We start from the raw sequence: 57,671 nt of genomic DNA on the forward strand, positions 1-57,671 counted from the left end.
TTGATAGAATGGAACGACGCTTAAGAAATGAATTTAGACATGCCTTGGCGGTAAATTTAATTACACAAGAACAACATGACAACTACCTGCAAGAACTCAATGAATTAACCTATTATGTTTATGAAAAATATAAAGATAGCTTGGCTTTTTATGATGAGGATTGGATTAAAATTAATGACTATTATGAAAAAATTGTAGGATTAGATTTTATTCGTAGTAGGACAAAAGAGGGGTTAGAAGGTGACTGGCTTATAGAGATGTAAATAATGACAGCAGACAATATTAATCGACTTTTCGATCAAATACAGCAAGTTAATAATCAAGGGACTTCGAACTTTACACAAACCAATGCAACCCCAAAAAAAATTTGTTTATAATTCAGCCGTTAATATCACCAAAACTACCTAAGGAGTGCGGTATGCGAGACCAAAAAGAACGAGTGGAAACAATTGAAAGTACCATGAAAAATGAATTCAGACATGCTTTGGCGGTAAATTTAATTACACAAGAACAACATGACAACTATCTGCAGGAGCTTAATGAATTAACGTCTTATATTTATGAAAGATATAAAGATAGTTTTACTTTTCGTGCTGAAGATTGGCGTAAAATCAATAACTACTATGAAAAAATCGTAGGATTAGATTTTGTCAGGGATTATACAAAAGAAGATTTAGAGTTAATTTGGCTTATCGAGATGTGAATATGACAGCAGACAATATTAATCGGCTTTTCGAGCATAAATAGTCATATTAATAAAGTTGATGTTTTACATATTAGTGAAATTACAAACATGAATGATCATTTCCCCCTCAATTGGTAACATATTGAATTCGATTACCACTCCAAATTTATACGAAATGTTATTAATCGTTTTCTTGCTAATAACTGCACATAGCAAAGCGAAGGTCGCAGTCACGCAGTGAACAAGCGAGCATTTGGCGTGTTGACAACCCACTAAGTCCAATCCTTTAGAGCCACCGGAAAAGTACACATGGCGAGCCTTTCCACTTGGATGACTTTTAAAAATTGGTTATAATTCAGCCGGTAATATCACCAAAACTACTTAAGAAGTGCGGTATGCGAGACCAAAAAGAACGAGTAGAAACAATTGAAAGTACCATGAAAAACGAGTTTGAGTACGCATTAGAAATAAATTTAATTACACAAGAACAACATGACAACTATCTGCAGGAACTCAATGAATTAACATCTTATATTTATGAAAAATATAAAGATAGTTTAGCTTTTTACGATGAAGATTGGATTAAAATCAATGACTATTATGAAAAAATTGTAGCCTTAGATTTTGTTAGAGATTATATAAAAGAAGGGTTAGAAGACAGTTGGCTTATTGAGATGTAAATGATGAAATCCCCCTCAAGGAATACAGTATGCGAGACCAAAAAGAACGCGTTGAAACAATTGAAAGTACCATGAAAAATGAGTTTGAGTACGCATTAGAAGTAAATTTAATTACACAAGAACAACATGACAACTATCTGCAGGAGCTTAATGAATTAACGTCTTATATTTATGAAAGATATAAAGATAGTTTTACTTTTCGTGCTGAAGATTGGCGTAAAATCAATAACTACTATGAAAAAATTGTAGCCTCAGATTTTGTGCGTAATCGAACTAAAGAAAATTTAGAATATTCCTGGCTAATTGAGATGTAATAATGAAACTATCCCAAAAACCCTTATACTCAAGAGGCCTATCAAGCAAACGATTTATATTCAGATTGCCACAAAAAGGGGTTTTCAGAGACCCGATGGTTAACTGAGAGTGAAATACAAACTCATAATTTGCAGATAAAACCGGATGAAAAAATAACTTTTTTGAAAGTGATTTATATAAAGATAATGAGTATTATGAAAATATTAAGTTTTAAAAATAATAATTTAGCTTATATTAAGTTTAATTTAGCTAAATTTGGTGACGTTAAAGATGTTCAGAAGGCAGAGTTAAGCAAGGCATTGACTGAATCAGATAAGGTATTGGCATTAACCAAAAGTAAATATTTAACGGCTAAAAAACAGTATACAACAATATCAAGCAAAATGTTAAACCAGACATTAGATACTCCAGGAAAAAATTTAGCAGAAAAATCTATTATTGATCAGAAAATAACATCGCAAGGTATGGAGTTGGGAGATTAAACGATAAATTATCGTCACAATTACTTTATTGGAATTAGAAATTTTATAGAAATTAATAATTTCTATAAAAAATCAGTTCGCATAATGTTAATGCCGTTATGTTTAATTCGTAGGCTGTATAATGTTGGCCACCGCAGGTGGCTAACAGTCAAGAATTTAGCATAACGGCAGATTATGCGAACTAAAAAAAACTATGACATATATAAAACCCTACACAAAACCCAACGGCAAAGATTAAATATCTTGGTGTGTCATGTGTGTTATTGTTGTTATTTTTTTAGAACGATATAGCTTTGGATTGTACCAAAGATTTTTAGGGTCTCTATTTTTCATTTTTATATTTTCACAGAATTTATTTAGTGTAAGGTTGAACTATATATAATAGTTCAACCTTGAGTCATTTTGACACATTTTAGCCTTTATTTTATTTTTTTGTCAGAATGTATAATATCTTGTACCGCATCTTTTGCATAATTATCTAGTATGTACGTTGCTAGTTCTGTCCATGAAATGGATTTTCCTATTCTGTAACTTAAATCTACTGCTAATCTTTCAATTCTTAGTTTTCTTTCTGCGCTTATTGCTAGGCTAGTTCTCTTTGGTTTTTGCGTTGTCATTTTAACTCCTAAACGTCTTTTGGTTTATGCAGTATTGTATATTATTAAATATCAGAAGGATAATCAAAAAAATGGCATTAATATTATTAGAGAATTATGGCAAATAGCTTTTAAGGATATATTGTCTGTTATAAAAGGTGCAGATATGAATGTTTATGATGATAAACGTATACGAACATTATTAAATGATAGTTATTTTACTGTTACTAGAACAGGGAAAATCTCATATTCGAAGTCAAATAAAATTTATTCGTTTTATCGGTCGTTATTGAATGATGGTTATCAATTCGTTAAAAATTCCATGGATCGTAAAGCGTTTTGGCGTTACGAACAAGATTTTTTATCGATTGGATTAAGCAAGATGCAATTACAGAATCTACAACAACAGAAAAATAATGTAATTCCGATGTGCAGAGTTATAAATATTGATTTTAATTGTCAGCGTCCGAGTTGGTATGTAGAACCAACATCATTTTATGATGATCCAAAAAATTTAGAATTTTTAAAAGCTGTTTAACGCACTTCTCTTATAAATCTACATTGGTGCGCATAATGTAAAATGCGTTATGTTGAAGTCGCAGATTGTAAAATGTTGGCCGACAAAGTCGGCTAACAATCAAGAATTTAGCATAACGCCATTATGCGTACTAATACTAATTATGATATTGTTTCTTCCTTTTTGAATTATATTTCCAGCTTTTTGACATCTTATATACGTAGGATGGGTAATCATCCCAAGGGTTGGCTATATTACTTCCCCTTGACGGCCTAATTTTTAGTTTATACTGTTTATATTCAATCATGTGAATGCAATAGGCACTTTTTTCTTGTTTAGTGCTGAAATGTTTATGTGACTCACTATGAACATAAGTATAATATTCAATTTCACCTACACGCGTTTTACGTATACTACGTCTTGAAAATTGTTTTTTTAGTTTTAACATACTTTCTCCTAATTTATTAAATAGTTAGAAGAAAGCCTCCTTATAATAATTCATATATATACCTTATTAATTTTAGGGTTAGAGTTCGGATGTTCAGTGACACCCGAACTTTACCGTACTTTCCTACGGTAAATAAATTCAATTCAAGAGTAAACAGTAAAATTTATTGCTTATTTACATGATTAATTTATTTACTTTTATTTATTATATCTTTTACGGCATCATCCAGATAATTGTCAATTAAATAACTTACTATTTCTGACGGTTTTAGTATTTCTCCTGTTTTGTTGCCGATTTCTAATATTTTCCTTTTTATCTCCAATTTTCTATCTTCATTTATTCTTACTGTTGTGTCACCACGTTTATTACTCATTTTTACCTCTTTTGCTTTTTTAAAGAAGTTAATTATCTCATTAAAACATCATTTACATGACGCATGCATATTTACATTATGCGAAAAATATGTTTAATATATATGCATGATGTAAATACAAATGGTGTAAATATGTTTTATGACTGGTTATCAATAGAACAAGATTTCGGATATCAACTACCAATTATTGGTGATGTTGCATATCAACGTATCTTTATTGAAACTGGCGAAGCTAGTGCATTATCGCAACCTGCTTATAGACATATTGGTTCATTTTGTGATTCTGTGTTGATAAAAATTAGTGGCTCTGTGTTAAAAATGTCGGGAAATCCGTCACGGTGGGGGCGTATAGAAAATTTATTCGGATTAAGTACTATTGACAGTTGTGTAGATGTCTACAATAGAATACTGACTAATCTTAATCTTCCTCATTTTACGAAATGTTCTAAATTATTTTTTAGACAGCTAACTGATTCAAAAATAGAAAATTTTTCAAACGGCGCAATAATAAAAGAACTTCATATCACATCAAATAAAATTGTAGGGTTTGGTAATGTTAACGATTATTTAGCTGGTTTGTCTACGTTAAATTATCGATATAGTGTTCCTCGTTTGCATAGCAATGGACAATCTGTTGATTGGCTATCAAAACAAGGTAATGCTCACCTGATTTATCCAACCGTTTATAACAAATCTCACGAACTTGAACTACATAGTTTAACAAAAATAAAAAATAAATTTGGTGAAAACTCAAGTGAATTCAGATACTTAAGTAGTGTAATAGAATATTGTCAACAGAATGGCGTAGTACGATTTGAACAAAAACTAAAATCCCGATTTTTAAAACGAGAAAATTTGCATTACTGGGGATTATCAGACTATACACGATTAAATAAGTTACATGATGAATTTTTAAATTTAGATAAAAAACTGGCGGTTAATGCGATGGATTTTGAGACGATCAGTGAACAATTAATAAGGCATGGTGTTGTAGAAACAATGCGATCAGCAAATACGACAGCAATGTATGCAATTCAGTGGATGTGTGGTGGATCGTTTGATTTTAGTAAAAAATCAGTTCAAACACATAGAGCACGATTACGAAAAATCGGTATTGATATAGCTCAGCGTTACAACTTAGCTAAATTTAGTCCAGTTGCTGTACGTGAAATTAGAAAAGTTGAAGTTTCTGATTGTCCGATTCCAGATTGGTATCAAATGCCACAAATTTTTAAATTAGTGGCATGATTTAGCCCTTTTCTTATGAATCTATATTGGTGCGCATAATGTATATTATGTTAAATAAAGTATATTAAATCAATTAAGTTCATTTATTCGCCACTCACCCTCTATTAACAATTCTAAATCTTTATAAGACTATTCTTTTATCAAGAATTCATTTATATTGTTTAGATTAATTACTTAGTGTAGTTATTTAAAAATTTAATAGTGATTTTCTATTTCTTTTCTTTTTATTGAATAGAAATACAAAAAAAATTGGTCAATTTTTGTTTTATGACAAAATATGGTAACCTTATCACTTCAAATCAACAGCCCTTGTATTTAGGATATTATGCATAGTATTTATAAGACATTACGTTCCAATAGTTATTCTGTTCCGTGCGAATTATGCAGTCTCGGTGGGCTCTGTATTCCGATGTTACTCAATAATACATTAAGTAGTGTTTTAGAACGCAAAAGATCTTATTCAAAAGGCGAAATAATAGTTAAAGCAAAAACGCCATTTAAAAAATTCTTCATCGTTCATTCCGGTGCACTTAAAACATTTGTCACAACTTCTGAAAATAATGAACAAATTAATGGATTTTATCTACCTGGAGATATTGTTGGTTTAGATGCCATTTCAACCAAAGTTTATAACAATAACATTCAGGCATTAAGTAACACACTAATCTGTGAACTGCATTATGATGAATTAATGACATTAATTGATACTAATAAGAATGTTAGAGATTTGATCTTTAGATTATTAAGTGCTGACATTTATAATTATCAAAAATTGGTTCTTTGCTATTCTCAGAAAAAATCAGATGAGCGTCTGGCCACCTTTATTTATTCTCTTTACCTTCGATATCAGCAAAGAGGACATTCTTCTTTAAATATAAAACTAGCAATGAGCCGTGCTGAAATAGCTAATTATTTAGGATTAACGATTGAAACTGTAAGTCGTAATTTATCAAAATTACAAGAGCAAAATATTTTAATAGCTAAAGGTAAATATATTTATATCAATAACTTGGAAGCTTTAATAGATTTAGGAAATTAAATTTATTTATGCTAAAATAACTAAAAATTCATTGTAAGGTTTTTTATATGTTAAGTTTCAAGAAAACAATTATCGCTACAACTGTTGCGCTTATTCCATTTTGTTCTTTTGCTGCTCAGCAATTAACTGAAGAACAAGCAAACAGCATGCAATCTTTTAAAAGCATTACGATTCGAGGTGCTTTTTATACTGATAGCGATTATGTTATGGCTATGTCAAAGGCTGCAGACAATGAAGGAGCTGCTTCTTTTTACATAACAACAACAAATATCAGCCCTTCTAATGATACTTTGCGTATCGTTTATGCAAAATTATACAAAGCAGACGCACCTAAAGCTTTAGAACAACCAGAAACTTTACGTAAATTTGAAGGTGTTTACGAATATCCAAAATCTAAAGCAATTCGCTTAGAACCATTTAATATTGTGCGTATTCGTGGATACTTTCCGACAGATTATGATGTAAATCAAGCTATTGCTAAAGAAGCATCAGCGCAAGGTGCATATGGCTTTTACATAGATTCACGTTCAGAATTAGGCAGTAATATTCAAGTAGCTGCTTATTTATTTAAAAAAGATGCTCCTGAACGTAAATTACAACCTGAAAATGCTATTCCTTACGATTCTGAAGCGGGTCAATTAGCATTAGCTAAAGGTGGAGAAGCTGCAATGCAGGTTGAAAAACCTGGTTATTACTCCCCTTCTGCATTTAACGAGAAATATTATGCAGATAAATTTAATAATAAAGTAATTGATAAAACTACAACAAATTCTGCTGCAACTAATAAAGTTACAACAACATCAAATACAGAAACAATAAGTACCGTTGCCACTGAACCTCAAAGAGTAACTCGTTACACTGTCACTCTTCCTGATGGGCGAAAAATTCAGGAACTTAACGATGCAACTGCGGCTAAAATGGTTGCCTTTGATACACTGAAATTTAGAGGTTACTACGTTACTGATCAGGAAATTTCATATCAAGCAGGAAAAAGAGCAATAGAAGCTGGGGCTAAATATTATCATATTGCTCGAGTTGCTCATGATTCTAAAGGGCCAAACATCACTGTATTTGTAGATCTTTACAAATAATCAAAATGGGCGCATAAGCGCCCTTCTTTTTTATCCTTATAATTATATTCTATAATTCAGAAGATACAGTTTCTATTTGTTGTTTTATCCTTTTTGCAGAAATTGGATACGGTGTGCCGAGTTGTTGAGCGAATAAGTTAACTCTAAGTTCCTCTATCATCCATTTAATATTCGTAACATCATTCAATGATTTTTGATTTTCTGACAAACTATTGAACCAACTTTGATATTCGTTTTTCACTTCTTCTATTATATTCATCGACTGTCTATCTTTAGCCACATTAGTTCCTAGCTTCTCTATCCGTTTTTCTATAGCAGTTAAATAGCGATAAATATCATGGAGTTTGTTATAACCAGTTTTTGCCACAAAACCCTTATAAACTAGCTCATTTAGCTGCGCTTTGATATCAGATAACGCAAATGCTAAAGACAAATCGATACGGCCTTTAAGTTTTTTATTAATATTAAAATGGAGAGTTAAAATTGATTCCACTTGTTTAGCTATATCCACTACAATTTCATTGATATGCTCTTTGGTATAACCTAACAGTTCTTGATATTGTTCTTGATTTTTAACTTTCTGATTGTACTTCTTAATCAAGTAGTCTATTCCACAGGCAATGCAGTCATCAATAAGGTTAAGAACTGTACCGAATGAATTAAAATATAAGCCTAATTTAGATTTATTTGGTAACTTTTCGTGCAAATATTTAATTGGAGATGGAATATTTAAAATCAACAATCGTCTAATCCCGAGCTTAGTTAATCTTTTTTGTTCCTCAAGTGAATCAACCAGTTTAATACTGACCGAGTTTTGATTATCAATGATGGCTGGATAGGCTTTAACTGTATAATTATTTTGTTTTTCTTCATAAATACTTGGTAAGTGACCAAAATTCCAATCAATAATATTATCTTTCTCTATTTTGACAGATTTTTTTTGAGTCAGCGATGATAATGCTTCTTGAACTTCTGTTTTAAGATGTTCTTTAATCATCATTAGATCTTTGCCAAAAGCTATTTCTCGTCCCTTATCAACTATACTAAAATTCATTTTTAAGTAATCTGGTACTTGTTCTAATTGCCAATCAGTTGGCTGAATTTTTATACCTGTCATTTTCCTAAATTCATTTTCTAATGTTTCAAGTAATGGATGTTCAATTGAATTAACTCTACTTAAAAAAGCCTCAGCATAGTTAGGCGCAGGAACTAAGCTTTTACGTAAAGATTTTGGTAATGATTTTATTAAAGCAATAACTAAATCATAACGAAATCCAGGTACTTGCCAATCAAATCCTGTATCTTTTATTTGATTTAATATATTAAGCGGAATAGAAATTGTTACACCGTCACGTGCATTACCTAGATCAAATTGATAAGTTAAAGGTAATTTCAAGTTATTCTGATACCAAAAATCTGGATAATCGTTTATTTTTACAGGCTGAGCTGATTGTTTAATCAGCATATTTTTTTCAATATTTAAAAAATCAGGGTCTATTTTTTGTTTGTTTTTCCACCACGTATCAAAGTGTTTTGCGGAAATAACTGATTTGTCTATTCGTTCATCATAAAAATTATAAAGATCATCATCATCAATCAGAATATCCTGACGACGAGATTTATGTTCAAGATCCTCAACTTCATTGATTAATTTCTGATTTTGTTTATAAAACTGGTGATTAGTTTGCCAATCACCTTCAACCAAAGCATTCCGAATAAATAAGGAACGACTTAGTACTGGGTCAATTTTACTATAATTAACTATGCGGTTTGCAACAATTGGTAGACCGAATAAAGTTACTTTTTCATTGGCTAAAGTTGTCCCATTCTTTTTAGACCATCTAGGCTCACTATAACTATATTTAACTAGATGTTTTGCTAATGGTTCAATCCAATCTGCTTCAATTTTAGCAGCCGTTCTACCCCATAGCCGGCTTGTCTCAACAAGTTCACTAGCTATACACCATTTTGGTTGATTTTTAAAGATGGCTGAATTAGGGAATATAGCAAATTTAATATTACGAGCACCGATATATTCATGTTTTTCAATTTCTTTCATACCAACATGTGACAATAAGCCGCTTAATAACGCAGTATGCAGTGAACGATAATCCGCTAATTGACTATTAATCGGAAAAGCAAGTTGTTTAATGGTTTGTCTAATTTGTGTATAAACATCTTGCCATTCTCGAATTCTAAGATAGTTAAGATATTCTTTTTTACACAACCGTCTAAATTGATTACCCGACAAATCTGCTTGTTGATTTGTTACATAATTCCATAAATTGATAAGTGATATAAAATCAGATTCTTTATCAGCAAATCTACGGTGTTTCTCATCAGAAGCTTGCTGTTTATCAAATGGCCTTTCTCGAGGATCTTGTATTGATAGTGCTGCCACAATAATCATAACTTCTTTTATACAACCTAACCGTCTAGCTTCAACTAGCATTCTAGCTAATCTAGGATCAATAGGTAATTGAGATAAAATTTGTCCTATCTCAGTCAAATGATAATGATGATGTTTAGTATAAATTGCACCTAATTCTTCTAATAATCGTATACCATCACGAATATATCTAGAATCAGGTGCTTCAACAAATGGAAAAGCCGCTATATCACCTAAGCCTAATGAAGTCATTTGTAATATAACTGATGCTAAATTGGTTCGAAGAATTTCAGGCTCAGTAAATTCAGGTCTGGATAAAAAATCTTGTTCATCATATAAACGTATACAAATACCATCTGAAGTTCTACCACAACGCCCTTTTCTTTGATTCGCTGATGCTTGAGAAATAGGTTCAATTGGTAATCGTTGAACTTTCGTCCGATAACTATAACGACTAATTCTTGCTAAACCAGGATCGATAACATATTTAATACCAGGAACGGTCAAGGATGTTTCAGCCACATTTGTAGCTAAGATAATTCTTCGAGCACTGTGTGATTGAAAGATACGGTTTTGTTCAGATGCTGATAATCTAGCATATAAAGGCAAAATCTCAGTATGTTTCAGTTCAATTTTCCTTAGCGTATCAGCCAGATCACGTATTTCACGCTCCCCTGTAAGAAAAATCAAAATATCCCCATTACTTTCAAAAGATAATTCATCGATTGCATCTATAATAGGCTGAAAATCATTATTTTTGTCATTTCCATAATCATCATTAAGAATTGTTGGACGATATCTAACTTCGACAGGATAGGTTCGACCTGAAACTTCAATGATTGGAGCATGATTAAAATGATTTGAAAAACGTTCAACATCTATTGTAGCTGAAGTTATGATGACTTTTAAGTCAGGACGTTTAGGTAATAATTGTTTCAAATATCCCAAAATAAAATCGATATTTAAACTACGTTCATGAGCTTCATCTATAATAATAGTATCATATTGAAGTAATAATTTATCTTGCTGAATCTCTGCCAGTAAAATTCCATCAGTCATCAATTTAACCAAAGTAGTTTCGCTGACATGATCAGAAAATCTGACTTTATAGCCCACTAAGTTGCCTATTTCTGTTTTTAATTCCTCAGCAATACGATTGGCAACTGAACGAGCTGCTAACCTTCTCGGTTGGGTATGGCCAATAAAACCTTTAACACCTAAGCCTAGTTCCAAACATATTTTAGGTATTTGTGTCGTTTTTCCTGAACCTGTTTCACCGGCAATAATTACAACCTGATTATTTTTAATTGCTTCAGCTATCGCCTCTTTCTTATCAACTACTGGTAGATTATCTGGAAAATCGATATTTTTAGGTAACGATTGTAATCGAACATTATAATGTGCAACAGCTTGAGCAATCGCCTTTTCGATGGTATCTAAATTTTGATTTTTGTTTGAAAGCTTTCTTATTTTGTGTTGATCTAAGAAAGTCATTGATTGAAAAAATTTAATTTGCTGTTGAATTAACATAAAGAGTAAAATGTAATTATTAAATTTTAATTAAACTGATTATATCAAATTTAGCCAACTATTAGGAGTTAAGATGAAAAAGACTTTACTATTAATAATGCTTTTTACTGGAACATTCGTGATGACTGGTTGTGGTGAATCTAAGAGCGTTAAAGCTGAAGATTTAATGCATCATCGCTTTGTATTGATTAAAGCCAATGGTCAAGATATTTCAACAGATAAAAACGCTGAGCTTGAATTTGGTGAAAACATGAATATTTATGGAAAAATGTGTAATCGCTTTGTTGCAAAAGTAGAATTGGAAAACGAAACGATCAAAGGCCCTGGTGTTAGTATGGCAAAAATGGCTTGTGATGATGAGCAATTGAGTAAGTTCGATGATACCATCGCTCAATTAATTCAAGATGGAGCATCAGTCAGTTTGGACAAAGATCTATTGACTTTAAAAAATAAAGATATTGAACTAATTTATCAACTTAAAGATTTAATGTAATTTAAAAAGACATTTTTTATCACAAACTTGGTAAAAATTTAACCAAAAAAATGTTTTAGTTTTTTTCTATCTCAATTGATGTCTAGTTTTTTGATAAAAAACTTTATTTAAAATGTCGTTAAGACTATAATAAAAAAAGTTTTTAAGAATGGCTTATATTGATGAGATTACTAAATTCTTTAGATATTGCTTTTAATAAGAGTAACTTTTTAAAGTTACTCTTCCCTTTTTATACCAATGCACTGGCATTGGTTTTTTTTGTTTAAATATTTATATTTAAAACCATTTATTTAAATTTGAACATTAACTTTAACAACTAGTAGATAATATTATGAAAAAGACAAAAATCGTTTGTACCATAGGACCAAAATCAGAATCAAAAGAGATGCTAACTAAATTATTAAATGCAGGCATGAATGTAATGCGTTTAAACTTCTCTCATGGTGATTATGAAGAGCATGGTAATCGAATCAAAAATTTACGTGAAGTAATGCAAGAAACAGGCTTAAAAGCTGCCATCATGTTAGATACTAAAGGCCCAGAAATTCGTACTATTAAGCTTGAAGGTGGTAACGATGTATCACTTGTAGCAGGCCAAACTTTCACTTTTACTACTGATGAAAATGTAGTTGGTAATTCAGAACGTGTAGCCGTTACATATAAAGGATTTGCTCAAGATCTTAAACCAGGTAACCGTGTATTAGTTGATGATGGTTTAATCGCTATGGACGTTCAAGAAATCAAAGGTAACGAAGTTATTTGTAAAGTTTTAAATAACGGTGACCTTGGTGAAAATAAAGGTATTAACTTACCTGGTGTTTCAATCAAATTACCTGCACTAGCTGAAAAAGATAAAAATGACTTAATTTTCGGTTGTGAGCAAGGTGTAGATTTTATTGCAGCATCATTTATCCGTAAACGTTCTGATGTTGAAGATATTCGTGCTCATCTTAAAGCTCACGGCGGTGAAGAAATCAAAATCATTTCTAAAATCGAAAATCAAGAAGGTTTAGATAACTTTGATGAAATTTTAGAAGCATCTGATGGTATCATGGTTGCTCGTGGTGATTTAGGTGTGGAAATTGCGGTTGAAGAAGTTATTTTTGCTCAAAAAATGATGATTAAAAAATGTAATAAAGCTTCAAAACCAGTTATTACTGCAACTCAAATGTTAGATTCAATGATCAAAAACCCACGTCCTACTCGTGCTGAAGCTGGTGACGTTGCTAATGCAATTATTGATGGTACAGACGCTGTTATGTTATCTGGCGAAAGTGCTAAAGGTAAATATCCATTTGAAGCAGTTAATGTGATGGCTACTATTTGTAAGCGTACTGATGGTACTATCCCAGCTAAATTAGAGCTAACCACAAAAGAAGAAACATTACGTATTACTGCTGCTGTATGTTGTGGTGCTGTTGAAATCGCAGAACGATTAAATGTACCATTAATTGTTGTTGCTACTCGTAGCGGTAAATCAGCTCGTGAACTTCGTCATTACTTCCCGACAGCTCGTATTTTGGCTCTATCTTCAAGCCAAAAAACTGTCAATCAACTTGCCTTATCTAAAGGTGTTGAACCTATTTTAATTGATGCAATTAATTCAACAGATGATTTCTACCGTTTAGGTAAAGAAATGGCTGTTAAAATTTGTAATGTAAAACAAGGTGATACAATTGTTATGGTATCAGGTGCATTAGTTCCAAGCGGAACAACTAACACAACTTCTGTTCACCGCATCTAATCACCTTTAATTTTGTTTAAATGAATGATAAAAAGCTAGCTATATGCTAGCTTTTTTTTTATCTTACGTTATTCTGTAATAAATCAAATTAGTGGAATGGGCATTACAAAAAATGATAATAGAAAAAGTATATTTACCTAAAGAACTAAGTTGGTTATCATTTAACCAACGGGTGTTACAAGAGGCTGCTGATGAAAGTAATCCTCTCATAGAACGAATCCGTTTTTTAGGTATCTACTCAAGTAATCTTGATGAATTTTATAAAGTCCAATTTGCAAATTTAAAAAAATATGTCCTTATTGAGCAAGAACAAGCTCAAGCAACATCTAATGCTAAACATTTATTGCGTCAGGTTAATCAAAAAGTCATTCAACTTGAATTACAATTTGATCAGCTTTATAACGAGCTATTATTAGAAATGGCAAGGAATCAGATTTTCCTAATAAATGAAAGGCAACTTACCACTTATCAAGAAACTTGGATAAAAAATTATTATAAGCAAAATTTAAGACAGTATATTACCCCTATTTTGTTAGATAGCCATACTGAGTTGATTCAATTTTTAAAAGATGATCATGCTTATTTAGCAGTTGAAATTATCTGTAAAGATAGTATTAGCTATGCATTACTTGAACTTCCTACAGATAATGCGCCTCGGTTTGTTTTATTACCTTCAGAAGTTTCAACTAAAAATAAATCAATTATTTTTTTAGATAACATTTTACGTTATTGTTTAGCGGATATTTTTAAAGTCTTCTTTGATGCGGTAGAATTAAATGCTTATTCTATAAATATTAATCGTGATGCTGAATACGAATTAAATACTGAACTTGATAGTTTACTTGAGTTAATGTCTCAGGGTTTGAAACAGCGGTTAACTGCTCAGCCAGTTCGTTTTACATACCAAAAAGACATGCCAAAGGCATTATTTGAATTATTAATAAATAAACTAAGATTAACTGAACAAGATGCAATGCCTGGTGGACGTTATCCCAATTTCAAAGATTTAGCAAATTTTCCAGATCTTGGTGTCAAAAACTTACTTAATAAACGCTTACCAAGCCTTGCTTATAATCGATTCAAGAAATTCAGAAATGCTTTTGCAACAATAAAAGACCGAGATGTATTGCTCTATTATCCTTACTATTCATTTGGACATGTGCTTGAAATTATGCGACAAGCGTCATTTGATCCTGCTGTTACCCATATTCGTATGAATATTTATCGAGTAGCTAAAGACTCCAGATTTATTCATGCTGCTATAAATGCAGCAAACAACGGTAAAAAAGTCACAGTAGTGGTAGAACTGCAAGCTCGATTTGATGAAGAAGCAAACATAAAATGGGCTAAAAGGTTAATTCGTAGTGGTATAAAAGTTATCTATTCACAACCAAAACTTAAAATTCATGCCAAATTATTCTTAATCGATCGTAAAGAAGACGATCGAATTGTCCGTTATGCTCATATTGGTTCAGGTAATTTTAATGAAAAAACTGCACGTATTTATACAGATTTTTCATTATTAACGGCTGACCCCGCGATTACCGATGAAGTTATCAAAGTATTTAACTTTATTGAAAACCCATTTAAACCGGTAACTTTTCACCATTTATTAGTTTCACCACAAAATACACGATTACGCTTTCATGAATTCATTGAACGAGAAATCAATAATGCCAAAGCCGGGAAACCTTCTGGCATTTATCTCAAACTCAATGCAATAACTGATAAAGAGATGATAAATCAACTCTATAAAGCTTCTTGTGCTGGAGTGAAAATACGTATGATTGTGCGAGGCACCTGTATACTTGTTCCTCAAATTCCTAATTTAAGTGAAAATATCTATGTAACCAGTATTGTTGACCAATATCTCGAACATGCTCGAGTTTATATTTTCGAAAATGACGGTAATAAAGATACCTACATATCATCTGCCGATTGGATGCCTAGAAATCTTGATAACCGGATTGAGGTTGGCGTAAAAATATTTGATCTGACATTAAAATCCACTATTCATAATATTTTCAATATTCAGTGTAATGATAATGTCAAAGCTCGAATTATCGATAAAGATAATATGAACAATTACGTCCAAAGAGGTAATAAAAAGAAAGTAAGAGCACAACGTGCAATTTATGATTATCTAAAACAATTAGAATCAGCAAGTTAAGGATTTAAACGTGAATAAATTTGATGAATATGCTGTTATTGATCTAGGCTCGAATAGTTTTCATATGGTCATTGCACGTTGTATTGATGGTGCAACACAAATTATTTACAAAAATAAAAAAAATATTCATTTAGCTACCGGTTTAAATGAATTCTATGAGCTAAGTGAGTCAAGTATTAAACGAGGTATAGAATGCCTTGCACTCTTTGCTGAACGGTTGAATGGATTCCCCCCGGAAAATGTTCGAATTGTTGCAACCTATACGTTACGTATCGCCACCAATCGGCATAAATTTCTAGCCGAAGCGGCTAAGGTTCTACCCTACCCAATTGAAATTATTTCCGGACAAGAGGAAGCTCGTTTAATCTATTTAGGTACCATGACAGCCGAATCAACCGCCGAAGAAGATACCAAATTTGTTATTGATATTGGTGGTGGATCGACTGAAATTGCCATAGGTCGAGGAAACGATCTCAAACCATTTATTGTGGCAAGTCGACCAATGGGCTGTGTTACTTACACTAAGCAATTTTTTCCACAAAAGACCATTGACCGATATTCATTTTTAAGAGCTAAACTGGCAGCTGAACAACAAATTGAAAATCTTATTACCACAATAAAAAGACAAAATATTAGTGTCGCATTTGGTACTTCCGGCACAATCAAAAGTATTTACAAAATATTATTAGATTTAGGTGTCAGCGATGGAATCATTACGCCTAAACGATTGGATGATTTAATCAGTTATATTTTGGAATTCAATTCTTTTCATGATATTGACTATCCATCGCTTTCAGAAGAAAGAAAAAACGTTTTCGTCAGCGGGTTAGCCATTTTTAGTGGCGTTTTTAATGCATTAGGGTTACAAGAGCTTCAATTTAGCCCATGCGCATTGCGTGAAGGAGTTTTGTATGAACTTATTGATGGTCCAAATTATCGAGATATAAGACAAACAACAGCCGAATCACTCTCTCAGCATTACAACATTGATGAACGTCATGCCAAACAAGTGGTGAAAACGGCAAAGTATCTTTTTTCACAATGGAAAGCTCAAACTTCGACTAATATTCCGCAACATTTAGAATCTATCCTCTATTGGGCAGCGCAGCTCCATGAAGTGGGACTGAAAATAAATTTTTCATCAATTCACAAACATTCGAGTTATATTCTATTAAATAGTAACCTACCTGGATTCAACGAAGAACAACAACTTTTATTGTCTACCCTTGTACGTTATCATCGAAAGTCAATTAACATTGATGAACTGCCCTATTTTAGTTTATTCGAATACAAGCATATCATCTCGTTATTGCAGATTTTGCGGCTTTCCGTTTTATTTAATAACCAGCGTAATAACGATCTGGATCTCACTGCATTTAGATTAAAATTAAACAGTGATAAATTGAGCAAACTGACGATAGAACTCAACGAAAAGTTTGTTGAAAATAATAAGTTAATCTTGCTTGATTTAGAGCAGGAGCAGAAATATTGGAAATCGGTTAATGATTGGAAATTATCGATTGAAATGTTTTAATCACTCAAAAAAAAACCGCCAGTTAAACTGGCGGTGACAGCTAAACTTTTAGCCTAATCCAATGATTTTCCACCATAAAATACCAATAGTGAAAACAATAATTAAATTTACTACGCTACAAATGAAACCGACTTTCCACCATGTTTTAACCGGTACAAAGCCTTCAGCAAACAGTAACGGGTTACGAGCATTAGCAAATTGGGTAATCGAACCAAAATAGTTAGTACAAATAACTAATGCAAAAATGGCAATCATTTGCGGCACGCCGAGCGCTAAAGCAACCGTTAAAAATACTGGGAATAAAGCAGCAATATGCGCATTACCACTCGCAAAGAAGTAATGTAGATAAACATAGGCTACACACAAAATAACAATGACTAAAACCCAGCTACTATCTCCTAAGTGACCTTTAACCGCATTACCAATTGTATCGCCTAGCCACTTAGTTACGCCAAGTTTATTGACTTGTCCCGCCATCATCAGTAATGCTGCAAACCAAATTAAAGTATCCCAAGCGGCCTTTTCACCTTTGATATCATCCCAACTAAGTACACCGGTTAAAATTAAAATTGTTAAGCCGATAAATGCAGTAGTAGTTGAATCAATACCAAAGTTTTTACCAAAAATCCACAAGCCTAACAGTAATAAAACAGTTGAACCCATAATAAGTTCTTTAAAGGTCAGAGCCCCCATTTTTTTAAGTTCTTCTGTGGCTAATTTAGGCGCTTCTGGTGTCTTTTTAAGTTCAGGATTGGTTAAAAAGTAGATAACTAAAGGAATAACAATAAATGAGACTAAACAAGGTACAATAGCCGCCATAAACCATTGTCCCCAGCCTAAAGTAATACCAAGTTGACTCGTTACTAATTTGGCTGCCAATAAGTTGCCGGTAAAGGCAGTTAAAAACATTGCTGATGTAATATCATTTACATGACTAATGGTTAACATTAAGAAAGTGCCAATACGATTTCTTGATTCATCTTTTGGATTTGAATTAAAATTGATCGCTAATGCTTCAGCGATTGGATAAATCACACCGCCAGCACGAGCTGTCGTACTAGGAATAGCTGGAGCTAATGCCATATCCGTTACCGACAGGCCATAGGCTAAACCTAATGTATTTCTACCTAAAAGTTTAACTAGATAATAAGCTATACGCTTACTTAACCCTGTTTTGATAAAACCACGTGCTATCATAAAAGCAATAACGATAAGCCAAATAAGGCTACTGTTTAATTCGCTTAATGAAATTTTAATCGCCTCTGTCGCTGTTGCAGCCCCTGATGGTCTTAGAACCGCAAAAACTGTTATCGCTAATAATCCAATTGCACCAATTGGCATAATTTCAGCAACAATACAGGCAATAGTTGCAACAAAGATGATACTGGTTTGCCAACCCTCAATACTAATTCCTTCAGGCGGAGAAACAAGTTCCCATAATATTGCTGAAATAACAGCAATAATTATGAGCGGTAACCATTTGACAGGTGGTTTTTTCACTGTGTTCATAGTATTTTCCTTTTTAATTAAAAATGACTTAATTTAATTCATAATAAAAACGATTCAGTTTGATATAAATCTTTTCGTTTCCAATAAAATGTTAATGTAAAACATATTGTTGGCTAATTAGCTGAAAAGCAAAATTATCAGTATTAACTAGTTCGATTGTTTTATTTTTTAAAACAAAGATGGCTGATAAATTCGGATGTTCAATCAAATATTTACTAGCTTTTTTAACCCCTAATCCATAGAGAATAGTTGAAAAAATATCTCCTTCAAGCGACGTATCTGAAATTACCGTTACACTTTCTAATTCATTATCTAACGGGTAACCGGTTGAAGGGTTGAATATGTGATGATAACGGTGATTATTTAAGGTAAAGTAACGCTCATAAATCCCTGATGTAACAACAGATTTATTGTTAACTTGAATAATCCCGGCCAGTTCATTGTTGAGTGAAAATGGCTCTTTCAAACCTATTTGCCAATTGCCATTCCTATTTAAAGGTGATTTGCCTAAAGTTAAGACGTTACCACCTAAATTGATAATAGCTTGATGTATGTTATTTTGCTGTAAGACTACTTTAACCACATCTGCTATATAGCCTTTGGCTATAGCACCTAAATCAATTTCCATTCCCTTTTTTTTCAAAAAAACTGCACAAGTTTTAGGATCAAGCTCAATTTCGTTAGGATCGGTTAATAATAGTTGATCATAAATTTGCTGTGGGGAGGGAACTTGCTGGCCTTGAAAACCGATTTTCCATAATTTGACTAAAGGACCAATAGCAAAATTGAAACAACTATTGGGCATTAAACTGACTTTATAAGCTTGCTCTATAAGCGAAAACACAGCACGGCTAACGATAACCGGATGTTTACCCGCAGCAGCGTTAATCGACATAACTTCTGAATGACGGCGGTTAACGGTCAATTTATCTTCAAGTAATTTTGTGGTGTGAAACACCCTATGAGCTACGGCTTCATTAGGCTCATAAAGCGTTAATGAAACCGTGGTACCCATTAATACTTGAGTATATTCATGGCTTGAATTAAGCATTTTAAACAAGCTTAAGTCATATTAGTCAATTAATGATTAATGTAATCAGTGGCTTTTCTACCTGCCTGCATACCAAATATAATGATATCAGCAACAGCGTTTCCACCGATACGATTGGCACCATGAACACCACCGACCACTTCGCCAGCAGCAAATACGCCTTGTATTACATGTTTATCCGTATCTAAAACTTGAGTATCGGTATTAATCGTTACCCCACCCATAGTATGATGCACACCCGGAGCAATCTTAATCGCATAAAATGGTCCTTTGTTAATAGGATGTCGCATACCAGTTGTTCGACCAAAGTCTTCGTCACGTTTTGTTTCAGCGAACTGATTATAACGCTCAACAGTTTGAGATAAAGTATTGCTGTCAATTGAGAGTTTATCAGCAAGATCTTTAATCGTATCAGCTTGAACGACTAAATCATGTGATACATATTCTTCAACAGCTTTGTTTTCATTACGTACTTGTTGATCAAATAGAATATACGCATAATGCTCAGGTAATTTAATAATTTCTGCTGAAACTTTATCACGAGTATCTAACTCATTGACAAAGCGTTGCCCTTTTTGGGAGACCAGTATCGCCCCGCCACCACGAATTGATTCGGAAATCAAATACGAAGTTGTTTGCTCAACAGTTGGATGAATCTGAATTTCTTTCATATCCACTGTGCCTGCGCCCAGTTTTTCTAGAATCATAATTCCGGAACCAGTAGCACCTTTATGGTTAGTGGTAACAAATCCTTTCAGATCTGGTCGATATTTTTCAACCATTTCACGATTTGCACTAAATCCACCAGTAGCAATAATAACCGCTTTGGCTTTAATCGTTTGAACGGAGCCGTCTTCTTCACTGACTTTAACTCCGACAACTTTATGATTCTCAGTTAATATTTCAGTTACATTGGTATCAAGCATGACTTCAATACCACGTCGGTTGATATTTTTTTGCAATCCACTAATTAAAAATCCGCCAACAGCAGCGCCACTTGCCGGGCGATGCGTACGGTCAATGCTCATGCCCCCCGTTGTTGTGATACCACTAAGTTCGATACCATTATTATCTAACCAGTCAATGGCATCAGGAGCATTTTCAACAAAATAACGAAGTAACTCAGGATTATTTTTGTTTTTACCACCTGTTAACGTTTCTTTATAGAACAGATCTTTACTGTCCACAATGCCTTTAAGTTTTTGGAATTTGGTTTCGGCTGCATTCATACCGGCAGAAGCTTTATTCGTATTGCCACCAATAACCGGCATTTTTTCAACCACAACCACACTTGCCCCTAAATCATGTGCTTGAATAGCGGCTGCTAGTCCAGCGCCACCACTACCAACCACTACCACATCATAAGCTTTATCATTAGGATCACCACCCTCTGCAAGGATAGCTTCTTTATTTGATTTCGCCATAGCTTTCGTTACGGCTTTTTTGAACGCTTCACATTGTGATGTCGCGCCGGAAATTGCATCGACGTGAGGACTATTAGAGTCAATAATACGATGTTTGATTTCAGAAAAGTTGTTGACCACTTCACTATCAAAATCATTAGCATTGAGCAATTGCATGTCTTTAACAAAGTCATTACCTAATTCAACATTAATTAAGTATTCATAAGACTCATCATTAACCTTTTCTTGATAATTGCCCGGCTTGAATTTTTTTACAGTAAGATTCACATCACGAATCAAGCTTTCAACTAATGAAAAGTGCCATAGCGGCTCAGGTATATTGAGTTCTTCACGTTTATCACTATTGATGAAAAGTTCAAGTTTCTCCCCTTTTTCGACTCGACTAAGCCAATCAGGGTAAGCAATACATGCCCGACCCACTGCAACCAGATCAAAGCCGTTATCCATAGCTGCTTCGACATCACTTATATTAACCACATTACCGACACCGACAACCGGAATTTTAGCTAATGTCTGTGATCGCATTGCAACATATTTATTAATTAAAGGCGTTGGATCATTAGTTTCAACAATAGATGGTCTTAAGATCGCCCCCATAGAGAAGTGAACGTAATCAAGTCCCTTTTCAGCCAATTTTTCAAGTAAGTACATCGAATCATCAAAACGAATTCCAGGTACTTCTAATTCTTCCGGCGAAAAACGATAACCAACAATAAAATCAGGGTTGGCATACTCTTTAACCATATTATGAGTAATATCTAAAACAGCCAATGGGAATCGAGCTCGATTATCACGGCTACCACCCCATTTATCAGTTCGTTGATTTGAGTTAGGTGAGTAAAATTGTTGAATTAAGTAGGTATTAGCGCCATGAATTTCGACACCGTCAAATCCAGCTTGGATCGCTCGACGAACAGCTTGACCAAACTTATCAATCATTTCATCAACTTCATCTGCCGTCAATTCAATTGGGGTCGCCGCGCCCGAGCGTGGTGCAGCTATCGCACTTGGCCCAACTGGGGATTGTCCACCAATAAGTTTAGGCTCAACCATACGGCCACCATGATAAACTTGGATAACCGCTTTGGAGCCTTTCTCTTTAATGGCTTTAGCGATCTTCGCTAATCCTTCTATTTTATCATCATTATCTAAACCAATCGCACCAGGAAACGCTAACCCTTTATTGTCAACAAATCCACATTCAACAATAATAGTGCCAATTTCACCCGCTCTTGCTCGGTAATATTCAATTAAATCATGCGTAACAGAACCTTCGTAAAACCCTGAACAAGTAGTCATTGGTGCCATCATAATACGATTTTTTAGGGAAACACCATTGGGTAAGATTACTGGTTTAAAAATATCTTCGTTTTTCATATTTCATTACCTAATCATTAATATTTAAATGTTAACGTGGATCATAACATCCGAAATTTTTCTTCTCCACTTACATAAGTTTCATTAGTCGGAAAATATCATTTTTTCGACAAAAATTTATTCAAATTTATTAATAATTTATAAAACAATCTATGGATATAACAAAAAGAATTGTCTGTTTTTTATATTATTTTGAAAGTGTTTGCGTACAATACTGCATAAACCTGTCTAAAAAAAAACACTATAACTATTTCATTTACTTATATTTTTTTTAACTTCTATCACTTGTACTTTATTTTTATTCGACTAAAATGCTTACCAATTTTAGAAAAGAGAATTTGATTATGCTTGTGGTCCATACAAATAAACCAATAATAAAATTGAATTGTCTTTTTATTTTGAATATTCATCCTCCTTTATGGAGGATTTTTTATATCTATAAATTCAACCTTCCAATTTTATATCAAATTACTAAACAATACCACTTCCAGAACAGCCATAAACAGGAGATACCATGAAACCTTTGATCCCTTTTTATAACCCAAGTATTAGCTATGAAGATAATTATGCTAAAGGACCTTTTGGACTTTTTGCAGAATTAGATAAAGCAGAACAAGTTTCAACTAAACCAACCAAATTCTTAAATGTTGATGTTAATTTACCATTTGGCCAACCCGCTGGGCCTTTATTAAATGCAAATTATATTAAAGCAGCATTTGCTTATGGATTCGATTTATGTGTATATAAAACGGTAAGAACAAAATTACACAAATGTCATCCGTTACCTAATGTTTTATCTGTTCATCCGAAAGGTAAACTTACGTGTAATTTAGATACAGTTTTAGCTGATACCAATTATAGCCAACCTCTTTCAATCACTAATTCATTTGGGGTTCCATCATTTGCTCCAGATATATGGCAACCAGATATGGCTGATGCTGTTAAAGCTGCTGGTCCAGGACAATGTGTTATTGGTAGCTTCCAAGGAACTCAAGGTAATGGAGTGATTGAACAAGATTATGCATTAGCCGCTAAATTAGTAAGAGAAACCAATGCACCAATTTTAGAAGCAAATTTAAGTTGCCCGAATGAAGGTGCAAGTAAATTACTTTGCTTTGATGTAGATAGAGTTGAAAGAATTGTTAAAGAAATTAAAAATGCTGTACCTGACCGCCCTCTGATCCTGAAATTAGCTTACTTCCCAGATGATGAAAGAATCGTTTCATTATTAACTCGTATTGGAAATATAGTTGATGGGTTAAGCGCGATTAATACGTTGTCAGCAAAACCTGTTGACGCAAATGGTCATCCAGCTTTAGGTGAAAACCGAAAAGAAGGCGGTATCTGTGGCGATGCAATTCGTTGGGCTGGCTTAGATATGGTTAGTCGACTCGATAAATATCGTAAACAAATGGATTTAAAATTTGCAATTATAGGTGTTGGTGGAGTTAGTAACAGTGAACATTATCATCAATTTATAAAAAATGGTGCTGATGCTGTAATGAGTGCAACAGGTGCGATGTGGAATCCGTTACTTGCTATTGAAATTAAAAAGAGTTTGAAATAATAGTAAAAAATAATACATCGCAATAAAGAGCTAATACTTTTGTTACAGGGTAACTTATTTACCCTGTTTTCTCTTAATTTCAACCTTTATATTGATCATTTTTTATTAAAATAATAGTAGACAAAAACGACATGAGCAAAAAACACAGTGGCTAAGATTATTCTAACATGTAAAGAATTAAAAATAATAAAAGGAATAAGTAGCACAACAAACACCATTGCCAACATCTTAAATAAACTTGACCTGGTTGCCTTCTTTTCAATTAGCATTTTTTGGATATAAGTTTGATAGTAACTAGTTTGTGTAAAATAGTTATAGAGGCGCTCTGAACTATTTAACCATAGATATGCAGTAAGTAAATAAAAAGGTACTGTAGGTAACAAAGGAATAAAAATACCAATAGTTCCTAAAGCAAAAGAAACTCCACCTAGAACAACAAATATCGATTTTTTTAGCATGTCTAAATCAATTTAATTAATATTCATAGGATATCGAAGATAGCACAATTATAATAAACAAGGAAAGTATAAAGAAAAATAAGAATTGGCGGAACGGACGGGGCTCGAACCCGCGACCCCCTGCGTGACAGGCAGGTATTCTAACCAACTGAACTACCGCTCCGCTTTTTAGATACTTTAATGTGGAACATCAAAGTAGGCGTGATGTTAAAGATTATTTTTATTTTCGTCAATAAAATTTTTAAAAATAAAGTTCAATTGAATAGAAAACAATCATTAATGTGCTTTCCATAATGCCCCGCCACTTTTTTTATCAATCTTTTCTAAAATTGACTCGTGAGCAGAGAGTTCAGATTCATTTGCTTTAATTATCTTTAAAGGAGTTCCATTACGTTCAATTTTCTTGACGGTATTATTTGACATTGATAATGGATTATCTTCAGCGCTGAATGCTAACGTCGTTTGCCCCCCTGTCATTGCTAAATAAACTTCAGCTAGAATCTCAGCATCAAGTAAAGCGCCATGCAGTGTACGATGTGAATTATCAATCTGATAACGCTCACATAGTGCATCTAGATTATTTCTTTTACCAGGGAAAAGCCGCCGAGCCATAGCTAGTGTATCAGTAACAATACAATGTTCAGCTGTTTTAAAATTTAAACCACAAAGACGAAATTCATAATCCATAAATCCGACATCAAAAGATGCGTTATGAATGACTAATTCAGCACCATCAATAAATTTTATAAAATCATGTGCTATATTTTTAAATATTGGTTTATCTTTAACAAATTCATCACTTATACCGTGAACTCTAAAGGCTTCTTCATCAATTAAACGTTCTGGATTGATATAAACATGGAAATGATTGCCAGTTAGTCGCCGATTTAATACCTCAACAGCACCAATTTCAATAATCTTATGCCCTTCATAGTGATTATTACCATCTTGGTTCATACCTGTTGTTTCAGTATCTAATACAATTTGACGTGTTGAATGTGTTATCACGTTATACTCTTCTTCTAAAATTGGGAAATTTAATAATTAATGGTATAGTCTAACACCAAAATGCGCTGATGTTGATACCTACAGTGTTTTCGCCACTAATTACACAACATCACATTATTTAATTCTAAATTTTATTCAATAGGCAAAGTTTATTTAGTATGTTAAAAAAAATTCAAATTTTCACAGATGGTTCTTGTTTGGGTAACCCTGGTCCCGGTGGATATGCCGCAATTTTAAAATATAAACAAACAGAAAAAGTATTAGCTCAAGGTTATTTTAAAACTACCAATAATCGAATGGAATTATTAGCTGCAATTGTTGCTTTAGAGCTTCTTAAAGAACCGTGTCAAATTCAACTGTATTCTGACAGCCAATATCTACGTAATGGCATTATGAATTGGATTCATGGCTGGAAAAAAAATGGCTGGAAAACATCAAATAAACAACCTGTTAAAAATGTTGATTTGTGGCAACGTTTAGATGAAATAGCTAAATCACATACTATTGAATGGATTTGGGTTAAAGGTCATGCTGGTCATATCGAAAATGAGCGTTGTGATATTATTGCTAAAAATCAAGCCGAATCCCCAACTTTACACGATACTATTTTTGAAGCATCGTTAAAGGACTGAATACAAAAAACAGTTAGATAACTAAGAAGGTATAATAACTATGTATCGATTACATGTTATCCCGGCCCTAAAAGATAATTATATTTGGTTGTTGGAAAACAACGATAAACAAATTGTTATTATCGACCCAGGTGAAGCTGCCCCTGTAATTAGTTATCTAAAAAAACATCACTTGTCACCCCTTGCAATTTTACTAACTCACCACCATATCGATCACACTGGCGGGGTAACAGAGCTAAAAGCATTTTATCCCGATATTGAAGTTTATGGGCCTAGTGAAATTAATTTGCAGATTAACTATCTAGATAATATAGATAAAATATCAATTGCTGATTTTCAATTTGATATTATTTCAGTACCGGGACACACATTAGGACATTTAGCTTATTATTGCCGACCATATCTATTTTGTGGTGATACCTTAATGTCTGCTGGTTGTGGTAGAATTTTTGAGGGTGATTATAAGCAAATGCTAAGCTCGCTTAATAATTTAAAGCGACTACCTGATGATACGCTTATTTGTACAGGACACGAATATACTAAAGCTAATTTGAACTTTGCACAAATGATGGTTCCACATGATAAAGTTATTCATGAATATTATAATTATATTTGCAAAAAGAAAATTACTTTGCCTTCTATTTTAACCAAAGAAAAACAGATTAACTTATTTTTACGGTGTAAAGAAAAATCTTTACAAAACAAATTCAATTGTAACAATGAGTTAGAACTGTTTGCTTTTTTTAGGAGCCAAAAGGACATTTTTTAGGTATAATAAGTCGTTTAAATTAATGTCCTAACTTATAATCTAATGAAAAAATTATTAATATTTACAGTGTTATGTGCTTTTTTAGTCGGGTGTCAAAACCAAGGGTCGCGATACACTTCTGGCTCAAAACCATACAATTCTAAATCAATAGTTAATTCTAGCGTTAAAAGTGGTGGTGTTAATTACGCTTCAGTCACGCAAAACCCTTGGCATTACATGCTAACTCAAATTAACGTAAATGTTCCGAACAACAGCCGAGTTGTCGCGGAAAGAGAACGTTTACTACGTAATCCACAGGGATTTGAAAATATTGCATTACGATCTGAACCTTATGTATATTACATCATTAATCAGTTACGAAAAAATAAGCTACCGGTTGAACTTGCTTTAATTCCATTAATTGAGAGTGCTTATGACCCTTTAGCTACCTCGCCTGCTCAAGCGGCTGGTTTATGGCAATTTGTGCCAATTACAGCTAAAGAATATGGTTTAAAACGTAGCAGTAGTTTTGATGGACGTCGTGATCTAATTGCTTCAACCAGCTCAGCTATATCTCTTTTACAAAATCTTAATAACCGCTTTAATGGCGACTGGTTATTAACATTAGCAGCATATAATGCAGGTGAAGGTCGAATTCAACGAGCGATTGATAAAAATAAAGCTAAAGGATTACCTATTGACTATTGGTCTTTAGATTTACCACAAGAAACAATGCATTATGTGCCAAAAATATTAGCTATTATCGACATTGTTAAAAACAATAAACGTTATGGAATTAAACTACCGGATTGTAATTATCAAAACTCTTTAGTTAGAATTGATATGTCTAAAAACATTTCATTGTCTAAAATAGCGCAATATACTGGATTATCACTAAATGATTTAATGACATACAATGCCGGTTATGTGCAACAAACTGTAAATGGCCCTTTTCATCTATTAGTTCCTTATTCTCATGCAAATAAACTATTCAAAAAGTTGAAAAATGAGAATTTAGTTACTAGTCAAGTAACTGAGCTTTTAGAAGATGTGCCACATAACAATATGCCGTTTGAAATTAAATCAACGACAATTCAATACAGTACAGTAAATGCTAAAGATGCTAAATCTATTTTAAGTAATGGCAAAAAACAGATTACTTACCAAGTTAAAGCTGGTGATAATCTTTATTCCATTGCGAGGAATTACCGAGTGAAAATCACCGATCTTTTACAATGGAATAAATTAAAAAATGGACGAGTAAAAGAAGGTGATGTATTAACAATTAATTTAGTCAATTCGAATTCATTTTAAAATTAACTAATAATGGATTATGATCTGATGCGGCTGTACTAATTATCTTAGCCGCATCAAGCTTCAAACCTCGATAAAAAATGAAATCCAATGGCCTGCCTAAAAACGTTTTCCGAATATCAATAGCAAAATTGACCGGTTTAAGATTTATTGATCGAGTCAAATGATAGAGTAAATTCAGTCGTTGCCGACTCCATGCATTAAAATCACCTGCCAAAATCACTGGTCCATCATGTTGCTTAATATAATTTAATAACATATACATCTGTTGACGATATATCTTTACGCCAATACTAAAATTGATGGCATGAATATTGGCAACTAACAGCTGTTTAGTAGAATTTTTAATTGGATAAACAGTAATTAGAGCTGATTTGGGTACCCGAATAAATGGCTCTTTTTCTCTAAACGATAATATTTTAGTCGGTGCTGAATCAGTTATAGTCATAACTCCAGCAAAAATATCATTAAAGCAGTAAGCTGGTACGTGATCGGCAACTTTGTTATTCGCAGATATAAAATTCAATAATTGTGGTGTTGTTTGGGCTTCTTGTAATAGCATTAACTTGGATTGGCTAGCATATTGCTCAAGAATTTTAATACAATCAGCCCTTTTCTGTTTAAAAATATTCCAAACCAAAACCGAGAATGATGATTGATCAATTAGTGGTTCATCATTGACTATCTTATGGTTTGGTAATATCAGTTCAACACTACTATTTCCTTGATATCGTAGTGTATAGTCTCGATGTTTAAACATTTTAACCGTTCATTTTTTCTTTTAAATAATCATCAAATGACAAAGTATCATTCTGTTCTTTCTTTTGTTGCTTTTCAATTGACATAGTTCTTTGCTGAACAAAATCACCATCAGTCAATAATTGCAAAGGTTCTGAACTAAGCTGATTTTTATATTGAGTTGCTAAAACTAAGCCAAATTTAGCAGTACCTAAATCGCTGATAGCCTCAAGCGTTCTTGCTGAAAGTGTTAATTCAGGCTGGTCAAACATCAGATCAAGCCGTTCGCAAACTTTACGATAATGTTGTTTATCATCTTGATGATCCAATACATCAGCAACACGGAGCAAATCTTTAAATAATTCGTGGCCGACTTTCGATAATGGCTCGCGATAACTATCACAGCCGATACCAATTTCAAGACCAGGTCTACGCCCTTCCATAATAACCCGATTCCAATTTAATTTTGTACACTCAAGTTCGGCACTACTCATTTCAGGCGCTGGCGCTAACGCACACCATATCAAAAATAGATCAATAAAGCGGATCTGTTCCTCAGTAATACCTATTGGTGAAAATGGATTAACATCAAGCGCACGTACTTCAATATACTCTATTCCACCACGTAATAAGGCATCTGAAGGTAACTCCCCTGCTCTAGGAACTCGTTTAGGACGAATTGGTGCATAAAATTCATTTTCAATTTGTAAAACATTATCATTTAGTTGTCGATAATGACCATTAACTTTAATGCCTAATTTACTGAACTCATCTGATTTGACATGGGTAGCACGTTTTAATCCTTCAACATAGGTATCTAGATGATTAAAGGTAATACCTAATTGTTTCTGGGCATTGTTTGTGTAACCAATATCGCTTAATCTTAATGAAGTTGCATAAGGCAAAAAGCAGTTACCATTGGTTTGTTCTATAAATGCTTTAGCTTTTTGCTTATCTTGAATAAATGAAGAGCACATAGAAGGCGATGCACCAAACAGGTAAGGAATCACCCAACCAAATCGATAATAATTACGTATTAAAGTAAAATAACCTTCAGAAATAACCGCTTTTCCTTCTTCGGCGTTTTTCACCCCAAATCGGGCTTGCCAAAATGCCATAGGCAAAGAGAAGTTATAATGCACGCCGGATATGGTTTGCATCATTGCGCCATAACGATTCTTCAATCCTTCTCGATAAACCGTTTTAAAACGCCCTTCATTTGAGGAGCCATATTGCGCCAAAATAATATCGTCTTCATTTGCCACAAAACAAGGCATACTTAATGGCCACATCATCTCATCGCCGATACTGACAGTAGCATAACGATGTAAATCACGCAAAAACGTGAGCATATAATCAATATTCGTATTAACCGGCGTGATAAATTCAAGCATCGACTCAGCAAAATCGGTTGTTATCCAAGGATGAGTTAATGCTGAACCAATTTTATTAGGAAAAGGTGTTTTTGCTAAAGAGCCGTCTGGTAAAATTCTGAGCGTTTCACGTTCAACACCCCGTTGAATGCCTTGTAAAATTGTATAGTGTTTTTCCAACCAATTGAGTGCTTTAGAAACATCAGGAATCATAATTTTATATTTCCTAAATTCAGTTTAAATTGGCTTAATTTTAGCATAGTTTAATGGTTTATATAGGCTGTTTTGTGACTATTAAAAAGAAAATAGAAATCTATCAATATACAAAATAATATAAACTAATAGAATGTCACAAATAAGAAACCATTATCTACTAGATAGATAATGGTTAGTAACTTTGCTAATGAATCAGCTTATTTATTGGCTTGTTCAATTTTTTGATTAGCGACATAATCCTCATCGACCGGTGTGATAAGATTATTCTGATGATCAACAATATAGGTTTTTCCAAAACCTAAAACTAATCTACCGACTGTTGGTGTGATTTTAAACAAATTGAAATCTTTCATTTCCGCTAACATATACACCATTTTACTTACCCTTTTAGCAAGTTGGTCAATGATGTTATCAAAAAGCTCAGATTCTCTTTCAACAATGCTTGTTGTTGCACGGAACGATAGTCGTCTACGAGCATAGATATTCTTGGTATTGCATTCATCATCCATAATTAAAAAAGAGAGATTTGCATTATCTTTCATATTTTGACTATGAGGGGCGAGATCTGATATTAAAACGTAATAATCTTTTCCATCAAAAAAATAAGGTGAATAACTCGTATCTACTTCACCATTTTTAGTCATTGTTGATAATATAATTGTGCGAATTGTTTCATGTAAATTTTCTATTGTACTTTCAACAACATCATTTTTGGACTCAGCCATAATTACTCCTTGTTTGTCTATTCAGTTAACTTATTAACTTCATTGTTATAAATTCAATTGGATGCATTTATCAAAATAGTTCGAAATATCAGTATGAGAAATTATAATAAAACTACTTGTCGGTAGGTTTGTCTTTAACAATTTCAGCAATTGTTTTTCTGACTGCTTATCTAACGCATTGGTTGTTTCATCCATAAAAATCCAATCAGGTTTATGCATTAAAATTCTTGCGATCATTAGTCGTTGCTTTTCACCACCGGAAAGTGTTTTTAAATTATCACTGAGTAAATTTCTATCGATAAATTCTGTAGAAAAACCAACTTTTAATAGAAGTTGCTTAATCAAACTTAAATCTTTTTCAAACAAAGGTTGCGGATAGCTTATTGCATGAGCTAATCCCCCAACCGGAAAATAGGCATTTTGCGATAAAAATAATGTCTTTAATTTTGGCACTTTAATCATCCCCTCAAAATTGGGATAAAGGCCAGAAATTACTTTGAAAAATGTTGATTTACCTATACCCGATGCACCGGATATAACAACCGAATCGCCTTTATTAAGATAAAGATTGGGTAGTGTTAATAAAACAGTGCCATCCGGTTTTTTTATAGTTAAATCTTCAATCGAAAATGCATCTTGATTAATCTTTAATTGGATAGCTGATTGATATTGATGAGCAGCTTGATTAGCTTTTTCAAAAAACTGGGTTAAACGATAACTACATGCAATAAGTTCGGCAAGTTTAGTATAATTGAAAATAAACCAAGACAAGTTAGTCACAACATTACTAAATGATTTACTAATTTGCATTAAAGAACCTAAGCTAACTTTACCAATTAAATAGATAGGCAAAGAAAAGAAAATAGGCACACTTAACACCGTTAAATAATAAGGCCGTGTAAAACAGCCTAAAATAAGTTGACGTTTGATTAATAAATACCAATTTTTGATAATATGATTGAAATGCTGTTCAAATTGTTGTTTCTCCACTTTTTCACCATTCGCTAACGCGATTGCCTCTTTCGATTCACGAAATCGAGTTAAGACAAAGCGATAATTTGCCTCTAAGTGTTGTTGTTCTATTAACACGTTTTTTAAGGGGCGCCCCAGCATGTGGGCAATACAAGAAGTGAATAATACATAGATAGGTGCTAGCCAAATTAAATAATGAGAAATACTTATATCAATATTGAATAGACTAAAATTCAAAACAAAATTATCGGTAATTTTCCATAGAAGCATAAAATAGGAAAACAGGCCTATACATTGAGTAATCAGCGAAAAGCCTTCATTTGTTAATCGCTCAATAAATAGCAGACAGTCTTCGGAAATACGCTGATCAGGATTATCAATTTGGTCTTGATTTAAATACCAATATGCCTTGTTATTCAGCCATTTATCAAGTATCGAATCATTTAAAACCTTGCGCCATGTAATCACTAAGGTTTTTCTTAAAAATTCAATTATTAAGTAAGTTATTGCCCCCGAAATAGTTAATAACACAAAAACGATTAATTGGGTAATAACGCCTTGCATGTCATATTTTTCTAATGCATTAAAAAAGTTTTTATTCCAATTAATCATTTCAAGACTAATTTTAATTAAAACAATATTTAAACAAATAATAATTAAAGCATAACAGTAACCATATTTACCTTGTCTTGTTTTGAAGCAAAGCTTCATAAGCAAGATTATATTTTTCAATGTTTGCACAACTTATACTCTCAAAACTGCCTTTTTCTAAATCAACTCCTGCCAATTATCAATTTGACAGAAGTATTTAACTTTAATGATTAAAAATTAATAACCGCACTAACTGCAAAAGTTCTTCCCGGTGCGGTTTGAAGCTCGATAGGATTCGTTACTTTTACATTATTTTGTGGATTTTTATAATAACTACTAAACATCGGCCATTTAAAATAACGGCGGTCAAATATATTTAACACCGATCCCCGAATAGTAATATTTTTGCTAGGGTGCCAATTTAAATAGGCATCATAGACTGCATAACCGCTTGGCTTAAATATTTCATCTGATGAGGATTTATCCCTAGAAACGTGAGATACCGCTTTGGAAAAAGTGCCGACGACTTCAGTATCAAAATTAAAATCGGGAACATTCCATTTCAAACCGATATTACCTTGCAGAGGCATGGCTTCATTAAAATAAGTTTTTTTATCACCGGGGGAATCTTGTTTTTTTCCATATTGATATGAGCTTGAAGCATTCAAAGTCCAATTTGGAGCAAAATGCCACTCGCCCGATGTTTCAATGCCCCATAGATTAACATTGGATAAATTTTTGTAGGTATAATCCTTCGGTCCAACCCGAATGAAATTCTTGATATAGTTGCTATAATCAGCTTTGAATAAGCCTACACTAAACCAACCTTCTGAAAAATCGCCTCTGATGCCGGTCTCATAAGATTTCACTTTTTCTGGTTTTAGTTTAGGGTTAGGAATCAGATTCATCGTTACCGAAGGCAATGAGGTATAAAGCTGTTGAGCCGTTGGCATTTTGAATCCTTCAGCATAACGGGCATAAACAGAGTATTGATCAGTGATGTTATATAATATGCCTAACTGCGGAATGAGGCGATGTGAACTCAAATCACGAGGTTCTTTGCCTTTAACCACCGCATAATGGCTATCCGTATTGGGTTTAATTTTATACGTTGCATATCGTAAACCCGGTTTAATTTTTAAATTTTCTGATATAAAGTGAAATTCATCTTGAAGATAAATATCTGCACGCTGCGTTTTAGCGTTAGCAAAATTAAATCCGCCACCTATGGTATTTACGCCATTTTTTGTGTTCTCATTACGATAATTGCTACGGGTAATATCCCCTTGAAAACCATAAATTAAATCATGCGTTGTATTGAAAAAATCAACGTTTGAATTTAACTGAAGATCCAACTGCCAAAACTTTTCTTTATAATCATTCGTGGTATAAGTATAAATCGGTGTTTGTCTTCGATCTTTTTGTTGACGATGCGATTTTAAATAACGTTCTTGCGGCGAGTAAGAGAACATGGTCTTGATTTGATCGATAAAGCTTATTTCGGGAGTCCAACTATCATCAATCGCAAACCTTTTACGAGTTTGAATTTGTGTTCTTCGATAATCCCCGTTGAATGTTCCATTGGTTTGTAATCCATAATCATACATTTGTTTTACATACGAATTAGAACGGAAATTCTCAAATGCTAACTTTGTTTCTCGAGTATCATTATGATAAACCAATTTGGTTAACATATTTTCAGCTTTAGCATCCAACGGATTTAATTTATTACATTTAATAGCATCTGCGCCACGTGGACAGCCCCAAATACCGCCATTTGCTTTAGCTTTAGTTAACTTGGTTTCTTGGTAATCTCTTCGACTAAAACTGATCAATCCTTCTAAGTTAGGCATCAATTCAAGCGCTAACATACTCGTTTTGGTATTTTGTTTATTTAAACTATCATAACCGCCACTTACTCGAACAGCATAAGACTTACCTTTAAGTAAATCACTCGGATCTATGGTTTTAAACGCAACTACCCCACCAACAGCATCTGCCCCCCATAATACCGAGCCAGGTCCACGAATGACTTCAACAGCTTTTATATTTGCTAAATCAATAAAATTTCTATTGCCGTCTTGGATACTTTCAATCACTCTTGAACCGTCAACTTGCATTTGAATACGATTACCCGCCATACCACGTATTCTAATACTGCCTAAATTACCAAAAGGGTCGGTCCCTGAAGTTTGCCGATTAACTGATATTCCCGGTAAATATCTAACTAAATCTTCCATTGTTGACATTTGATGATCATCTATATTCTTTCTAGAGATGACATCAACAGTTTCTGGAATAGCTAATTTGGCTCTTTTTTGTCTACTAGCCGTAACCGTCATAGTTTCCAATTCATCATCAGCAGCAAATACTGAGAAGGAGATTGAAGCAGTCAAAACGGTTAAAAAGATTTTATTTATTTTCATTTTTCACCACAAAGTTATATTAATAAACTGCTCAAATTAATTCCCAATATTTGATAATTATCATTTTTTACTAATTAATCTAGCAAAAATAAAAAATATGATCAATGAGAATAATTATCATTTATATTAGATAATGATTATCATTAGCTTTAATGCGAGAGGCTAAATATTAAAATGAGTGGTTAATATCAATGAGGTTGAATAGAGAAGCAAATCTAGACCAATAGTTATTAATATAAATATTAGTCATTAATAGCCTAAATCAGTAAATAACTATTTGTATTTTTCTAACAAAACCAAAACTTCCATGTGTGAAGTGTGCGGAAACATGTCGAACGATTGAGCTTTAGTCATTTGATAATCGCTTAAAAGCTGCAAATCTTCTGCCATAGATGCTAAGTTACAACTTGAATATAATATATATTTCGGTTTTATATTATCTAAGTATTGAATGAGTGATTTACCAGCCCCGCGCCTTGGAGGATTAAGTAAGACTAAATCAGGGATACCTTTTTCATTGTTTACATATTTAGTGGCATCTAACGATTTAAAATCGAGTTTATCATAACCAAGTTTTTCAGCGGATTTTGTTGCGCACTCAATGGCATCAGAACTAATTTCAATGCCAGTCAATTGGATCTTTTCATTATTAGAATGACCGATACAATGCAAACCAAAACCACCTACTCCACAAAATAGATCCCATATTGAGTTAACATTTAAGTTTGCCACCCAATCACTAGCCGTTTGATAAAGTTTTTCTGCAATGTAACTATTTGTTTGAAAGAAACTTTTAGATTTAATATATAAAGGTATCTGATTGAATTGGAACGCTAAAAAAGGGTTATCGGTTAAAATCAGTTCTTCTTCCCCCTCTAATATCGCTGCATGGTTAGGTTGGATGTTGATAGTAACAACTTCTAAGTTATTTATTTGCAAGTTGTGGTAACTATTTTTAATTTTTTCTACAAATTTATGTGATTTCAATACAAATCGCAGCATAAAATGGCTGTTATTATTAATAATGCTTTCTGTGATGATAACGAATTTTAACTCCCCTTTTCGCTTGTTGATATTATAGGGAACTAATCCTTGCTTACGAATATAAGTACGAACCAATTTTAGAATATTTTGCATGTTCGAGCTATAAAGCGGGCAATCGCACAAATCAATCGCATCATTACCGTTTTGAATGCCTAAAATTGGTTTTTCAACCGTACCCAGCACTGCCATTTTAGCTTTATTACGAAACCCTGATTCAGGACTCGCATACGGATCGTTAACTTGTTTCGGATTAAAATCAGCTAATTTCTCCAACAAATGAATGTGTTTCTCGGTTAATTGAGAATGATATGGTTGATTAATTTTATGACAAGACAAACATTTTTTTTCTTGATAATAGCTACATTGCATCATATTGAAACCTTTTTTTATAATGTTTTATTATATAATTAAACGGTTTCAAGCTGTATTAGTTTTCATTTTTTATACACAAAAACCCCGTTCCTCAACTTTTTTTTCGTAAAATTTAAACTTTTAATCAAGAGGAATTATCCACCGCTATGCTTTAAAGAAACAACGGTATATGATAGGATATTGCCATTAAAATTACAGGAACACGTTAATGTCTATTAAGTTAAAAACTCCCGCCGAAATTGAAAAAATGCGTATTGCAGGCAAATTAGCTGCTGAAGTTTTAGAGATGATCGAGCCGTATGTTAAACCAGGAATTACTACTGGTGAACTCGATAAAATTTGTTATGAACATATTGTAAATGTACAAAAAGCTATTCCTGCCAATATTGGTTATCATGGATTTAAACATACAAGTTGTATATCCATTAACGACGTGGTGTGTCATGGTATTCCAAGTTTTGATAAAAAATTAAAAGATGGTGATATTCTTAATATAGATGTAACTGTGATCAAAGATGGTTATCATGGGGATACTTCAAAAATGTACATTGCAGGTAAACCCACTGTTGCTGGCGAAAAACTTTGCCAAGTTACACAAGAGAGCTTATACGAAGCGATTAAAATCATAAAACCAGGAATTCGATTGAGAGAAATCGGTAAAGCTATTCAAAAATATGTTGATAAATTTGGATTCTCTTCAGTTCGTGAATATTGTGGTCATGGTATTGGTGAGGTATATCATGATGAACCTCAAGTATTACATTATGATGCTGATGATGGTGGCGTAATTTTAAAACCTGGTATGACTTTTACGATTGAACCGATGGTGAATACTGGCGATTGGCGTACACGCACAATGAAAGATGGTTGGACCGTTAAAACTAAAGACCATGGACTTTCAGCTCAATATGAGCACACTATTTTAGTAACCGATAACGGGGTTGAGGTTTTAACCCTTCGTAGTAACGAAAACTTTCCTCGTATTATCGAACATTAAATAAAAAAAGAGATTCAACAAAACTGTTGAATCTCTTCATTTCATCCTTCTAATCTATCAACTTTCTTTTGATATCTTTTAACTTTCCAAAGTTTCGATAGAAGCTCATAAAATTTTTTAGGAATTAATGCCAAGCTTTTACCATCGCCAGAATTCAATTAAGTATTTCTTAATATAGCAGCGTATAAAGCTTACGACGATAACTACTAGCTAAAGCGTTATTAGTACCCAATGCAGCTAACAGATCAAGTAATGTTTTCTTAACTTGACCATCTCCCGCATTTAGATCTTTTGTTAACGGTTTGAATAGTAGCTCTAAAGCCTCTTCGTGTCGCCCTACTTGCATCAATTGTGATGAAAGTTGGATCATTAATTCAATATTGTCAGGCTGTTTTGCCAATTCAGCTTGCAACTGCTGTAATTCTGGTGAATTTGCCGCTTGTTCAAGTAACTCAATCTCAGCTTGTAATCCATGAAAAGCGGAATCTTGGTCTTGTAGCGGAATTGTTGCTAAAACTTCTTTAGCATCGTTAAGTTGCTTTTGTTCAATTTGCGCTTTAGCTAACATTAATGCGATATCTGATCTTGGTTTGCCTAAGTGATCAGTTAGCGTCGTCCATGCTTGTTTTAATAAAGGTAAAGCTTGGTCATATAACCCTTCATTAAATAATTTTTGAGCTTCAACAAGTTTTAATTCATCTTCATTAGGTAAGATTTTGGCTAAAAATGCTTTAATTTGATCTTCACTTTGTGGACCTTGAAAACCATCAACTGGCTGCCCATTTTGGAACATATAAACTGTTGGAATCGCTCTTAAACCAAATTGTGCTGCAAGCATTTGTTGCTCATCACAATTTACGCTGGCTAAAATAAATTGTCCTTGATGCTCTGTCGCTAATTTTGTTAGCGTGTTTGTCATCTCTTGATGATTTGGACTTCTTGGTGACCAAAAGTAGAATAACACAGGAGTATTTGTCGATTTTTCGACAATTTCTTGAATATTCTGTTCGTTAACATCAAAAATAAATTGATTTGACATAATTTATCCTATGAATAATTTAATTTATTACTTATTTTCTAAAATTTTATCCATTAATCTGTCGGGAAGCAAACGTTTAGCTATCGCTGCTAACTTCGTTACTTTAGTTACCCTGTAACGTATTTTTGGCTTATCGTGCTCCAATGCATGATAAAGATAGGGTAAAACAGCTTCGGGAGCTAAGGTAAAACGTCTAGCAATTGGTGGATTTTTTACAATATTCTCTTTTTCGGTTTGATTCACATTATTTGAAAAATAGGTTTTTAATGGACCAGGTTCGATTAAACAAACCTTTATATTCGTTTTAGCTAATTCTAACCTTAATACATCAGACCATGCTTCTAAGGCGTATTTACTGGCTGAATAAGCTCCTCTCCCTGGGGTTGCAACAATTCCAACAATAGAGCTTGTTTGAATGATTCTTCCTTCATTTTGCTCAAGCATAGCCGGTAGTAATAATTGTGTTAATTGATGAACACCAAAAAAATTTGTTGAAAACTGTGACTCTAACTGCGCTCGACTGATGGTGTTTAATCGACCATATACCCCAAATCCGGCATTATTAAATAAAGCATATAATTTACCTTCACTTAAAGTTAAAACTTCCTGTGCAGCTTGAGTAACAGAGTCTGGATCATCCAAATCTAAAAGAACGGTTTCAAAACCTTGCTCGACTAATTTTTTTTGGTCTTCAACTTTACGGCAAGAAGCAATAACACGATAACCTCGCTTTTTTAATGCTATTGCTGAAATCAAGCCAATACCGCTTGAGCAACCTGTTATAAAAATTGTACGCAAATTTTATCTCCGTTATGATTCATTTATTGTCAAGTTCACTTATGGCAATTATGATAGCACATTTAAAACAAATATACGGCTAATAAACACCTAGAGGTCCTTATGAAAATTGCTATTATCGCAGCAATGGAAGAAGAAGTTGCAATACTAAAAAGTCAAATTACTGATTATCAATTAGAACATCATTTAGGATGTGATTTTCACATTGGCAAAATTGCTAATTGCGACATCGTATTATTACAATCAGGTATCGGTAAAGTAGCTGCGGCATCCGGAACTACCCTGCTTTTAAATAATTACCAAGTTGATGCGGTAATTAACACTGGCTCAGCTGGTGGGCTTTCAACTAAGCTCAGTATCGGTGATATTATTGTATCAAAAGATGTTTTTTATCATGATGTGGATCTAACTGCTTTTGGATATAAGCAGGGCCAAATGTCTGGTTGCCCTGTTTCGTTTCCTGCTGATGAAAACTATCGATCATTAGCCGAAGCTTGTATCAAAAAACAGGGTGTCAATGCCGTGGCTGGTTCAATCGGTAGTGGAGACGCTTTTATTAATGGAAAAAGTAATCTAGAACGAATTAAGCAAACTTATCCTGACGCAATTGCCGTTGAAATGGAAGCTGCTGCGATCGGCCATGTTTGTTGGTTATTTAAAGTTCCTTTTGTAGTGGTTAGAGCGATTTCAGACAATGGAGATAATGAATCAGCAATTGATTTTCAATCCTTTTTAAAGTTAGCCGCAGCTCAATCATCTAAAATTGTTGAATCGATGCTAAGTGAACTTGCTTAAATAAAGTGGTGTCAATTTCATTTGACACCTAGATATTGATCAATTTAATAAGCCATATTGTTCAAATAGTGGTTTTCTCCACCCAGATAATATTTCAGGCATACTTTCGTTTTTATCTATTTTCCATTTTATATATTGATTGATTAACCGTTTTGATATAATTAATTCACGGCTAAGTCCAGTCTGTGATGAAATATTTTCAGTGATTTGCTTTAATAAATCAGAAGTTTCTTTGTAATTTGGATAACTATTCATTCGTTTAATTGGTGGAATATTCGGTATAGGTTCCTGCAATATTTCCAAAATGGTTGGACCATATAGCCGAACTTCTTTCCCTTTCATTCCTAATTTATCAAGTTCAGCTAACGACGAAGGTTGGAAACGGGCAATCTTAAATAAAACAGCTTCATGTATAACAAAATTTAATGCAATATTTTCAGATTTGGCTAATTGGTATCGCCATAATGCTAACTTAGCCAATTGTCCTAAGCTGTCACCTTTTAATTGCCAGCTATTTCCGATATTTAGGTAAGCATCTTTAGGATCAAACGGCTTGCATTTACGGGCAATCGCACTTTGACATTCTTGATAAGCTGCATCTAAATAATGATTAGTTGTGAGTTTAGCTTTTAGAATTTCCATTAATTGGAAGAGATATAACACATCATTAATCGCATATTCACATTGTTTTTCAGTCAAAGGACGTTTTAACCAATCTGTTCGAGTTTCGCTTTTATCTAATTCAATGCCAAGGTATTTGTTAACTAAACTAGCATAGCCACTGCTAACAGGATTATCTAAGAATGATGCCAAAATTTGGCTATCTATAATTGGAGTGGGTACACAGTTAAATGTAGAAAGAAACACATCAATATCCTCACTACAAGAGTGAAAATATTTTTCAATTGTGGGATTGGCTAAAATAGCTAAAAAATCCTGCCAATTGTTGATATTAACTGGATCAATTAATGCTTCATGTTTACCATCAAAAACCTGAATAAGTCCTAATTGAGGATAAAATGTTCGCGTGCGAACAAATTCCGTATCTAATGCGATTGCATTGCTGTTCGCAATTTTTAAACAATAACTAGATAATTCTTCATCAGTAGTAATATATTGATAACTCAAAATATGAATCCTATTTAAGAGGTCGATTTTTTTGCAAATGATACATCTATTACAACAATTTCAGAACGGGTCATTAATCGTATTGGCGGCCCGCCAAACCCATAACCACTACTCACGATACTGGTAAAATGATGATTAGTATCTTGATAAATTCCCTTAGCATTTTTATACATCATGGCGACTAAAATATTAACCGGGAAAATTTGCCCACCATGTGTATGTCCAGATAGCATCAAATCTACATTTTGTTCAGCGGCTTCATCAATATTTCTTGGTTGATGATCTAACAAGATTATAGGTTTCTCGGTATCAGTAAACAGGATTAAATCAGATAATGAAGCACGCTTAATATCATACCGAGATGAAGAAAAATCATCCCGCCCTATCAATGTTATACCAACTTCATCAAGATAGACTATGTCATCTTTTAAGACTTTCAAATTTGCTTTTTTGAAGGCATTAATAATATCATCTTCACGATTATTAGCGTCATTAATTCCTAAATATTCATGATTACCAAAAATAATATAGCTACCATATTTGGGTTTTAATTGTTGAAACTGCTTATCAAAGCCATCTTCTAAAAAAGGCTTTAAACTTTTATCCAGTGTATCCCCCGTTATCACAATAAAATCAGGTTCCAAAGCGTTTACCTTTTCGACCATTTCTCGAACCATTTTGGTAGACGTATGTTCATTGATATGAATATCTGAAAGTTGAACAATTCTTAAATGCTCAACATGGGCAGGTTTATTAATTTCAACTTTATAATGGACAATTTGAGGATTTATCGCCATTTCATGCCCAAAACAAAACAGCGCTGCAACAGCAATAATAAAGCTAACCTTAATCCATAGATTGGGTTTTAATCTTTTTTTACTAAACCAATAAGTGATATCAAAAATAGTAGCTATAAAAACGCTACAAATCATCAATCCAGAAATGGAGATTAAAGAAAGATGTATATATGAAGGTATAAAACCATCTAATAATCTAGCAAAAATTAATGATAATCCGGCAAAACAGACAGTGACCCAATAAATAATTCGAAAGTAACCTGTTAAATTCAAATTAAACCAAAACTGCCAACGTTTACCAAAATAGAATGTAACAAACACACTAATAACAATCGTTGCAAAAATGGCTATAAAATCAACAAATGTCATAATTATCCGAACAATCGAAAGCAAAAAATGGTATGATAACAGAATTAGATCCTATAGCACCAATAACTTTTATGAATAGCAAAAAAGATCAGTTATTTTCAACACCAATTGATAAATTAGGCGATTGGACTTTTGATGAAAAAGTTGCCGAAGTCTTTCCCGATATGGTGCAACGCTCTGTTCCTGGTTATTCGAATATAATCTCAATGATAGGCATGTTGGCTGAAAGATTTGTTCAACCCAATTCAATGATATATGATTTGGGATGCTCGCTAGGCGCTGCATCACTTGCAATTCGTCGGAATATCAAACAAGAAAATTGCCATATCATTGCCGTTGATAATTCATTACCAATGGTAGAACGATGTAAAAAACACCTTGATGCCTATAAATCAATTACACCTGTTGATGTTATATGTGAAGATATTTGCAATATTAATATGCAAAATGCTTCAATGGTTGTCCTAAATTTTACCTTGCAATTTCTAACGCCAGACAATCGTCAACGTGTTTTAAATAATATCTACCAAGCATTAATCCCTAATGGCATATTAGTGCTATCTGAAAAATTTAGTTTTAATGATAAGAGTGTTGATGAATTATTATTTAACATGCACCATGACTTCAAACGAGCGAATGGTTACAGTGAACTAGAGATTAGCCAAAAACGGAATATGCTTGAAAACGTTATGCTTACCGATACTATTGAAACCCATAAACAGCGTCTTGCTAAAGCAGGATTTAAACATGTCGATACCTGGTTTCAATGTTTTAATTTCGGTTCCATCATTGCTATAAAATAACATCAGATTTAACCCAATTACAAAGGAATAACGAATGATTGATTTTGGTGATTTTTACCAAATTATCGCAAAAAATAAGCTTAAAAATTGGCTTGAAGTATTACCAGCACAACTAGCTAATTGGCAAAAGCAAAATTTAGATAACCGTTTTAGCCAATGGTTAAATAGCATTAAACACTTGCCAGCAATTACCCCTTTTCAAATCGACTTCTTACACAGCGTAACGGCTAAAACTGAGCAACCGTTATCTTCAGGGGAACAGCAAAGAATCACCCAATTATTGAAAACCATGATGCCATGGCGTAAAGGCCCTTTTCATCTTTATGGTGTGGATATTGATACAGAATGGCGTTCTGATTGGAAATGGGAACGACTAATTAATCACATTGAAAATTTAGAGGGCAAAACAGTTCTCGATGTTGGTTGTAATAGTGGTTATCACTTGTGGCGAATGGTTGGCGCAGGAGCTAAACTTGCCGTTGGTATTGATCCAATGGCGCTTTATTTATGCCAATTTGAAGCAGTAAGAAAACTATTAGGTAATGATCAACGAGCTCACTTACTACCCTTAGGAATTGAGGAACTGCCAAAATTAAATGCATTTGATACGGTTTTTTCAATGGGCGTATTATATCATCGCCGTTCGCCACTTGATCATCTTTACCAATTGAAAGATCAATTAGTTGATGGTGGACAATTAGTGCTTGAAACCCTGGTTATTGATGGAGTCGAACACCAAGCATTAATGCCAGGTGAACGTTATGCTCAAATGCGAAATGTCTATTTCATCCCATCTGTCCCCACCATGATAAATTGGCTACATAAATGTGGTTTTAAAGAGATAAAAATGGTTGATATATCGAAAACCAGTTTAGATGAACAGCGCAAAACAGACTGGATGGAATCTGACTCATTAGCTGAGTTTCTTGATCCGAACGATTTGACCAAAACGATTGAAGGTTACCCTGCTCCAATACGAGCGGTGTTTGTTGCCCGAAAATAGTGCAATGAGCTTATCGTATTAATTAACATAAAAAACGGGCTTATGCCCGTTTTATTCTTAATTCTATAGATGATATTAATTATTCTTTATAATCATTTGAACTGGGTAGTGATCTGAATACTTATCAGTAAAATCATCTTTGAGTACCTTAACATCAATCACGTTATCTTTAAGTGGTGGTGAGACATAGATATAATCATAACGTAATGGTACTGATGCTTGATCATAAAAGACTTTAGTTGGTGCGGTTGAGATAAATTCTTTGTGTTTTATCTTTAATGCATCAATATAACCCGCATCAAGTAGATTTTGTTGAACGGTATAGCTTAATTGGCCATTTACCAGATTATCAAGAATTGGTCTTTTCTTCTGTTTTTCTTTTATATCTTCTAAAAGCGTGCTTTTATCATAATCAGGTTTATCTGCTGGAGAGAATGAATTCAAATCCCCCGCGATTATCCATTTACCATTAGGATCACGACTGTATTTAATTGAATCTATAATCAAATTAATTTCATCGATACGCTTAGCCGTCCAAAACGGGTTCATATGGGTTATCACAAAATGATAATTACCAACATCTGCAAACAGCGCTCCATGCCATAAATTATCGACCACTTTATTCACATTTACGATAGGATATTTTGAGGTAATGGCAACTGGGAAAAAAGCAGGATCATCTGGTGACTCTTTTAACAGAACAGCGTATTTGTGACCATAACTGGCTGCAAATTTTTCAAGTTTTTCTCGAGTAAAGAAATTCATCTCTTGCCAGGCAATGATATCGGCATCTTGCGCTTTTGCCCAATCAATATATTTCTGCTTGCCTTCGCTCTCATCTAACTTCATCCCGTTATAAACATTATAACTGATGATTTTAAGTTGCTTAACATCATCAATTGATGCGTAAGCATTTGAAGCACTAAAAATAATACCACCAATTAATGCTGCAATTTTCAATCTAGTTTTACTCATAAGATATTCCTTTATTTTATTAACTCACTATAAATATTATATTGATTCGATTTTAATCAAAATTCTTTTTATGATTTATGTGATTTAGGTCAATATTATTATCTACAATTCGTGCGATTCGAATTTTATTCAAGGAAGGAGCATGATCTGTGAATATAAAGATTGGATAATTGCGATTTTGAAACTTCAAAAACCCCGCTCCTCAACTTTTTTTATAATATAAATACAATTCAATAAATTCAGAATAACGGTTATTGATAAAATAAAAGGCATAATAAAAATATTATGCCTTTTATAATTATTGTAGTGATAAATTACACAATGACTAAAATTTATTTGATAATATAGATATTAGTATCTTGGGTAAAATTTAAAAATTTTTCAAATGGGCCATATGCTTGGTAATAAGTCATATTTGGATCTATTTCTTTAGGACAAAGTTCATCAGATTTTCTTAAAGAATTTATGCCTTCCTCTCCACCTAATTTTTTATACTTACTAGCAAAGTCATCACCATTTAAAGTGAAAAGTTGTTTCCAATTATCTAATGTGTCTGCTAAATATTTTTTACCAGCATCACATTCAATTCCACCCAAATTAATTTTAGGGAATACGTATTGCTCAATCTCAGCAAATTTTACTGGTTTATTAGGAAAACTTACTTCAAATCCTGTCTCTGGATCTTCATTGGATTCAAAAAATTCATTTTTTAATAAGGTGATATAATCTTTTTCACGATAGACTTTAATTCTAGGAAGTTGGATATCTTTTTTGGTTTTAAATTTTTTAGGAAGTTCATTAGGGGCTTCCTGGTTGATTGAATAGTCCCAAGTATTATCTTCCCTTTCGATAAAAACATCATTTATCACTTTAACAGGTAGTTCAACTTCTTCTTCTACACCATTTATAATAATGGAGACTTTTCGTAAAGATTTTTCATATAACTTATCATAATCTTCGTCACTGGTATTTTCAGTAGCGTAGATATAGGTATGAAACATATAGTTGCTTTGTGTAGGATTAATAAAACCATCATTAGGAAACCTAGCTGGTTTAACGATAAAATCGAGCGACTCATTGTTATAAGCTAAATTATGCTTACCATATTCAAAAGTATAGGTAGTGTTAGAGTTAGCCGGAATAGCGAGTTCTTTACCATCAATGGCTACTACAATTTCATTATCAGTGGGATTATCAATCATACGAACAACTGACTTAGGTTCATCGGAACAGCTACAAAGCATAACGCCACAGACAATTAAAATGGGTAATTGAATTTTTTTCATCACATTCATTTATATTCATAATTGGGGAGATAACAATTTTATCATGGTGAAAAATCAAAATAAATGAATTATTTATCTTTAAATTGCTTTACAAAATAGTTTTTGATCTAATCAAAGTTTGAAAGCAGTTATATAAAATATGAAAAATATCCTAATAGTAATTAGGATATCTTGGAAAGATTTACTGCTGTGGCCAAATAAAGCGACCTTTAGCGTCAGGATCTTCATTAATAAATTTTCTAAGCTGATCTGATTGATAAAGTTTTTTTACATCTTGCGCCCACTTGGTATTTAAGTTTTCTTTCTTAACTACGACCATTAATTCAAGATTCGGAGTTAACTTTTCTTGAACTAAAACATTATCTGCAGGAATATGACTTAACCATGCTATTCCCCCAGGCATTATGGCATAATCAACTTCATTAAGCGTTCTAGGAATAATTTCAGATAATATTGCTTTAAATTTCAAATTATATTTATTTTCGGCAATATCATTTAAATCTAACGTTCCTGCTTCACTTTCAGGTTTTAAGGTGATCCAATTCAAACTTTGTAATAATTGTAACGAACGGGCTTTATTTGATGGGTCATTCGGAATAAGAATTGTCTGTCCATCAGCAATTTCATTTATTGAATGATGTTTTTGTGAAAAAAGCGCCGCGGATATTGAAGGAATATGAACTAAAGAAACAAGATCACTCTTAGTTTCTTTATTATATACATCTAAATAAGATTGATGTTGAGCGGCATTGAGATCGATACTTCCTTCAACTAAAGCGGTATTTGAATCCCTTAATGAACTGAAATTTACCATCTTAACTTTATAACCTTCTTGTTCTAAAGCAGGTTTTACGACTTTTTCCATCATTATATTATGCATACTTGGCGGCAAACCAACTACGATTTCTTTCTTCTCTTGTTGATTGTTTTTAGCTGAATCAGACTTGTTGTCACAGCCAATTAATGTAAATCCTAATAATATAAACAAGTAAATATATTTTTTCATTATCACTCCCTATTAAGATAAATTAGTCGAACATATTCTGATACGACTATTGAGTCATTATAGTCGGTGAATAACTATTGGGATAATACGAAAAAATTATATCTATATTCAAATTGGAAATATGTGAAATAAGATTAAAATATCGCTAAGAAAATAGAATATCAATAAATTAGTTAAACTAGTATCCTTAATATTATTAAGCTTTTGAGTTCAATGTCCTTATTTTATTAAAAAAATAATGGTATCCTTATGATTAGGACCAGATTTTAAACATAAGGATTATAATGAAAAAAACTATCATTTGCTTTTTATCATTTTTGATAATTGGCTGTAATCCAATGAGTGATAATGAGCAAGCTATTAATAATAATTACTTATTTTTTCAAGCTCCTGAACTTAAACCATTTTCCAAACCAATAAAAAAACAAATATTATCTGGTAGCATAAACCAAGAGTTTACTATAAATCAGCAAGGTTTTATTACCTCTGTTGTTTCACCCGAAATTAAACCTACTTTTAATCAATCATCAGATAAAGAATTTCCAGTCAAAATAGATATTGATTACCAAAAATCCTTAATGATTTTCTCGCAACAAGATCAATTTCTTTTAGAATTTTATATAAAATTTGATAATGACAAGAATATGACCGAAATTCATGAAGCAAAACTACCTATTGCTTGGTATGCTAATTATAATGAGCAAAAAAGATTGGTTAAGCTTACAAAAAAAACTGATCCTAATCTTATTACCTTCGTATCAACATTTCTTTATGACCAAAATAATTTGAAAAAAATCATTGAAGAAACCACAATTAAAGAAAATGATGAAACAAAACTAATGTCAAAAAATGAAGTTGAATATTTTTATAATAATCATCATCAAATTGATAAAAAAATAATTTATTTAGATGATTATATAACAAAAAATAACCAAAAATTAGAATGCCAATTTTATGATTTTAATCAATTTGGTGATTGGACGAAATATTATTGCTTAAAGCCTAATGAAAATTTCAGTTTCTTTGTTTTACGTGAAATTGAATATTAACCTTTAAGTAAATAAACAGGAGTATAATAATGAAAATCAAAATAATTCTGCTTATCAGTTTAGTGCTATTTGGATGTAAAGATAATCATACACCCAATATAGCCGTTGAAAATAGCTATTTAATTCATGCTGGTATAGATTTAGCCCCCTATTCCATTCCAATTAAAGAACAGTCAATAAAAGGGGATAATCCTGTAACTTTAACGGCAAATACCGATGGACTTATTGAATCAATGACTTTAGATTATTATAAATTTGTTATTGATTATAAAAATGGGAAATATGCTTATGAAACTGAGGATAAGAACCTGAATCTTGATATCAAGTTTGATCAAGCAAAAAACACTCTTTCTTATCAGGATGCTAAAAAAAATAATAAATTATTGGTAGATTATGATTCTAAGGGACGAGTAATAAAAATTGAAGATTCAATTCATGACTTGGATTTAATTAGTCAAGTTGATTATGAAAACGATCTTGTTTCTAAAAGGGTTATAGAAATTGGTCAAAAATACAATGAAAATGACAGTTTTATCGTTGTTTTAAGAGAATATAAATACTTTTATAATGATAAAAAACAATTGAGTAAAAGAATTCAATACGACTACAAAATTGAATTAGGCAAAATTGTTCTTGATGAAAACAATCAAAGAATAGCTGAGATGAAAGAAGAGTGTTCCTATGGTGATTATAATCAGCACGGCGATTGGACTAAAGAATATTGTTTAGGTCCAAATAAAGTGACGACGCATTTTTATTTACGAACTTTGGAATACTTTTGATTAAATTGATAAAAAAATCAATTTAAATATTATTTAAAATCAATTTGTTATTTAACCCTCGATATTTCAAATATAATATCGAGGGTTAGTGAGCTGTAAAAAACAGTTAAAAAACAATATTTTTAGATTGCTCCCATAATAACATGGGGGATATAAAGTTCCTCAAGATAAGCAATATCATCTTTAGTTAATGAAACTTTTAACGCGCCGACTGCATCATCCAAATATTGCGTTTTGGTTGCACCAATGATAGGTGATGCAACGCCTTTAGCAAATTGCCATGCTAGCGCAACTTGCGCCATGGTTACACCATATTTTTGTGCGATATCATTTACTCTTACAACAATTTCTCTATCTATTTGTTGCGTACTATCATATTTGGCAATAGCAACTTTATCAGTTTTACTTCGCAACGTATCGGTTTTCCATTCTAATCGGGAAAGCCTACCAGCCGCTAATGGGCTATAAGGAGTTAATGAAACATGGAATTGCTTACAGATCGGAATTAACTCTCTTTCATCTTCCCGATATAATAAATTATAGTGATTTTGCATTGAAACAAATTGAGTCCAACCATTTTGCTTAGCTGCCAGCTGCATATTATAAAATTGATAACCATACATTGCCGATGCACCTAATGCTCGGACTTTACCTATCTCGACCAAATGATGTAATGCCGCCATGGTCTCTTCAATCGGTGTACTATAATCAAAACGATGAATTATGTATAAATCGACGTAATCGGTACCCAATCGTTTGAGCGATCCATCAATTTCTCTTTCAATAGCTGTTTTAGAGAGGTGTCCTTCGTTAAAATAGACTTTAGTGGCCAAAACGACTTTATCTCTAGCGATATTTCGTTTCAATGCTCTTCCAACATATTTCTCGCTAGTTCCACTTGAATAAGTATTAGCTGTATCAATAAAATTAATACCTAGATCTAAAGCATGTTTAATGATGGCTTCACTTTGGTCGGGATTAAGTGTCCAGTCATGCATTTTACTGGCAGGATCACCAAAACTCATACATCCTAAGCAAAACCTGGAGACCTCAATATCAGAAGTACCTAATTTTATATAATCCATACAATAACTCCTCAGTATGTCAGAATCGTTTAAATAATTTAATAAATTGATAAAAAGTCAATTTTGATAATATTATTTTAGAGATAACTTTTATTGAGATAAACAGGGTATTCATTTATAGTATCATGAATTAAATTCATTAATTTTATATATTATGCATAACTATAATGAACTCAATTACTTTATTACTATCGCTGAAGCAAAAAGCTTTATTGGAGCAGCTAAATCTTTGGGAGTTTCCTCTTCCGCATTAAGCCATAGTATGAGGAATTTAGAAACTCGATTAAATCTCAGGCTATTTAATCGTACAACTCGAAGTCTTTCACTAACTGAAGCTGGTGAACAACTTTATAAACAACTAGCGCCTCTATTTAAACAGATAAATGAAGAAGTTAACGCACTTGGGGATTATTTAGATACGCCATCAGGTACAATTAGGATCAACGCATCAAATATTGCGATTGAAAACTTTATATATCCTAAATTAAGTCAATTTTCCTTACGCTATCCACAAATTAAGATTGAAATTGAATGTGACAATAATCTAGTCGATATCGTTAAAGATGGTTTTGATATGGGTTGTAGAATTGGGAATGACCTTGCTAAAGAAATGGTTGCTGTAAAAATATCAGATCCTTTGCGAATGGCCCTAGTTGCTAGTCCTGATTATCTAAAGCAGAGAAAAGAGCCTAAACAGATAAGTGATTTAGATCAACATCTTTTAATTGGCAAAAAAGTTTCAAGCCAACATGGAATGGAAACAATTTGGGAATTTACTAATAGTGGTAATATTATTCAATATCACCCCTCTACTCACTTCTCCATCAATAATCATTTAAGAAAACAGGCGATACTTGATGGCTTAGGTATTTGTTGGATTGGTTATCCTGACGTAAAAAATGAATTAGCAACTGGAAGACTTATAGAATTATTAAGCGACTATTCAATTACCTATGAGCCATTTTATATCTATTATCCAAGCCGTAAAGGCCACTCAAATGTTTTTAAACTTGTTTTAGATGCATTGAAATCTTAATTAGATTAATCTTTATATTTTAAAAAGGCAGTAATACTGCCTTTTTAATTTTCCAAAATGGCCTATCAATTTTTTAATAAACTATATTGATGATTAACTTCGTCAATTGCTTTGCGAAGATCTTCTTGAAACTGTGGGATAGTTTGTAATTTTGAGTACTCCACTGCCCCAACCATTCTACCGGCATTTACGTCAGTCTGCCAATGGGCCCCACAAATCATTCTACTTTGACCAAATTCATAGCCTCGTTTGATTAACGCTTCAGCATGTGAAGGTGAAATTTGAGCTAGAACTAAAGCTAATGTCCAACCATAAGCGGTATGACCTGATGGAAATGAACCATTTTGACGTAATCGTTCTTCTTCATCAACAGGCTGGCAAGAGTGATTACCAAAATAGACAAAAGGACGTTTTCGCATATAAAACTCTTTAGCCGTTTTAGTGGCATTATCAGCAGAATCAACCAATAAATCACCAAACATTTTATATAAAGTGGGTGTTGTTTCGGGTGATATTGTAATACCTAAAGGTTCAGAAAAAATTTCAGCTACATTTGCCGTATGCAAATCAGCATCCTTTGTTGCTTGTTTCCAGCGATCAGTATCTTTGAGATTATAACCATGTAAATAGGCAATCTTATCTGCTTCAAATTCAGGCGTACCTTCTTGAGGATAAATAGGCAAGTATTCTTTACTACTAACGGCTTGATCGGCAGTATGATATGTAACCCCAACTTCATGACCAAGAAAGTCTTCGGTTGATCCTTTTTGAAAAGCTAATAATGATGAAGAAAATATTAAAGAACAGTAGAGTGTTGAAATGAAAATTGTCAATTTTCTAACATTTATTTTTTCTGCCATATTTTACTCCTATTACCAAATTAATGATTAAACAGGCTTACTTCGGAGAACTTGGAAAAATTTTGATGATAATAATAACTTTATTTAGTATTAATTTTTTAGGATTTGGGTGAGCAATTGAAATATGATCTATTATTGGTGCCAGTGGTCGGACTCGAACCGACACGCTTTTAAGGGCGGCGGATTTTGAATCCGCTGCGTCTACCAATTTCGCCACACTGGCATCTGAAGTGTAAATAAGTAAACGTTGGCAATTATACTAAGCTTTGTGATATCTGCAACAGATATTATTATAAACGCAGTTAGTTGCCTAAAATTTCTACTACCATTTACGTTTCCAAGCAGGTAATTTTTTTAAAATAGTATAAGCGGTCTCTTTTGCCACTAAATAATCAACATTATGGTTATTTGAATATTTAAGAGTAACTTCTTGCCATTTTTCATCAAAGGTTTTCATTGAACCATCTGAATGAGCGCAATGTTTACAGTAGTTTTTCGACAAATCATGTAAAGGATAATCAGCAATAGCTGTCATTGGCATACCACAAGCAATACACATTTTCATATTTTAAATTCCAATTAATTTGCAGGTAATTAAAATAAATCGACTTAACCTGAATAAAAATGCTACTCCGAGTTTAGATTGAATACAAGATATATAAGAATGGCTATTTTTTATTAGAAAGTGAAATCGATTTGTGCAGTATTTATTTGATTATTATTTTGTTGTTGTAATAATTGATAGCGGCGTCTTAATGCCCTTTGCTTACATAATCGCAAAATTTCTTGTTTTTGAACATCTGAAAATTTTAACCAATTGAATCTTTCCTCCCTGGAACGAAAGCATTTGATGCAATAACCTTGCTTATCTGTCTCACATACTCGTCTACATGGGCTTTGTATGTCAAAAAATTCAATTTGATCCAATCTATCTCTTCCTATGAAGATCAACAACTATTAAAGCTCTTTTAAGCCTAATCCTTTACTTAATATTTTAAAACAATCATCACAATCATGTGTTGCCGCTTCAAGCAAAGTTTGTGTTGGTGCATGAATCAATTTATTAGTCAATTTATGTGAAAACTCAAAAAATACATCATCAATATTGGCACCTTGTTTAATTGCTTTTAACGCTTTTAATTCTAATTCACGCTTAATAACTTGTGCATTCTGGCGATATTGCTTTACATATTCAACAGCATGTCTGGTTTTTAGCCAATCGATATACAACTCAGCTTGCTCATGAATAATATATTCAGCTTCATTGGCGGCAATAATCCGTTGTTCTAGATTGTTCTGAACGGTTTGTTGCAGATCATCAACAGTATAAAGATAAACATTTTCGAGTTGACTAATTTCTGACTCAACATCACGAGGAACGGCTAAATCGATAAATAACATTGGATTATTATTTCGTTCATGTAGTGTCCGTTCAACCATCCCTTTGCCAATAATAGGTAAAGGACTAGCAGTTGAACTAATGACAATATCAACCTCTTTGAGTCGATTAGCAATATCGGGTAAAGAGATGATCTCAGCATCAATAATAGATGCTAATTTTAGCGCTTTATCTCTTGTTCGATTAGCAACAATAACATTTTTAAATCCATGATGTTTTAAGTAGCGAGAAATAAGTTCAATTGTCTCACCCGCTCCAACTAACATTACACTTAACTCAGACGCATCAGAGAAAAGATCACGCGCAACTAAGCACGCCGCATAAGCTACCGAAGCGGTATTTGCTCCAATATTAGTTTCAGTCCGAACAATTTTGGCTACATGAAAGATAGATTGAAAGAGTTTTTCAAGCTGAACTGACAAACAATTATTTTGTTGAGCAAAATTATAAGCTTGTTTTACTTGGCCAAGAATTTGAGGCTCTCCAATAATTAACGAATCAATACCACAAGCAACAGACATAAGATGTTCGACAGCTTTCTGGCCTTCATAGCAATATAGTGACTTATTAAAAACATCCAAATCAACGTGATGAAATTGTCCTAACCAATTTTCAACAGATTGCTTTACTCGAAAAAAATCTGCCTCATCCTCATAACTTAGGTAAATTTCTGTGCGATTACAAGTTGATAAAATGGCGCACCCAGTAATTAAAGGATGCTGATATAGACTGTATAATGCCTTATCAATAATCTCATTAGAAAAAGCAATTTTTTCTCTTAAAGCGACTGACGCACTTTTATGGTTTACACCCAATACTGTAATAGACATTGCATTGATTCTTTTATAATAGTTTATAAAGCGTCTAAATTTAAATATTATAGCTAAAAAAATAATAAAGGTTAATTACAGTTACTTTTTCTTATTCGCAAAATTATCAGCTATAATATGCCCTACTTTTGACCATAACTACTTAAGAGTTATTTTATGACAAAAATCAAATTTGCGTTACTTTTTATATTGCCATTAATGATTACTGCATGTCAAACAACAAAATACCAATCTAATGCATCAATCGAGCAACAATGGCAAAGCCATAAACAGATACTTGAACAAATTAATTCTTTTAAGGTTAATGGTAGTATTGCTCATACTGGAACAAAAACGAAAAACTATGGTCGTTTCCTTATTATTCAACAATCACAAGATCATTATGAGGTCAAATTAACGACACCTGTAGGCACCAATATTTTAACACTAAAGTCGGAACCAAACTATGCCGAATTAGTGGATAAAAATGGTGGACGTTATAATGATGTTAATATTGAAAGATTAATGAAAAAAGTTTCTAACATCAACATTCCTCTTAACTCTTTACATAATTGGTTAAAAGGATTTTCTGATGATAACCAAACAGATAAATTAGATAACTCAGGTAGGCTTGCATCAACATCTTTTATGCAAAATAACAATAAATGGACATTAAAGATTTTGAGCTATGCAACTTATACTTTCAAAAATAAAAAAGTTGATTTACCAGCCATCATTGAACTTTCACATGATGATGAACTTATTCGCTTAAAAATTAGCAACTGGACGTTAAACTAACGGAACAGAATATGAAACATTGGTTATCGCCAGCTAAATTAAATTTATTTTTATACATTACTGGACGTCGTCCAGACAATTATCACAATTTACAGACATTATTCCAGTTTATTGATGTTTGCGACAAACTGACTTTTAATGTTCGCAATGATGGTAAAATAAGATTATTAACTCAATTTGAACAAGTCCCTGAAGATAAAAATCTAATCACTATTGCAGCTCAGCGGTTAAAATCCTATGCAAATAATAGTGAACTCGGTGTGGATATTGCTATAGAGAAAATGATCCCAATGGGAGGAGGACTTGGCGGTGCGTCTTCCAATGCTGCAACAGTTCTTGTTGCTTTAAACCAATTATGGAATTTAAATATTGAGCAACAAACTTTAATAACAATAGGCCGTTCAATTGGAGCCGATGTGCCTATTTTCATTTATGGTCACTCAGCATTTGCTGAAGGTATCGGTGATCAGTTTCAACAAGTTGATATTCCTCAATATTGGTATTTAGTTAGTTGTCCTAATATTGAAATTTCAACAGTTAAAGTATTTAACGATCCTAAATTACAGCGTGACACACCTAAACGAACTATTGAACAATTAATGTCAATTCCTTTTGATAAGTTTACTAACGATTGTGAACCTATTGTGCGTGAACGTTATCCTCAAGTCGATCAGCTTATATCGTATTTGTCCCAATTTGCTCCAACAAGGCTAACTGGGACAGGAGCATGTGTTTTCACTCGTTGTGATTCTAAAGAACAAGCATTTTCGATACAAAATGAGCTGAAATCCCTCTCAGTCAAAAACTTTATAACTAAATCACTAAACTTATCACCGCTGTATGCAGATTAATTAATTTTGTTTAACATGATTAACCATATAAATATAACTAATTTATATGGTTAATCACCATAAAATCGAAAAAGTCCCAACCTTAGTGTATAGTATCATTTGGTATAACAAAAAGATGATGATCATAATACTCAACGCAATAAAGCCCTTCAAAACTTTTATAACCTTGATCAGCTAACGCGGATTTTAACCATTTTTCATCCTTACCTAGTTGCTCTAAAACATTATCAACGGGTTGTTCGTTTTCTAATACAATGACGGATATGTCCTTATCCCCTTTTTTTACTATTGATAATTGCCCATTAGGCTCCAAAATAGCTTTTTCAACACAATGAATGTTGAAAACATTCTTCATTCTGAGTAGTACTGCAAAACTAGCCAAATCTAAATTAATCGAGGTGAAAGCATCTAATTTTAATTTTCCATGATCCATTAATATAATTGGATTACCAACAATAAAGGCTTTAGCATTTTGACTTCGTTTTTTTAAATAATTAGAGGTATACATGATTGCTGTCCACATCAACAAGACAACAATAAAATCATATATGGTCAATTTAGGATTATAGATAATTCCACCAGCAATCCCACCTAATATCATATTCCCTATAAAATCAATGCTCGACATTTGCGACAGTGAAGTTTTACCTGTTATTTTTAGAAATAAAACAATACATATAAAAACAACCAATAACTTTAAAGCAATAATAATAAAATCCAGATAGTTAAGCATAGTACTCTCCAAATGTTAAAGACCTAAGCTAGTAAAACAATAAATATTAAAGTTAATACTGAAAACCTATAAAATTTTAGAAGAGATTTTAATAAATTAGAAAATTTGATTATATAAATCATGAGTAATTGAGTGACGCTTTAATATTAGATTGATATTGATTAATTTATCAATCTATTTTTTTCATATTGATAAAAAATATAATAAAAGATTAAATAAAAATAGTTGTCAATTTTGCGAAACAAAAGCTTTTTTTAATAAGCTTGATCCATCATTTAACAGTTCAAAATTAAGATAAAAAATGCTTAATCAAAAAGAAATTTATTACAAAGCGTTACTTGAAAAAGATGAAAGTTATGTTGGAGTTTTCTATGCTGGAGTTAAAACCACTTCA

General features: G+C 32.8%; 53 protein-coding genes, 2 tRNA genes and 1 pseudogene (1 of these 56 running past the window's edge). 27 read left to right on the top strand and 29 right to left on the bottom strand.

Annotated elements, in window-relative coordinates:
• The 5 genes from J3U27_RS04780 to J3U27_RS04800 form a co-directional block, all read left to right on the top strand.
• Window positions 1-263: hypothetical protein (locus J3U27_RS04780; protein WP_267330371.1), on the top strand; the 263-nt coding region annotated here is incomplete at its 5' end.
• Window positions 264-418: 155 nt separating this feature from the next.
• On the top strand, window positions 419-703 hold the full coding sequence (locus tag J3U27_RS04785; RefSeq protein ID WP_267330370.1) for a hypothetical protein: 285 nt from the start codon (window positions 419-421) through the stop codon (window positions 701-703).
• A gap of 377 nt (window positions 704-1,080) precedes the next feature.
• On the top strand, window positions 1,081-1,365 hold the full coding sequence (locus tag J3U27_RS04790; protein ID WP_267330369.1) for a hypothetical protein: 285 nt from the start codon (window positions 1,081-1,083) through the stop codon (window positions 1,363-1,365).
• A gap of 29 nt (window positions 1,366-1,394) precedes the next feature.
• Window positions 1,395-1,679 (top strand): hypothetical protein, encoded by a 285-nt coding sequence (locus J3U27_RS04795; RefSeq protein ID WP_267330368.1) that lies wholly within the window; start codon window positions 1,395-1,397, stop codon window positions 1,677-1,679.
• 195 nt (window positions 1,680-1,874) lie between these two features.
• Window positions 1,875-2,162 (top strand): hypothetical protein, encoded by a 288-nt coding sequence (locus J3U27_RS04800; protein WP_267330367.1) that lies wholly within the window; start codon window positions 1,875-1,877, stop codon window positions 2,160-2,162.
• Window positions 2,163-2,581: 419 nt separating this feature from the next.
• Here J3U27_RS04800 and J3U27_RS04805 read toward each other — a convergent pair whose 3' ends face one another.
• Window positions 2,582-2,779: a hypothetical protein gene (locus tag J3U27_RS04805; protein ID WP_065734120.1), complete on the bottom strand. Its 198-nt coding sequence runs from the start codon at window positions 2,777-2,779 to the stop codon at window positions 2,582-2,584.
• A gap of 34 nt (window positions 2,780-2,813) precedes the next feature.
• Between J3U27_RS04805 and J3U27_RS04810 the strand changes: the two genes are divergently transcribed.
• Window positions 2,814-3,296, top strand: coding sequence for a phage/plasmid replication protein, II/X family (locus tag J3U27_RS04810; protein ID WP_267376947.1), 483 nt, complete (start codon window positions 2,814-2,816; stop codon window positions 3,294-3,296).
• Between the two features lie 614 nt (window positions 3,297-3,910).
• Here the strand turns inward: J3U27_RS04810 and J3U27_RS04815 are convergent.
• Window positions 3,911-4,096: a hypothetical protein gene (locus tag J3U27_RS04815; RefSeq protein WP_267376949.1), complete on the bottom strand. Its 186-nt coding sequence runs from the start codon at window positions 4,094-4,096 to the stop codon at window positions 3,911-3,913.
• A gap of 132 nt (window positions 4,097-4,228) precedes the next feature.
• On the opposite strand from J3U27_RS04815, the gene J3U27_RS04820 reads away from it, so the two are divergent.
• From J3U27_RS04820 to J3U27_RS04830, 3 genes are all read left to right on the top strand, one after another.
• Entirely contained in the window at window positions 4,229-5,344 is a 1,116-nt protein-coding gene (locus J3U27_RS04820; protein ID WP_267331928.1) for a phage/plasmid replication domain-containing protein, read from the top strand.
• A 325-nt stretch (window positions 5,345-5,669) separates the two neighbouring features.
• Window positions 5,670-6,383: a helix-turn-helix domain-containing protein gene (locus J3U27_RS04825; protein WP_065562825.1), complete on the top strand. Its 714-nt coding sequence runs from the start codon at window positions 5,670-5,672 to the stop codon at window positions 6,381-6,383.
• A 47-nt stretch (window positions 6,384-6,430) separates the two neighbouring features.
• Window positions 6,431-7,474, top strand: a complete 1,044-nt coding sequence (locus tag J3U27_RS04830; RefSeq protein ID WP_267330365.1) for a YdgH/BhsA/McbA-like domain containing protein — start codon at window positions 6,431-6,433, stop codon at window positions 7,472-7,474.
• 49 nt (window positions 7,475-7,523) lie between these two features.
• On the opposite strand, the gene hrpA is transcribed toward J3U27_RS04830, so the two are convergent.
• Window positions 7,524-11,393 carry an ATP-dependent RNA helicase HrpA gene (gene hrpA / locus J3U27_RS04835; protein ID WP_267376951.1) on the bottom strand — a complete coding sequence of 1,290 codons (3,870 nt, stop codon included), beginning with the start codon at window positions 11,391-11,393 and terminating at the stop codon, window positions 7,524-7,526.
• Window positions 11,394-11,466: 73 nt separating this feature from the next.
• On the opposite strand from hrpA, the gene J3U27_RS04840 reads away from it, so the two are divergent.
• The 4 genes from J3U27_RS04840 to J3U27_RS04855 all read left to right on the top strand — a co-directional run bounded on the left by J3U27_RS04840 (window position 11,467) and on the right by J3U27_RS04855 (window position 17,334).
• Window positions 11,467-11,886, top strand: a complete 420-nt coding sequence (locus tag J3U27_RS04840) for an META domain-containing protein (protein ID WP_267376953.1) — start codon at window positions 11,467-11,469, stop codon at window positions 11,884-11,886.
• A gap of 331 nt (window positions 11,887-12,217) precedes the next feature.
• Window positions 12,218-13,630 (top strand): pyruvate kinase PykF, encoded by a 1,413-nt coding sequence (gene pykF, locus J3U27_RS04845; RefSeq protein ID WP_065562828.1) that lies wholly within the window; start codon window positions 12,218-12,220, stop codon window positions 13,628-13,630.
• Between the two features lie 112 nt (window positions 13,631-13,742).
• The gene (gene ppk1 / locus J3U27_RS04850) at window positions 13,743-15,800 is read left to right on the top strand and encodes a polyphosphate kinase 1 (protein WP_065562829.1); all 2,058 of its coding nucleotides are present in this window, start codon (window positions 13,743-13,745) and stop codon (window positions 15,798-15,800) included.
• Window positions 15,801-15,864: 64 nt separating this feature from the next.
• A complete protein-coding gene (locus J3U27_RS04855; protein WP_416380540.1) occupies window positions 15,865-17,334 on the top strand; it encodes an exopolyphosphatase in 1,470 nt (489 codons plus the stop codon).
• 48 nt (window positions 17,335-17,382) lie between these two features.
• Here the strand turns inward: J3U27_RS04855 and J3U27_RS04860 are convergent, their stop codons facing one another.
• The 3 genes from J3U27_RS04860 to J3U27_RS04870 all read right to left on the bottom strand — a co-directional run bounded on the left by J3U27_RS04860 (window position 17,383) and on the right by J3U27_RS04870 (window position 22,695).
• Window positions 17,383-18,843 (bottom strand): DASS family sodium-coupled anion symporter, encoded by a 1,461-nt coding sequence (locus tag J3U27_RS04860; RefSeq protein ID WP_065734126.1) that lies wholly within the window; start codon window positions 18,841-18,843, stop codon window positions 17,383-17,385.
• A gap of 91 nt (window positions 18,844-18,934) precedes the next feature.
• Window positions 18,935-19,894 (bottom strand): FAD:protein FMN transferase, encoded by a 960-nt coding sequence (locus tag J3U27_RS04865; RefSeq protein WP_267376957.1) that lies wholly within the window; start codon window positions 19,892-19,894, stop codon window positions 18,935-18,937.
• Between the two features lie 29 nt (window positions 19,895-19,923).
• Window positions 19,924-22,695: a flavocytochrome c gene (locus J3U27_RS04870; RefSeq protein ID WP_267376959.1), complete on the bottom strand. Its 2,772-nt coding sequence runs from the start codon at window positions 22,693-22,695 to the stop codon at window positions 19,924-19,926.
• 514 nt (window positions 22,696-23,209) lie between these two features.
• Between J3U27_RS04870 and J3U27_RS04875 the strand changes: the two genes are divergently transcribed.
• The gene (locus J3U27_RS04875; protein WP_267342992.1) at window positions 23,210-24,262 is read left to right on the top strand and encodes a hypothetical protein; all 1,053 of its coding nucleotides are present in this window, start codon (window positions 23,210-23,212) and stop codon (window positions 24,260-24,262) included.
• 95 nt (window positions 24,263-24,357) lie between these two features.
• Here J3U27_RS04875 and J3U27_RS04880 read toward each other — a convergent pair whose 3' ends face one another.
• From J3U27_RS04880 to dnaQ, 3 genes are all read right to left on the bottom strand, one after another.
• Complete coding sequence (locus tag J3U27_RS04880) at window positions 24,358-24,720, bottom strand: YbaN family protein (protein WP_065734130.1); 363 nt, start codon at window positions 24,718-24,720, stop codon at window positions 24,358-24,360.
• Between the two features lie 86 nt (window positions 24,721-24,806).
• Window positions 24,807-24,883 (bottom strand) — tRNA-Asp (locus tag J3U27_RS04885).
• A 113-nt stretch (window positions 24,884-24,996) separates the two neighbouring features.
• A complete protein-coding gene (dnaQ, locus tag J3U27_RS04890; protein WP_065562836.1) occupies window positions 24,997-25,728 on the bottom strand; it encodes a DNA polymerase III subunit epsilon in 732 nt (243 codons plus the stop codon).
• Between the two features lie 158 nt (window positions 25,729-25,886).
• Between dnaQ and rnhA the strand changes: the two genes are divergently transcribed.
• From rnhA to J3U27_RS04905, 3 genes are read left to right on the top strand one after another with little or no spacing between them, the layout of a single operon-like run.
• Window positions 25,887-26,360, top strand: a complete 474-nt coding sequence (rnhA, locus tag J3U27_RS04895) for a ribonuclease HI (RefSeq protein ID WP_065562837.1) — start codon at window positions 25,887-25,889, stop codon at window positions 26,358-26,360.
• A gap of 40 nt (window positions 26,361-26,400) precedes the next feature.
• Window positions 26,401-27,129 carry a hydroxyacylglutathione hydrolase gene (gene gloB, locus J3U27_RS04900; RefSeq protein ID WP_267342994.1) on the top strand — a complete coding sequence of 243 codons (729 nt, stop codon included), beginning with the start codon at window positions 26,401-26,403 and terminating at the stop codon, window positions 27,127-27,129.
• Between the two features lie 42 nt (window positions 27,130-27,171).
• A complete protein-coding gene (locus J3U27_RS04905) occupies window positions 27,172-28,422 on the top strand; it encodes a transglycosylase SLT domain-containing protein (protein ID WP_081303339.1) in 1,251 nt (416 codons plus the stop codon).
• Here J3U27_RS04905 and J3U27_RS04910 read toward each other — a convergent pair.
• The 6 genes from J3U27_RS04910 to rlmC all read right to left on the bottom strand — a co-directional run bounded on the left by J3U27_RS04910 (window position 28,403) and on the right by rlmC (window position 36,879).
• Complete coding sequence (locus J3U27_RS04910; protein ID WP_065562840.1) at window positions 28,403-29,182, bottom strand: endonuclease/exonuclease/phosphatase family protein; 780 nt, start codon at window positions 29,180-29,182, stop codon at window positions 28,403-28,405. The two genes, J3U27_RS04905 and J3U27_RS04910, sit on opposite strands and share 20 nt — an antisense overlap.
• Before the next feature lies 1 nt (window position 29,183).
• On the bottom strand, window positions 29,184-30,746 hold the full coding sequence (gene gshA, locus J3U27_RS04915; protein ID WP_267376961.1) for a glutamate--cysteine ligase: 1,563 nt from the start codon (window positions 30,744-30,746) through the stop codon (window positions 29,184-29,186).
• Between the two features lie 200 nt (window positions 30,747-30,946).
• Entirely contained in the window at window positions 30,947-31,474 is a 528-nt protein-coding gene (locus J3U27_RS04920; RefSeq protein ID WP_267376963.1) for a HugZ family protein, read from the bottom strand.
• Window positions 31,475-31,519: 45 nt separating this feature from the next.
• Complete coding sequence (locus J3U27_RS04925) at window positions 31,520-33,178, bottom strand: ABC transporter ATP-binding protein/permease (protein ID WP_267376965.1); 1,659 nt, start codon at window positions 33,176-33,178, stop codon at window positions 31,520-31,522.
• 89 nt (window positions 33,179-33,267) lie between these two features.
• Window positions 33,268-35,463 (bottom strand): TonB-dependent hemoglobin/transferrin/lactoferrin family receptor, encoded by a 2,196-nt coding sequence (locus J3U27_RS04930; protein WP_267376966.1) that lies wholly within the window; start codon window positions 35,461-35,463, stop codon window positions 33,268-33,270.
• Window positions 35,464-35,736: 273 nt separating this feature from the next.
• Complete coding sequence (rlmC, locus tag J3U27_RS04935; RefSeq protein WP_267376967.1) at window positions 35,737-36,879, bottom strand: 23S rRNA (uracil(747)-C(5))-methyltransferase RlmC; 1,143 nt, start codon at window positions 36,877-36,879, stop codon at window positions 35,737-35,739.
• Between the two features lie 208 nt (window positions 36,880-37,087).
• Here rlmC and map point away from each other — a divergent pair, with 208 nt between their 5' ends.
• On the top strand, window positions 37,088-37,876 hold the full coding sequence (gene map / locus J3U27_RS04940; RefSeq protein WP_220226051.1) for a type I methionyl aminopeptidase: 789 nt from the start codon (window positions 37,088-37,090) through the stop codon (window positions 37,874-37,876).
• Between the two features lie 169 nt (window positions 37,877-38,045).
• Here the strand turns inward: map and J3U27_RS04945 are convergent, their stop codons facing one another.
• Both J3U27_RS04945 and J3U27_RS04950 read right to left on the bottom strand, forming a co-directional pair.
• A complete protein-coding gene (locus J3U27_RS04945) occupies window positions 38,046-38,915 on the bottom strand; it encodes a co-chaperone YbbN (protein WP_220226052.1) in 870 nt (289 codons plus the stop codon).
• Between the two features lie 27 nt (window positions 38,916-38,942).
• Window positions 38,943-39,713, bottom strand: coding sequence for an SDR family oxidoreductase (locus tag J3U27_RS04950; protein ID WP_065562847.1), 771 nt, complete (start codon window positions 39,711-39,713; stop codon window positions 38,943-38,945).
• Window positions 39,714-39,815: 102 nt separating this feature from the next.
• Here J3U27_RS04950 and J3U27_RS04955 point away from each other — a divergent pair, with 102 nt between their 5' ends.
• Complete coding sequence (locus tag J3U27_RS04955; protein ID WP_267376968.1) at window positions 39,816-40,508, top strand: 5'-methylthioadenosine/adenosylhomocysteine nucleosidase; 693 nt, start codon at window positions 39,816-39,818, stop codon at window positions 40,506-40,508.
• 39 nt (window positions 40,509-40,547) lie between these two features.
• Here J3U27_RS04955 and rnd read toward each other — a convergent pair whose 3' ends face one another.
• Both rnd and J3U27_RS04965 read right to left on the bottom strand, forming a co-directional pair.
• Window positions 40,548-41,636 (bottom strand): ribonuclease D, encoded by a 1,089-nt coding sequence (gene rnd / locus J3U27_RS04960; protein ID WP_267376969.1) that lies wholly within the window; start codon window positions 41,634-41,636, stop codon window positions 40,548-40,550.
• Between the two features lie 14 nt (window positions 41,637-41,650).
• Entirely contained in the window at window positions 41,651-42,802 is a 1,152-nt protein-coding gene (locus tag J3U27_RS04965; RefSeq protein WP_267376970.1) for a metallophosphoesterase, read from the bottom strand.
• Window positions 42,803-42,834: 32 nt separating this feature from the next.
• Here J3U27_RS04965 and cmoA point away from each other — a divergent pair, with 32 nt between their 5' ends.
• Together cmoA and cmoB are read left to right on the top strand one after the other, a co-directional pair.
• Window positions 42,835-43,605 carry a carboxy-S-adenosyl-L-methionine synthase CmoA gene (gene cmoA, locus J3U27_RS04970; protein ID WP_267376972.1) on the top strand — a complete coding sequence of 257 codons (771 nt, stop codon included), beginning with the start codon at window positions 42,835-42,837 and terminating at the stop codon, window positions 43,603-43,605.
• Window positions 43,606-43,639: 34 nt separating this feature from the next.
• On the top strand, window positions 43,640-44,608 hold the full coding sequence (cmoB, locus tag J3U27_RS04975) for a tRNA 5-methoxyuridine(34)/uridine 5-oxyacetic acid(34) synthase CmoB (protein ID WP_267376973.1): 969 nt from the start codon (window positions 43,640-43,642) through the stop codon (window positions 44,606-44,608).
• A gap of 75 nt (window positions 44,609-44,683) precedes the next feature.
• On the opposite strand, the gene J3U27_RS04980 is transcribed toward cmoB, so the two are convergent.
• The 3 genes from J3U27_RS04980 to J3U27_RS04990 form a co-directional block, all read right to left on the bottom strand.
• Window positions 44,684-45,583, bottom strand: a complete 900-nt coding sequence (locus J3U27_RS04980; RefSeq protein WP_267376974.1) for an endonuclease/exonuclease/phosphatase family protein — start codon at window positions 45,581-45,583, stop codon at window positions 44,684-44,686.
• A 332-nt stretch (window positions 45,584-45,915) separates the two neighbouring features.
• A complete protein-coding gene (locus J3U27_RS04985) occupies window positions 45,916-46,869 on the bottom strand; it encodes a hypothetical protein (RefSeq protein WP_267330343.1) in 954 nt (317 codons plus the stop codon).
• A gap of 181 nt (window positions 46,870-47,050) precedes the next feature.
• Window positions 47,051-47,875 (bottom strand): MetQ/NlpA family ABC transporter substrate-binding protein, encoded by an 825-nt coding sequence (locus J3U27_RS04990; protein WP_220226059.1) that lies wholly within the window; start codon window positions 47,873-47,875, stop codon window positions 47,051-47,053.
• A 284-nt stretch (window positions 47,876-48,159) separates the two neighbouring features.
• On the opposite strand from J3U27_RS04990, the gene J3U27_RS04995 reads away from it, so the two are divergent.
• Together J3U27_RS04995 and J3U27_RS05000 are read left to right on the top strand one after the other, a co-directional pair.
• Window positions 48,160-48,924: a hypothetical protein gene (locus tag J3U27_RS04995; RefSeq protein WP_267376975.1), complete on the top strand. Its 765-nt coding sequence runs from the start codon at window positions 48,160-48,162 to the stop codon at window positions 48,922-48,924.
• Window positions 48,925-48,953: 29 nt separating this feature from the next.
• Window positions 48,954-49,706 (top strand): hypothetical protein, encoded by a 753-nt coding sequence (locus J3U27_RS05000; protein WP_267376976.1) that lies wholly within the window; start codon window positions 48,954-48,956, stop codon window positions 49,704-49,706.
• 122 nt (window positions 49,707-49,828) lie between these two features.
• Here the strand turns inward: J3U27_RS05000 and J3U27_RS05005 are convergent, their stop codons facing one another.
• A complete protein-coding gene (locus J3U27_RS05005; RefSeq protein WP_267376977.1) occupies window positions 49,829-50,791 on the bottom strand; it encodes an aldo/keto reductase in 963 nt (320 codons plus the stop codon).
• Between the two features lie 154 nt (window positions 50,792-50,945).
• On the opposite strand from J3U27_RS05005, the gene J3U27_RS05010 reads away from it, so the two are divergent.
• Window positions 50,946-51,827, top strand: a complete 882-nt coding sequence (locus tag J3U27_RS05010; protein WP_065563428.1) for a LysR family transcriptional regulator — start codon at window positions 50,946-50,948, stop codon at window positions 51,825-51,827.
• 65 nt (window positions 51,828-51,892) lie between these two features.
• Here J3U27_RS05010 and J3U27_RS05015 read toward each other — a convergent pair whose 3' ends face one another.
• The 5 genes from J3U27_RS05015 to hemA form a co-directional block, all read right to left on the bottom strand.
• Window positions 51,893-52,687 carry an acid phosphatase gene (locus J3U27_RS05015; protein ID WP_081303342.1) on the bottom strand — a complete coding sequence of 265 codons (795 nt, stop codon included), beginning with the start codon at window positions 52,685-52,687 and terminating at the stop codon, window positions 51,893-51,895.
• Window positions 52,688-52,823: 136 nt separating this feature from the next.
• Window positions 52,824-52,910 (bottom strand) — tRNA-Leu (locus tag J3U27_RS05020).
• A gap of 99 nt (window positions 52,911-53,009) precedes the next feature.
• A complete protein-coding gene (locus tag J3U27_RS05025) occupies window positions 53,010-53,252 on the bottom strand; it encodes a zinc ribbon domain-containing protein (protein WP_065563429.1) in 243 nt (80 codons plus the stop codon).
• Window positions 53,253-53,365: 113 nt separating this feature from the next.
• Window positions 53,366-53,614 carry a DUF1289 domain-containing protein gene (locus J3U27_RS11610; protein WP_065563430.1) on the bottom strand — a complete coding sequence of 83 codons (249 nt, stop codon included), beginning with the start codon at window positions 53,612-53,614 and terminating at the stop codon, window positions 53,366-53,368.
• 30 nt (window positions 53,615-53,644) lie between these two features.
• On the bottom strand, window positions 53,645-54,916 hold the full coding sequence (hemA, locus tag J3U27_RS05030) for a glutamyl-tRNA reductase (protein ID WP_267376978.1): 1,272 nt from the start codon (window positions 54,914-54,916) through the stop codon (window positions 53,645-53,647).
• Between the two features lie 156 nt (window positions 54,917-55,072).
• Between hemA and lolB the strand changes: the two genes are divergently transcribed.
• Complete coding sequence (lolB, locus tag J3U27_RS05035; RefSeq protein ID WP_267336839.1) at window positions 55,073-55,693, top strand: lipoprotein insertase outer membrane protein LolB; 621 nt, start codon at window positions 55,073-55,075, stop codon at window positions 55,691-55,693.
• Between the two features lie 11 nt (window positions 55,694-55,704).
• A complete protein-coding gene (gene ispE / locus J3U27_RS05040) occupies window positions 55,705-56,544 on the top strand; it encodes a 4-(cytidine 5'-diphospho)-2-C-methyl-D-erythritol kinase (RefSeq protein ID WP_267376979.1) in 840 nt (279 codons plus the stop codon).
• 82 nt (window positions 56,545-56,626) lie between these two features.
• Here the strand turns inward: ispE and J3U27_RS05045 are convergent, their stop codons facing one another.
• On the bottom strand, window positions 56,627-57,277 hold the full coding sequence (locus J3U27_RS05045) for a DUF421 domain-containing protein (protein WP_267376980.1): 651 nt from the start codon (window positions 57,275-57,277) through the stop codon (window positions 56,627-56,629).
• Between the two features lie 301 nt (window positions 57,278-57,578).
• Here J3U27_RS05045 and J3U27_RS11615 point away from each other — a divergent pair.
• A pseudogene (locus J3U27_RS11615) lies at window positions 57,579-57,671 on the top strand (bifunctional transcriptional activator/DNA repair enzyme AdaA) (it continues 959 nt past the right edge of the window).

It is taken from the genome of Gilliamella sp. B2911 (assembly GCF_026536965.1).
GTDB classification, from domain to species: Bacteria; Pseudomonadota; Gammaproteobacteria; order Enterobacterales; family Orbaceae; genus Gilliamella; species Gilliamella apicola_E.

Excerpts from the sequence above, each read along its gene's own strand:
- J3U27_RS04785 (WP_267330370.1), top strand. The coding sequence starts at position 419 with ATGCGAGACCAAAAAGAACGAGTGGAAACAATTGAAAGTACCATGAAA.
- J3U27_RS04795 (WP_267330368.1), top strand. The coding sequence starts at position 1,395 with ATGCGAGACCAAAAAGAACGCGTTGAAACAATTGAAAGTACCATGAAA.
- J3U27_RS04990 (WP_220226059.1), bottom strand. The coding sequence starts at position 47,875 with ATGAAAAAATATATTTACTTGTTTATATTATTAGGATTTACATTAATT.
- rlmC (WP_267376967.1), bottom strand. The coding sequence starts at position 36,879 with ATGATGCAATGTAGCTATTATCAAGAAAAAAAATGTTTGTCTTGTCAT.
- J3U27_RS04905 (WP_081303339.1), top strand. The coding sequence starts at position 27,172 with ATGAAAAAATTATTAATATTTACAGTGTTATGTGCTTTTTTAGTCGGG.
- J3U27_RS04980 (WP_267376974.1), bottom strand. The coding sequence starts at position 45,583 with ATGAGTAAAACTAGATTGAAAATTGCAGCATTAATTGGTGGTATTATT.
- J3U27_RS04965 (WP_267376970.1), bottom strand. The coding sequence starts at position 42,802 with ATGACATTTGTTGATTTTATAGCCATTTTTGCAACGATTGTTATTAGT.
- J3U27_RS04995 (WP_267376975.1), top strand. The coding sequence starts at position 48,160 with ATGAAAAAAACTATCATTTGCTTTTTATCATTTTTGATAATTGGCTGT.
- J3U27_RS04855 (WP_416380540.1), top strand. The coding sequence starts at position 15,865 with ATGGTCATTGCACGTTGTATTGATGGTGCAACACAAATTATTTACAAA.
- J3U27_RS04985 (WP_267330343.1), bottom strand. The coding sequence starts at position 46,869 with ATGAAAAAAATTCAATTACCCATTTTAATTGTCTGTGGCGTTATGCTT.
- J3U27_RS04805 (WP_065734120.1), bottom strand. The coding sequence starts at position 2,779 with ATGACAACGCAAAAACCAAAGAGAACTAGCCTAGCAATAAGCGCAGAA.
- J3U27_RS05010 (WP_065563428.1), top strand. The coding sequence starts at position 50,946 with ATGCATAACTATAATGAACTCAATTACTTTATTACTATCGCTGAAGCA.
- J3U27_RS04945 (WP_220226052.1), bottom strand. The coding sequence starts at position 38,915 with ATGTCAAATCAATTTATTTTTGATGTTAACGAACAGAATATTCAAGAA.
- J3U27_RS05000 (WP_267376976.1), top strand. The coding sequence starts at position 48,954 with ATGAAAATCAAAATAATTCTGCTTATCAGTTTAGTGCTATTTGGATGT.
- J3U27_RS05045 (WP_267376980.1), bottom strand. The coding sequence starts at position 57,277 with ATGCTTAACTATCTGGATTTTATTATTATTGCTTTAAAGTTATTGGTT.
- J3U27_RS04880 (WP_065734130.1), bottom strand. The coding sequence starts at position 24,720 with ATGCTAAAAAAATCGATATTTGTTGTTCTAGGTGGAGTTTCTTTTGCT.
- J3U27_RS04930 (WP_267376966.1), bottom strand. The coding sequence starts at position 35,463 with ATGAAAATAAATAAAATCTTTTTAACCGTTTTGACTGCTTCAATCTCC.
- J3U27_RS05025 (WP_065563429.1), bottom strand. The coding sequence starts at position 53,252 with ATGAAAATGTGTATTGCTTGTGGTATGCCAATGACAGCTATTGCTGAT.
- J3U27_RS04920 (WP_267376963.1), bottom strand. The coding sequence starts at position 31,474 with ATGGCTGAGTCCAAAAATGATGTTGTTGAAAGTACAATAGAAAATTTA.
- J3U27_RS04840 (WP_267376953.1), top strand. The coding sequence starts at position 11,467 with ATGAAAAAGACTTTACTATTAATAATGCTTTTTACTGGAACATTCGTG.
- cmoA (WP_267376972.1), top strand. The coding sequence starts at position 42,835 with ATGATAACAGAATTAGATCCTATAGCACCAATAACTTTTATGAATAGC.
- J3U27_RS04955 (WP_267376968.1), top strand. The coding sequence starts at position 39,816 with ATGAAAATTGCTATTATCGCAGCAATGGAAGAAGAAGTTGCAATACTA.
- map (WP_220226051.1), top strand. The coding sequence starts at position 37,088 with ATGTCTATTAAGTTAAAAACTCCCGCCGAAATTGAAAAAATGCGTATT.
- gshA (WP_267376961.1), bottom strand. The coding sequence starts at position 30,746 with ATGATTCCTGATGTTTCTAAAGCACTCAATTGGTTGGAAAAACACTAT.
- gloB (WP_267342994.1), top strand. The coding sequence starts at position 26,401 with ATGTATCGATTACATGTTATCCCGGCCCTAAAAGATAATTATATTTGG.
- J3U27_RS04870 (WP_267376959.1), bottom strand. The coding sequence starts at position 22,695 with ATGAAAAACGAAGATATTTTTAAACCAGTAATCTTACCCAATGGTGTT.
- J3U27_RS04830 (WP_267330365.1), top strand. The coding sequence starts at position 6,431 with ATGTTAAGTTTCAAGAAAACAATTATCGCTACAACTGTTGCGCTTATT.
- J3U27_RS04865 (WP_267376957.1), bottom strand. The coding sequence starts at position 19,894 with ATGCTTAATTCAAGCCATGAATATACTCAAGTATTAATGGGTACCACG.
- lolB (WP_267336839.1), top strand. The coding sequence starts at position 55,073 with ATGACAAAAATCAAATTTGCGTTACTTTTTATATTGCCATTAATGATT.
- J3U27_RS04825 (WP_065562825.1), top strand. The coding sequence starts at position 5,670 with ATGCATAGTATTTATAAGACATTACGTTCCAATAGTTATTCTGTTCCG.
- J3U27_RS05005 (WP_267376977.1), bottom strand. The coding sequence starts at position 50,791 with ATGGATTATATAAAATTAGGTACTTCTGATATTGAGGTCTCCAGGTTT.
- J3U27_RS04800 (WP_267330367.1), top strand. The coding sequence starts at position 1,875 with ATGAAAATATTAAGTTTTAAAAATAATAATTTAGCTTATATTAAGTTT.
- cmoB (WP_267376973.1), top strand. The coding sequence starts at position 43,640 with ATGATTGATTTTGGTGATTTTTACCAAATTATCGCAAAAAATAAGCTT.
- hemA (WP_267376978.1), bottom strand. The coding sequence starts at position 54,916 with ATGTCTATTACAGTATTGGGTGTAAACCATAAAAGTGCGTCAGTCGCT.
- J3U27_RS05015 (WP_081303342.1), bottom strand. The coding sequence starts at position 52,687 with ATGGCAGAAAAAATAAATGTTAGAAAATTGACAATTTTCATTTCAACA.
- J3U27_RS04820 (WP_267331928.1), top strand. The coding sequence starts at position 4,229 with ATGTTTTATGACTGGTTATCAATAGAACAAGATTTCGGATATCAACTA.
- hrpA (WP_267376951.1), bottom strand. The coding sequence starts at position 11,393 with ATGTTAATTCAACAGCAAATTAAATTTTTTCAATCAATGACTTTCTTA.
- J3U27_RS04910 (WP_065562840.1), bottom strand. The coding sequence starts at position 29,182 with ATGTTTAAACATCGAGACTATACACTACGATATCAAGGAAATAGTAGT.
- J3U27_RS04875 (WP_267342992.1), top strand. The coding sequence starts at position 23,210 with ATGAAACCTTTGATCCCTTTTTATAACCCAAGTATTAGCTATGAAGAT.
- pykF (WP_065562828.1), top strand. The coding sequence starts at position 12,218 with ATGAAAAAGACAAAAATCGTTTGTACCATAGGACCAAAATCAGAATCA.
- rnhA (WP_065562837.1), top strand. The coding sequence starts at position 25,887 with ATGTTAAAAAAAATTCAAATTTTCACAGATGGTTCTTGTTTGGGTAAC.
- J3U27_RS04860 (WP_065734126.1), bottom strand. The coding sequence starts at position 18,843 with ATGAACACAGTGAAAAAACCACCTGTCAAATGGTTACCGCTCATAATT.
- ispE (WP_267376979.1), top strand. The coding sequence starts at position 55,705 with ATGAAACATTGGTTATCGCCAGCTAAATTAAATTTATTTTTATACATT.
- ppk1 (WP_065562829.1), top strand. The coding sequence starts at position 13,743 with ATGATAATAGAAAAAGTATATTTACCTAAAGAACTAAGTTGGTTATCA.
- J3U27_RS04815 (WP_267376949.1), bottom strand. The coding sequence starts at position 4,096 with ATGAGTAATAAACGTGGTGACACAACAGTAAGAATAAATGAAGATAGA.
- J3U27_RS04790 (WP_267330369.1), top strand. The coding sequence starts at position 1,081 with ATGCGAGACCAAAAAGAACGAGTAGAAACAATTGAAAGTACCATGAAA.